54 protein-coding genes (2 of these 54 cut by a window edge) are annotated in these 57671 nt (G+C 52.2%); 29 read left to right on the forward strand and 25 right to left on the reverse strand.

Features of this window, described 5'->3' with window-relative positions:
• The 9 genes from JNJ77_20105 to JNJ77_20145 all read right to left on the reverse strand — a co-directional run.
• Window positions 1-222: the 5' portion of a DUF2341 domain-containing protein gene (locus tag JNJ77_20105; protein MBL8824901.1), read on the reverse strand. 2085 nt of this gene lie to the left of the window's left edge; only the first 222 of its 2307 coding nucleotides appear in the window; it begins with the start codon at window positions 220-222; the stop codon falls past the left edge of the window.
• Window positions 222-1583: a hypothetical protein gene (locus JNJ77_20110; GenBank protein MBL8824902.1), complete on the reverse strand. Its 1362-nt coding sequence runs from the start codon at window positions 1581-1583 to the stop codon at window positions 222-224. Before JNJ77_20110 ends, JNJ77_20105 begins: the two co-directional genes overlap by 1 nt.
• Window positions 1584-1585: 2 nt before the next feature.
• A complete protein-coding gene (locus JNJ77_20115) occupies window positions 1586-2065 on the reverse strand; it encodes a hypothetical protein (protein ID MBL8824903.1) in 480 nt (159 codons plus the stop codon).
• Between the two features lie 15 nt (window positions 2066-2080).
• Complete coding sequence (locus JNJ77_20120) at window positions 2081-2506, reverse strand: hypothetical protein (protein MBL8824904.1); 426 nt, start codon at window positions 2504-2506, stop codon at window positions 2081-2083.
• Between the two features lie 9 nt (window positions 2507-2515).
• Window positions 2516-3247: a hypothetical protein gene (locus tag JNJ77_20125; GenBank protein ID MBL8824905.1), complete on the reverse strand. Its 732-nt coding sequence runs from the start codon at window positions 3245-3247 to the stop codon at window positions 2516-2518.
• A gap of 1 nt (window position 3248) precedes the next feature.
• Entirely contained in the window at window positions 3249-3773 is a 525-nt protein-coding gene (locus JNJ77_20130; protein ID MBL8824906.1) for a hypothetical protein, read from the reverse strand.
• Window positions 3774-3849: 76 nt separating this feature from the next.
• A complete protein-coding gene (locus JNJ77_20135) occupies window positions 3850-5034 on the reverse strand; it encodes a major capsid protein (protein ID MBL8824907.1) in 1185 nt (394 codons plus the stop codon).
• Between the two features lie 63 nt (window positions 5035-5097).
• Window positions 5098-5874 carry a head decoration protein gene (locus tag JNJ77_20140; protein MBL8824908.1) on the reverse strand — a complete coding sequence of 259 codons (777 nt, stop codon included), beginning with the start codon at window positions 5872-5874 and terminating at the stop codon, window positions 5098-5100.
• A gap of 51 nt (window positions 5875-5925) precedes the next feature.
• Complete coding sequence (locus tag JNJ77_20145) at window positions 5926-7158, reverse strand: hypothetical protein (protein MBL8824909.1); 1233 nt, start codon at window positions 7156-7158, stop codon at window positions 5926-5928.
• Window positions 7159-7241: 83 nt separating this feature from the next.
• Here JNJ77_20145 and JNJ77_20150 point away from each other — a divergent pair, with 83 nt between their 5' ends.
• Window positions 7242-8564, forward strand: a complete 1323-nt coding sequence (locus JNJ77_20150) for a hypothetical protein (protein ID MBL8824910.1) — start codon at window positions 7242-7244, stop codon at window positions 8562-8564.
• Window positions 8565-8768: 204 nt separating this feature from the next.
• On the opposite strand, the gene JNJ77_20155 is transcribed toward JNJ77_20150, so the two are convergent.
• Both JNJ77_20155 and JNJ77_20160 read right to left on the reverse strand, forming a co-directional pair.
• Window positions 8769-10157 carry a hypothetical protein gene (locus JNJ77_20155; protein ID MBL8824911.1) on the reverse strand — a complete coding sequence of 463 codons (1389 nt, stop codon included), beginning with the start codon at window positions 10155-10157 and terminating at the stop codon, window positions 8769-8771.
• Entirely contained in the window at window positions 10105-10755 is a 651-nt protein-coding gene (locus tag JNJ77_20160) for a hypothetical protein (GenBank protein ID MBL8824912.1), read from the reverse strand. The genes JNJ77_20155 and JNJ77_20160 overlap by 53 nt, the downstream gene beginning before the upstream one ends.
• A gap of 401 nt (window positions 10756-11156) precedes the next feature.
• On the opposite strand from JNJ77_20160, the gene JNJ77_20165 reads away from it, so the two are divergent.
• From JNJ77_20165 to JNJ77_20180, 4 genes are all read left to right on the forward strand, one after another.
• Window positions 11157-12281: a Gfo/Idh/MocA family oxidoreductase gene (locus JNJ77_20165; GenBank protein ID MBL8824913.1), complete on the forward strand. Its 1125-nt coding sequence runs from the start codon at window positions 11157-11159 to the stop codon at window positions 12279-12281.
• A gap of 106 nt (window positions 12282-12387) precedes the next feature.
• Window positions 12388-12813 carry a hypothetical protein gene (locus JNJ77_20170; protein MBL8824914.1) on the forward strand — a complete coding sequence of 142 codons (426 nt, stop codon included), beginning with the start codon at window positions 12388-12390 and terminating at the stop codon, window positions 12811-12813.
• Between the two features lie 75 nt (window positions 12814-12888).
• Entirely contained in the window at window positions 12889-13041 is a 153-nt protein-coding gene (locus JNJ77_20175) for a hypothetical protein (protein ID MBL8824915.1), read from the forward strand.
• A gap of 107 nt (window positions 13042-13148) precedes the next feature.
• A complete protein-coding gene (locus JNJ77_20180) occupies window positions 13149-13445 on the forward strand; it encodes a hypothetical protein (GenBank protein ID MBL8824916.1) in 297 nt (98 codons plus the stop codon).
• 39 nt (window positions 13446-13484) lie between these two features.
• On the opposite strand, the gene JNJ77_20185 is transcribed toward JNJ77_20180, so the two are convergent.
• Window positions 13485-14588, reverse strand: a complete 1104-nt coding sequence (locus JNJ77_20185; protein ID MBL8824917.1) for a DUF444 family protein — start codon at window positions 14586-14588, stop codon at window positions 13485-13487.
• A 12-nt stretch (window positions 14589-14600) separates the two neighbouring features.
• Window positions 14601-16649 carry a serine protein kinase gene (locus JNJ77_20190; protein ID MBL8824918.1) on the reverse strand — a complete coding sequence of 683 codons (2049 nt, stop codon included), beginning with the start codon at window positions 16647-16649 and terminating at the stop codon, window positions 14601-14603.
• A 371-nt stretch (window positions 16650-17020) separates the two neighbouring features.
• Here JNJ77_20190 and JNJ77_20195 point away from each other — a divergent pair, with 371 nt between their 5' ends.
• The 4 genes from JNJ77_20195 (at window position 17021) to JNJ77_20210 (ending at window position 20846) form a co-directional block, all read left to right on the forward strand.
• Window positions 17021-17281 (forward strand): hypothetical protein, encoded by a 261-nt coding sequence (locus tag JNJ77_20195; protein ID MBL8824919.1) that lies wholly within the window; start codon window positions 17021-17023, stop codon window positions 17279-17281.
• Between the two features lie 209 nt (window positions 17282-17490).
• A complete protein-coding gene (locus tag JNJ77_20200) occupies window positions 17491-18483 on the forward strand; it encodes a DNA integrity scanning protein DisA nucleotide-binding domain protein (protein ID MBL8824920.1) in 993 nt (330 codons plus the stop codon).
• Between the two features lie 66 nt (window positions 18484-18549).
• The gene (locus JNJ77_20205) at window positions 18550-19281 is read left to right on the forward strand and encodes a glycosyltransferase family 2 protein (protein MBL8824921.1); all 732 of its coding nucleotides are present in this window, start codon (window positions 18550-18552) and stop codon (window positions 19279-19281) included.
• Window positions 19278-20846, forward strand: coding sequence for a hypothetical protein (locus JNJ77_20210; GenBank protein ID MBL8824922.1), 1569 nt, complete (start codon window positions 19278-19280; stop codon window positions 20844-20846). The genes JNJ77_20205 and JNJ77_20210 overlap by 4 nt, the downstream gene beginning before the upstream one ends.
• Before the next feature lie 34 nt (window positions 20847-20880).
• Here the strand turns inward: JNJ77_20210 and JNJ77_20215 are convergent, their stop codons facing one another.
• From JNJ77_20215 to JNJ77_20240, 6 genes are all read right to left on the reverse strand, one after another.
• Window positions 20881-22605 carry a hypothetical protein gene (locus JNJ77_20215; GenBank protein MBL8824923.1) on the reverse strand — a complete coding sequence of 575 codons (1725 nt, stop codon included), beginning with the start codon at window positions 22603-22605 and terminating at the stop codon, window positions 20881-20883.
• 24 nt (window positions 22606-22629) lie between these two features.
• Window positions 22630-24459 (reverse strand): elongation factor 4, encoded by a 1830-nt coding sequence (gene lepA / locus JNJ77_20220; GenBank protein ID MBL8824924.1) that lies wholly within the window; start codon window positions 24457-24459, stop codon window positions 22630-22632.
• A 774-nt stretch (window positions 24460-25233) separates the two neighbouring features.
• Entirely contained in the window at window positions 25234-27120 is a 1887-nt protein-coding gene (locus JNJ77_20225; protein MBL8824925.1) for a protein kinase, read from the reverse strand.
• Window positions 27121-27246: 126 nt separating this feature from the next.
• Window positions 27247-30048, reverse strand: coding sequence for a HEAT repeat domain-containing protein (locus JNJ77_20230; GenBank protein MBL8824926.1), 2802 nt, complete (start codon window positions 30046-30048; stop codon window positions 27247-27249).
• A 142-nt stretch (window positions 30049-30190) separates the two neighbouring features.
• Window positions 30191-30571 carry an ACT domain-containing protein gene (locus JNJ77_20235; protein ID MBL8824927.1) on the reverse strand — a complete coding sequence of 127 codons (381 nt, stop codon included), beginning with the start codon at window positions 30569-30571 and terminating at the stop codon, window positions 30191-30193.
• A gap of 53 nt (window positions 30572-30624) precedes the next feature.
• Window positions 30625-31080: a hypothetical protein gene (locus JNJ77_20240; GenBank protein MBL8824928.1), complete on the reverse strand. Its 456-nt coding sequence runs from the start codon at window positions 31078-31080 to the stop codon at window positions 30625-30627.
• 530 nt (window positions 31081-31610) lie between these two features.
• On the opposite strand from JNJ77_20240, the gene JNJ77_20245 reads away from it, so the two are divergent.
• From JNJ77_20245 to JNJ77_20280, 8 genes are all read left to right on the forward strand, one after another.
• On the forward strand, window positions 31611-31958 hold the full coding sequence (locus JNJ77_20245) for a helix-turn-helix transcriptional regulator (GenBank protein ID MBL8824929.1): 348 nt from the start codon (window positions 31611-31613) through the stop codon (window positions 31956-31958).
• The gene (locus tag JNJ77_20250; GenBank protein ID MBL8824930.1) at window positions 31955-33736 is read left to right on the forward strand and encodes an STAS domain-containing protein; all 1782 of its coding nucleotides are present in this window, start codon (window positions 31955-31957) and stop codon (window positions 33734-33736) included. The genes JNJ77_20245 and JNJ77_20250 overlap by 4 nt, the downstream gene beginning before the upstream one ends.
• 99 nt (window positions 33737-33835) lie before the next feature.
• Window positions 33836-34480 (forward strand): phosphatase PAP2 family protein, encoded by a 645-nt coding sequence (locus JNJ77_20255; GenBank protein MBL8824931.1) that lies wholly within the window; start codon window positions 33836-33838, stop codon window positions 34478-34480.
• Between the two features lie 83 nt (window positions 34481-34563).
• On the forward strand, window positions 34564-35091 hold the full coding sequence (locus JNJ77_20260) for a hypothetical protein (GenBank protein ID MBL8824932.1): 528 nt from the start codon (window positions 34564-34566) through the stop codon (window positions 35089-35091).
• A 103-nt stretch (window positions 35092-35194) separates the two neighbouring features.
• Window positions 35195-36733 (forward strand): SpoVR family protein, encoded by a 1539-nt coding sequence (locus JNJ77_20265; GenBank protein MBL8824933.1) that lies wholly within the window; start codon window positions 35195-35197, stop codon window positions 36731-36733.
• Complete coding sequence (locus JNJ77_20270; GenBank protein ID MBL8824934.1) at window positions 36720-37190, forward strand: hypothetical protein; 471 nt, start codon at window positions 36720-36722, stop codon at window positions 37188-37190. Before JNJ77_20265 ends, JNJ77_20270 begins: the two co-directional genes overlap by 14 nt.
• Window positions 37191-37366: 176 nt before the next feature.
• Window positions 37367-39079 carry a glycosyltransferase family 39 protein gene (locus tag JNJ77_20275; protein MBL8824935.1) on the forward strand — a complete coding sequence of 571 codons (1713 nt, stop codon included), beginning with the start codon at window positions 37367-37369 and terminating at the stop codon, window positions 39077-39079.
• A gap of 282 nt (window positions 39080-39361) precedes the next feature.
• Window positions 39362-40549: a methionine adenosyltransferase gene (locus JNJ77_20280; GenBank protein MBL8824936.1), complete on the forward strand. Its 1188-nt coding sequence runs from the start codon at window positions 39362-39364 to the stop codon at window positions 40547-40549.
• A 94-nt stretch (window positions 40550-40643) separates the two neighbouring features.
• Here the strand turns inward: JNJ77_20280 and JNJ77_20285 are convergent, their stop codons facing one another.
• Entirely contained in the window at window positions 40644-41582 is a 939-nt protein-coding gene (locus JNJ77_20285; GenBank protein ID MBL8824937.1) for a polysaccharide deacetylase family protein, read from the reverse strand.
• 308 nt (window positions 41583-41890) lie between these two features.
• Window positions 41891-42136 carry a hypothetical protein gene (locus JNJ77_20290; protein ID MBL8824938.1) on the reverse strand — a complete coding sequence of 82 codons (246 nt, stop codon included), beginning with the start codon at window positions 42134-42136 and terminating at the stop codon, window positions 41891-41893.
• 207 nt (window positions 42137-42343) lie between these two features.
• On the opposite strand from JNJ77_20290, the gene JNJ77_20295 reads away from it, so the two are divergent.
• The 5 genes from JNJ77_20295 (at window position 42344) to JNJ77_20315 (ending at window position 49152) form a co-directional block, all read left to right on the forward strand.
• The gene (locus JNJ77_20295; protein ID MBL8824939.1) at window positions 42344-42847 is read left to right on the forward strand and encodes an RNA polymerase sigma factor; all 504 of its coding nucleotides are present in this window, start codon (window positions 42344-42346) and stop codon (window positions 42845-42847) included.
• Window positions 42844-43596, forward strand: a complete 753-nt coding sequence (locus JNJ77_20300) for a hypothetical protein (GenBank protein ID MBL8824940.1) — start codon at window positions 42844-42846, stop codon at window positions 43594-43596. Before JNJ77_20295 ends, JNJ77_20300 begins: the two co-directional genes overlap by 4 nt.
• Before the next feature lie 77 nt (window positions 43597-43673).
• Complete coding sequence (locus JNJ77_20305) at window positions 43674-44867, forward strand: response regulator (protein MBL8824941.1); 1194 nt, start codon at window positions 43674-43676, stop codon at window positions 44865-44867.
• Between the two features lie 832 nt (window positions 44868-45699).
• Entirely contained in the window at window positions 45700-47406 is a 1707-nt protein-coding gene (locus JNJ77_20310; GenBank protein MBL8824942.1) for a DUF1559 domain-containing protein, read from the forward strand.
• Window positions 47407-47451: 45 nt separating this feature from the next.
• Complete coding sequence (locus JNJ77_20315) at window positions 47452-49152, forward strand: DUF1559 domain-containing protein (GenBank protein ID MBL8824943.1); 1701 nt, start codon at window positions 47452-47454, stop codon at window positions 49150-49152.
• Window positions 49153-49202: 50 nt separating this feature from the next.
• Here the strand turns inward: JNJ77_20315 and JNJ77_20320 are convergent, their stop codons facing one another.
• The gene (locus JNJ77_20320; protein MBL8824944.1) at window positions 49203-49673 is read right to left on the reverse strand and encodes a 6,7-dimethyl-8-ribityllumazine synthase; all 471 of its coding nucleotides are present in this window, start codon (window positions 49671-49673) and stop codon (window positions 49203-49205) included.
• A 75-nt stretch (window positions 49674-49748) separates the two neighbouring features.
• Here JNJ77_20320 and JNJ77_20325 point away from each other — a divergent pair, with 75 nt between their 5' ends.
• On the forward strand, window positions 49749-50783 hold the full coding sequence (locus JNJ77_20325) for a hypothetical protein (GenBank protein MBL8824945.1): 1035 nt from the start codon (window positions 49749-49751) through the stop codon (window positions 50781-50783).
• Complete coding sequence (locus JNJ77_20330; protein ID MBL8824946.1) at window positions 50780-51436, forward strand: hypothetical protein; 657 nt, start codon at window positions 50780-50782, stop codon at window positions 51434-51436. The genes JNJ77_20325 and JNJ77_20330 overlap by 4 nt, the downstream gene beginning before the upstream one ends.
• On the opposite strand, the gene JNJ77_20335 is transcribed toward JNJ77_20330, so the two are convergent.
• The gene (locus tag JNJ77_20335) at window positions 51333-52043 is read right to left on the reverse strand and encodes a hypothetical protein (GenBank protein ID MBL8824947.1); all 711 of its coding nucleotides are present in this window, start codon (window positions 52041-52043) and stop codon (window positions 51333-51335) included. The genes JNJ77_20330 and JNJ77_20335 overlap by 104 nt on opposite strands.
• A gap of 78 nt (window positions 52044-52121) precedes the next feature.
• Between JNJ77_20335 and folK the strand changes: the two genes are divergently transcribed.
• A complete protein-coding gene (gene folK, locus JNJ77_20340) occupies window positions 52122-53342 on the forward strand; it encodes a 2-amino-4-hydroxy-6-hydroxymethyldihydropteridine diphosphokinase (protein ID MBL8824948.1) in 1221 nt (406 codons plus the stop codon).
• Here the strand turns inward: folK and JNJ77_20345 are convergent, their stop codons facing one another.
• Window positions 53343-53687 (reverse strand): FKBP-type peptidyl-prolyl cis-trans isomerase, encoded by a 345-nt coding sequence (locus JNJ77_20345; GenBank protein MBL8824949.1) that lies wholly within the window; start codon window positions 53685-53687, stop codon window positions 53343-53345. It abuts the gene before it with no gap.
• Between the two features lie 28 nt (window positions 53688-53715).
• Window positions 53716-54300, reverse strand: a complete 585-nt coding sequence (locus JNJ77_20350; protein ID MBL8824950.1) for an FKBP-type peptidyl-prolyl cis-trans isomerase — start codon at window positions 54298-54300, stop codon at window positions 53716-53718.
• A gap of 234 nt (window positions 54301-54534) precedes the next feature.
• Here JNJ77_20350 and JNJ77_20355 point away from each other — a divergent pair, with 234 nt between their 5' ends.
• The 4 genes from JNJ77_20355 to JNJ77_20370 form a co-directional block, all read left to right on the forward strand.
• The gene (locus JNJ77_20355; protein ID MBL8824951.1) at window positions 54535-55989 is read left to right on the forward strand and encodes an EF-hand domain-containing protein; all 1455 of its coding nucleotides are present in this window, start codon (window positions 54535-54537) and stop codon (window positions 55987-55989) included.
• A gap of 94 nt (window positions 55990-56083) precedes the next feature.
• Window positions 56084-56632: a hypothetical protein gene (locus JNJ77_20360; protein MBL8824952.1), complete on the forward strand. Its 549-nt coding sequence runs from the start codon at window positions 56084-56086 to the stop codon at window positions 56630-56632.
• Window positions 56633-56648: 16 nt separating this feature from the next.
• A complete protein-coding gene (locus JNJ77_20365; GenBank protein ID MBL8824953.1) occupies window positions 56649-57437 on the forward strand; it encodes a hypothetical protein in 789 nt (262 codons plus the stop codon).
• A gap of 83 nt (window positions 57438-57520) precedes the next feature.
• Window positions 57521-57671 carry the beginning of a DUF2179 domain-containing protein gene (locus tag JNJ77_20370; protein MBL8824954.1) on the forward strand. It continues 422 nt past the right edge of the window, so only the first 151 of its 573 coding nucleotides appear in the window; its start codon is at window positions 57521-57523; its stop codon lies off the right edge, out of view.

The raw sequence follows: 57671 nt of genomic DNA on the forward strand, positions 1-57671 counted from the left end.
TAAATGCGGGTTAAATTCTACGCGGTCATAATCTAACTCAGTCGTGCCGTCACTGCTGGTAAATCGCAAGTCTCTGCCATCCCATACCGTCTTATCTCTCAGGCTGGTGTCGCCTGAGATAAGAATGGGAATCGGCATGTTGGAATGCGAGCTACCCGTCACCGCTGCGTTATCGAGCGTGATTTTCTTACGATACAGCCAGCTTGAGTTGAACCAACCCACTACTTAACCTCAAAGACTTTAAGAAACGCATCCGTGTGGTCTATTGTCGATTCCAGCAGGTAGAGCAGTTTGCCATCAGGAGACAACTCTTGCCCGCGAACCGTGCCGCCCTGCCATTGCTTCCAACCCTTGTGTTCATGGGTCACAGGGTCGTAGCGATGCAGGTAAGTGATAGTGCTTGCTGCGAAAGTCGAGTTCTGCCTTGCATAGTTCAGGTCGCCCACGCCGGTCTGCACCCAGAAATACACTCCGGATGAGTGACGGAACCCGCCGCCCCAGATGCGGTCACATGCCCATCGGCCAAACAAGCCGGTCGTGTCAGTAATGGGAAACGGAGCTTTCACGCCGTTGGCATCGCGGGGAGTGAGGCATACCCACGAATCTTTCCCATCGAACGGCCAGTAGTTTGGTTCGCGGGGAGTTTTCTTTTCCCAGACGTTGTCTTGCGTGTTGTGGATTAAAACTGTCCCATCCTGCTTCGCAAGATTCGGCCCGTAGCCCCAGCCTTGGCCACTTTCATACCCGCCGCCGCCGAGTTCCAAAGAGGCCAGTCCTTTGACGAATCCGGCAAACTTCTGACGCTGAACAGGAAATACTTTCGTCTCACCATCGCTGGCATACCAAGTGGTTACTGCTGGCTGCTCTTCCGGCTTGGTTGCGTAGCCATGCCTTGGGCTGCACCACAACTTGCCATCAAAGAACGCCAACCCGTAGCCATAGCCAACGAATACACCTGCAGAGTTCTTCCACCAGCCAGGCAGGATTTGGCTTGTCAACACCCTTGGCCATTGAAGCGGGTCGCTACCAACGCCCTGAGTAGGCAACTGATACTCATTGACCTCGTGTCGCTGCCCATGCCCTACCATGTAGAGTTTGCGTGCCGCATGGTCGATTGCAATTGCACCACGGGCATAATCGCCGTCAATTCGCCAGCCGCCTTTGAGTTCAAGCGTGAGTTCGGTAGCAGGTGGAGGGGGAGGAGGTGGCGGGGGTGGAGGGGGAGGTGGAGGCGGGGGAGGAGCAGGTGTTTCCAACGCTGCCACCCTTGCCGCCAGTTGTGCAATCGACGCTTCAATCGCATCGAGGCGATTCTTGTGCAATATGATGCTAGCTTCCAGTGCCGCGACTTTCAACTTCTCAGCATTTAGTTCAGCCTGCAATGCCTGGCTGACTGCCTTCTGCGCCGCCATGTCCGTTTCAAGCGTGGCAACTTTTGCTTTCTGTGCCATCAGTTCAGCAGCAAGGTTATCGGCCTTCTGCTTGTTGGCGGCGATGTCGGCCTGCATCGACTCCAGAACCCCCTGTGAGAACACGGGGGCAGCGAGCACTAGAACCAGCAGTAATACACTCAGACGTTTCATGGTCAGTCCTTTTTGGGGAAGTTGTCCAGGTCGGCCTGCAGCGTTGCGGGGTTGCAGCCGCCCTGGATGAAGCGGGATTCGAGAGCGGCCCGCAGTTTGTCGTCAACCTTGAAGCCCCGTTTGTCGAGTTCAGCGGCGACAGTCACGCGGGCAAACTCTTCGCGCACAGCACCGAGGAAAGCGTGCAAGAGTGCATCTTCGAAGCTGACGCTGAGGCCGTAGGCTTTCAGATCGGTGATAACACCGTCCCAGTCGGGCGGATTGCCATAGGGGCCGCGATCCTCAACAGGGATCACCTTTTTCAAGAGTACGCGGGCCTGCACCGTGTGCTTGCCGCCTTCGCATTCGACCTCATAGCCTTGCTCTTTGAGCATTTCCGCGGCTTTGGTGGCGTTCTCTTTGCACACCTTGATGATCTTGGAGAACGGGCCAGCCTCAGCCTGGGCCAGTTTCATCATCTGTTCCTTGTTCGCAGTTCGCATAATCCCCTCGTTGAATTAAGCCAGTGTAAAGACGCCGGAAGCGTGAATGGCCACGGTGAGCGGGTTGCCATTGGGTGCCGTCACGTCGGCGGGCGTGTTGTCCAGCAGGCAATAGCATAACACCTTGCCGCTCACTTCGTAGATCACAGCGAACCGTGCCACGATGTCACCGCCTGATGCATTCCATACTGGATCAGATGACAGATCTACCGTAACCGTGGTGGTGCCTGCTAGTGTCGGTGATACTGCAGCGCCGCCTGTGGTGTAGCCGTTGGCATTGGCGTGCTCGTTGGTCAGACCAGCGTAAGTGGTAGAGCCTGCACCAAGATTGGACGTAGACAAAAACAACGCCATCTTGAACGTGTCGGAATCAATGTCAAAATCACCATTTAGAAGGCTGGTGCGGCCAGTATTAGTGAACGTCCATGCTCCTGCTGCCATGTGCCACTCCTAAGCAAGCAGCCTGGGCAGAGCCTGGCTGAAGAAACTGCTGGTGATGTCGTCGAGTACTTCCCGCCAGGCCTGGGGAAAAGGCCTGGAGCCATCCCACAAAGGCCGCTTGGCGTGGAAGTGCGGGGCGTAACTGACCTTGATCGCTACCAGAACTGCCCCGGGCTCCTGGCGGACTTCGCAATCCGGGGCGGAACCGGTGGTGAGCGCTGCAGCCATGCCGTTCAGCATCCGTCCGGAGCTGCGACCGATCTCGACCTGGGTGTTGCCGTAGGTGTCGAGAATGGTCTGGCCTCCAGCGGCTTTGACTACCTGCCAGGCATAGGCGGCGGCGTGGCCAGAAGGGTCCGCTTCGCCGGCGTTCTGGAATTGGTGGAACTGTCGAGCATAGACTCGCCGCCAGAGGGCGTCCTGGTCCTTGGACAAGAGAGGCCGTCCCGGCCTCCCCTCGGCGGCGGCCTGCTTCCGCTTTTCGTTGAGCCCCGGGTGGGGGCGGCTGTAAGCGATGGTTTCTTTTTTGAGCGGTGCCCATTGGATGCCAGCTTCGTCGGTCCCACCTTTGGCTTTCGTCAGATAGGCCTGGTAGAACACGGACAGCAGCCCGGTACCCAGTCTGAGCTTGAACCCTTGAAGCATGCCCGTCGGGTCGCTGGTACCGCGCAGTGCCAGAACCAGCAGGCTGAGTGCCTGTCTGATTTGATCCGGGGTTTTGCGGGTGTGCAGCGTGTTCATGCTAGTACGGGTAGAATTCCGCTCCTCGGTCGATGCGTTGGGGGTGATCGGGCGTCGTGTCATCGCTTTCGGGGCGGATGACACGCTGTTTGCCGTATCGGTAATTGCGATCAATGCGAATATTGGTGTGGCTTGGCAGGCTGGACACCCTGGGGGCGGCGTCGGGCAGCTCGGCTTCGCCGTCGCGGATTTCCTTCATGAGGGCTTCCGCCTCGGCACATTCAGCCGCCAGGCCAGCGGGGACCGGGTTGCCTCGTCTCCCCATAAGCCAGCAGCAGGCCTTCACCACTGCCCATTCGCAGGCGATGGGGGATAAAGCCAGCTCCTCGGCGGTGTACTTGCTGAGCAAATACAGGTTGACGCGGTTGGTGCCGTGGTAGCGGGCCTGGTTGATTCGTGGTGCGGAGTTGGTGTCCTCGATGCCGTCTGCATTTTCATCCAGTGCACCCTGCACACTGTACGCGGAGAGCTTGGCTTCCATGTCGGAGCGTGCACAGTACAGGATGGTGGGGACAGCAGCGGCCATGAGTTCCTTTCACAACAAGAGCCGGAGCCATCACTGGTTCCGGCTCTCTCGTCATTGCCCATGAGCTGGGCAGCTTTTAGTAGACGACTGTGCCCCAGGCTGATGCGTTGGGCACCAGGTTCATCGGGATACAGTTCATGAGGTAGTAGAGCTTCACGCCGGATGGGTCGCTCTTGTGTTCCCACCAGGTGCTGAAGGCATCCTTGAACATCGGGGGCTGGCCAGGCTGCTCAGCGATCTGCTCGCTGTAGTAGCCCAGTTTGAACACGTCGTTGGTATCGGTGCAGAAGAATGCGTTGGCGTCCGGAATCTTCTGAACGGCGGTACCAGCCACGGTGATCCATTCGTCGTTGATGATGAACTCAACGCCAGGCAGAGTTTTCAAGGTGGCCTTGGCGGTAGCTCGGCGGATGCCATCGGCCATCTTTTCTTCGTTGACCTCGTACGAGTTGTACGGGCTGGTGGCGGTACCAGCAGCGGTTCGCACTTCGGTGTTGTTGATGATGTTCATCCAGCCTTTGCTGTTGACCATCACCTTGCGAAGTGGTCGCCCACACAGTTTGACGAAGGCCGCACTGATGGCATGTAGATCAGCCAGGATTGGGGCCGCCAGATTGTCCCAACTGGTGGCTACGATGTCGCCGCTACCGAGCATGTCCAGCTTGAGCTTGTTACCGGCTGGCATCTGGAAATTGATGCGGATGGGGTTCGTGCCAGCGGTGAAGCTCAGCTTGTAGGCATCCGGAGCCCCGGTGGGTTCCAGGTACAGGCTGTCACGCATCATGCCCAGAGTCATGATTTCCAGGCTATTGAGCGTTCGTAAGCCCAGGGTGTTTGCCTGGTTGCTCACGTAAGTGGCTCCGCCTTTGTCGAGAACATTGGCGGCCTGGCCGATGGAACGCCGCTGGTTCATTTCGTCGTACTTGAACAGCATGGCGGGATGGAAGCGGGCAACGCGGTAAGCCACCTGGCCGACAACTTGCGGTGCCACCAGTTCAGCGGGTGCACCTGGTCCCACCACATTCACGCCGTCCTGGGGACGGTCGAAGATGTCATAGAGGCCAGCTCGCGCCGGCAGCTCCACGCTGTTAGGTGTGGACAGGTTGGAATCCCGCGTGCCATCTTCGTCGTTGTTCACGACGTATTTGGGGGTCAGCCCCAGTTCCTCGGTGCAGGTGAGGTACTGGACGCGGTTGCGGCTGATCTTCCCCAGCACCACACTGGGCCGCAGGATGTCGTCGATAGTTACAGTCGTTGGCATGGGTCGATCCTTCGGGGAAAATCAGTCGTTCCAGGTTAAATGAAACCAGCTCAACCCAGTGGATTAGGCTGGGGTTACAGTGTTTGGACCATGAGCGATGGCAATCCACGCTGTGCCAGCGTTGTTGGCGATCACCTCGACACAGGCTCCGACCTTATTGCCGGCTGTGGAGAAGGTGAGCGTGGTGGCTGCAATATCGTTGAAGCCGATAATGGTGTCGGCAGCGCCAGTGATGACCATGTTCTGGTTCACCGCGTTGAAGAATTTGAACCGCAATCCCACGGCCAGGGTGGGGAGGGTGAAGTTGACAGCACCACCTGCACCTTCCGTGGTGAACAGCGTGTTATTGTCTGCCGCCGTCACGGTGTAGTCAGCGGTCTTGGCGACCACCTTGGTGAACGGCACGGTGTAGCTGACCAGGTCGTCATCCAGCATGAAGCGGGGGAACATGTGCCGACGCAGGTAAGCCGTCAGGCTGACCAACTGAGCTGCACGGAGCGGGCCGGAGAAGATGACCGGGACAAATTTGCTTTCTGCTGAACCACTGCCGGGATTCAGCATGTTCACGTCCTGGGCCAGCACTGCAACAGGGAACTGGCTGCCATCTGTAGCGCTGGGCAGACATGCTATGTGGAGGTTGCTGGCGGTAATCTTGCCGAGCACCAGACCCTTGCGGAGGGTGGTGGTAGGCGTGTTGCCCGCGTCCACGCAGGCAGAACTCAGGGTGACGCGGCCAAAGATCCATGGCCAGTTGCCGGTTCCGCCCCAGCCAAGCTCTTTTTCGGCGGTCTGGAAGATGTCAGTTCCGCCTGTCGGAAGTCCCTGTGCGAAATCGTGCATGGCTAATCATCCTTCAATGGTCTGGGGTGGCTGAATCCTGCAGGATGGGGCTTAGTCGATGCCCCATTCCTTTCTTTGTTTTTCCACAGCTTCGTCGCGGGCTTTCTTGGCCTCGGCGGCGGCGGTTGTCGGATTGGGCACGTCCGTCAGTTCGGTATCCGTGGCCAGTTCGTGTGGCTTGGGCAGGTTGCGTTCCGCGAACGTGAGCAACCGGTGCAGGTGAGTGTCAATCACCTTGCCATCGTCGGGGTTGACGGAAAGTTCCAGCTTGGGCACCTGGCCCAAAAAGTCCTTGTAATCGTCATCACTCAGGCCCCGTTTCTTCAGGGCTTCGATGCGGGCCTTGAGGCCTTCGCGGGTGCTGGCGTCCAGGTTGCGGGCAGCCTGGCCGGCCCAGCCTTTTTCCTTGATGGCCGTGCTGAGCATCATGCCGGATGCGGTGCCGTTGGCGGGGTTGGGTGCGTCCACAAGCTCATCCTCCTGGGCGGGCCCGGCAATCACGCACGCAGCTGCATGCAGGAGTTCCAGGGCTTCTTCTGCTGAGCCGGGCACCTTATCGGGCAACCCAATTTTCAGCTTCTCGCCAATTTCCTTGAATAGCTCCGACACGGGCTTACTGGTGGACGGCTTTTCTTTTTCCTTCTCCGTGGCCTCCGGTGTGTCGGTGGCTTCCGGTTCGGTTTGTTTTTTTTCGTCGTCCATATCAGTGCCCAAGTGTTTTGGCTTGCGGGGTTCAGTAGAACCATTCGCGTCGATAGCACCAAACCAGGTGGATGTACTGAGCAGCACGGGCTGAGCTGCAGGCTGAAAACCTTCCTGCCCCATGGCGACGGGCAGGGGGCATAAGGCGACGTGGATCAGAGCATCCTTGTGCAGTTCGCCCTGGCCGTCAGTCCAGTCAAAAAACCCTGCGGACACTTCACTGATCGCGGCTTCTTTTTTCTGGCCATCCACTTCCACGTCGTGAATCAGGTTGCCGTTTTCCACACGCTTAACAGCCGGAATCTCGGCTTCCATGTACACCTTGTCCTCGACACGTACGAGATCAAGGAGATCTCCGGCCTTGTATTTACTCTGGTGAAAACGCTGCTCATCCTGGCGGGCATGGGGATCGAGAGGCAGTGCCTGCGAGTTATGGCCCCAGGCCACGGGCACCTTGACGCCTTTTTCCTTGAGCTGGCGAAACTGTGCAATGCGCTGGTCGATGAATTCCGGCGTGGCATTCAGCACGCCGTTTTTGGTGTGGTGCTTGCCGATTCGCAGTAATTCTTTGCGGACTCGCATGGGCGACACTCGCTGGCTTTGGTTTCATCCGTGGCAATCACGATAATTGAGCCGCTGGTATCACTCCAAAACGAGGCGGGGAAATGGCACTGAATTACACCAATCTGTTCACCGACATCGGGGCCATCATCGCTGAAATTAACAGCTATCAGACCATGGCCGGAACCACACTCCCTGGTGATCGTGACACTCTCGAGGCAGACTTGGCGGGGTTTCTGGTGTGCACCAGCCGCTTGAAGCCGCTCTACGATGCCATGCAGAAACACTTCATCAGCCTGAGACAAGGGCTGGCCCAGATCGCCACGCTGCGGCTGCAGGACAAGGAAACGGTGCTCGACGAGCTGAGCTTGATCAGTAACGACACGACGGGCCTGCTGCGTGCCCTGTATCGCCAGATGGGCTTGGATTCTGAATCCGTGGATAGATCCACTGTCACTCTTGGCAGTGCCACCTATGCCGGCGCCAACAATGGCAACGGCAAAGTGTTTACTTCCAAGGTGCTCGATGGCTACAGCTCACCGGGCAATGGAATGCCGGCTTGCCAGCATTACAACGGCGCCGACAGCGAACTGTGCGTGCCCTCGGAAACCATCACCATGGTCTGCACGGCTGACAGCGAAATGGATGGTCGGCAGGAAGGTTCGGAATCATGGACGATCCAGGGCGGGCCATCTTTCCCCAAACTCGGCTGGCAGGATGAAGGCAGCGGAAGTGGCACGTTCTCAACGTTCAACAACCAGGGCAGCCTGGTGAATAATAAAGATTTTGAAACCTGGAGCACCAATACGCCGACAGGTTGGACCTTGACCACGGGAGCGGCTGGGGTGACGAAAGAGTCCACCACTATTTTCCGTGGCACCTATGCCCTGAAGTTCGCCGGCAATGCGTCGCTATTACTCGATTTGAACCAGGCTGTCAGCCCGTCGCGTCTGAAGGCCCGGCAACGTTACATGCTCTCTCTGGCGGTGAAAGCCAGTGGTGTGCCGGCGGCGGGCAACCTGGTGGTGAAATTTACTGGCACCGGCTACACGGCTGCCAGTTCGGAAAAGATAGATATAGCTGCAGGATCGATGCCCACCAGTTGGACGCTATACAACTGCTTTATCAACCTGCCGTCGGTGCTTCCGTCCGACTGGAAGCTGTCGATTACTGTCACCGGGCCCCTGAGCAACGGAACCAACCTGTTCCTGGACAGCATCTGTTTCGCTCCCGTCCGCTGGCACGGCGGGTTCAACTTTGGGCTGGTGTCTGGTAGCAGCCCCTGGCTCCGGGGTGACCGGATCACCTTCACCGTTGCTAATGACGCCGCTGGCACCTTCCAGGAGTTTTTCCGCCGGTGGTTCGGGTTTCAGCTCGTCAGTGCTGGGGGTGGCGGGGAGACGATCGACGATGCCCTGGCCGCTTAACTCTGGTGGCCAGGCCACGGTGAAGTCCTTCCCGTTTGCTGGGTCAATTCCCACATAGAGCTTTCTGGGTGTCTGGAGTTCTTTCCACAACTCCACCTCTTCCGGACTGGCGAACCGCTCGATGCCCTTCTGCTTCCCGCTGGTGTAGATCACCCACCACTGGTGGTATTTGCCTCGCGCTTCCAGCTTGAATTCCAGCATGATTTACCCCGTGGTGGCCATGATTGAGCCGAATTGCTCGCTTAAATCCAGAACATTGTAAGCCAGGGTGTCCACCTGGTCTGTGTAGACATCCAGTGTATCGTCGCCGGTGAACATTTCCAATTCCGAGAACCAGCCCTCCAGCCAGGGTGGGCCGGGATCTCGCGGGACAAAGATCTCTGCCTGGCTTGCTTTGGTGATCGATGGGGTGGCACGTGTCAGCTTGGATTTCCCCTTCGGCTCGACTTCCTTGATCACGCACATGTTGGGATACTTCGTGCGGTCGCGGGCTTCGTTCACCAGGGCCATCTGGAAGCCGTTCGACTCGAAACCGGCGTACATCGGATTCCATCGCTGGGACAACTGGTAAAGCCGGGGGATAATCCCTTCGACGGGCAGCTTTTCCAGCACCACGTCCAGGATAAACAGGCGGCTTTTGGAGTCCTGGGCTGTGACCAGGAAACAGGTGTTTTTCGACTGTTTCTTGGCACGGTTCGCGGGGTCCACCCAGATCGTGATCGTCAACCCAGCCTTGTAAACCAGGTTGTCAGCTCCGAAGTATCCTTCGCCGGCGATCAGCGCGTCCCCAATGTCGTTGTACCGTGGGAACCAGTCGCGGTTGTAGCGGCCCTGGCCGTGTACCGTCATATCCCCTTCTTCGAGCTGCATACGGGTGACCGGGTCCAGCTCAGCCAGGGAGAGCTTGTAATCTGCGATGTCACCGTGGGGGTTGTCCTGCATGCGCGCGGGGATGAACGCCCGGCCCTGGTTCCACCACACCTGCGAGAAATAGCGGTTGCGGTCTTTACGCTGGCACTCCAGGGCCTCGGCACTGCAGTATCGATACTTCACCCAGGCACCGAGCTGGTCCACTGGTGGATTGAACGCAATGCGAATGCGGCTGGGGATGTGCTGGTCAGCTTTCAGGCGGCGTAAGCGGCTGATGAGGTAGATCGCGGGCTGGCTGGGTGTCAGGTGGCCTTCATCCGTGCCAATGAAGTGGTACTCGGCTGAGTTGTGGGCCAGGGCGTCCGCCATATTGCTGCCCTGGGCAAACTTGATCTTGGCACCAGAATAGAACTCGAACTGGTGCTGCTGGGCGTTCCATTTCACCCCGGGCTTGCCTTGCCACCACTTCAAAGCTCGATCGAGAATAGCATTCGGCTTTTTCATGTCTTCCAGCGTCTTCCGGAAGATCAATGCCGCGTAATTGGGGATGTCGTGGTACATCACTGCGGCTGCCAGCATCGCCTGGGTTTTGCCACCGAATGCCGCTCCACCATATCCCACTTCGCGCACGTCATTGTGCAGTAGAAACAGGGCTTGGCGAGGGCTGGGCTTAAACGGGATGTACGGGTTCTGCAGGACTCTCTGGTGAAACGTCTGCAGCACTCTGGCCAGCGATTGATTTTCTGTACAGTTCGAGGCTGGCGAAGTAGGGGGCGAGATCGGCTGGGTCGGGCCGGGGTGTATCATCAGGCTTTTCTTCAGTAGGCTCTGGAAGCACTGCTGGCACCTGGGAAGGCTTACTCATTTCCCGCACTACCCCCAGCAGTTTCAGCCTCTGATCTTGCCATTTTCGCTTCTCTACACTGAAACGCGGGTCCGGTGCGGAGGTCACCACCTCGTCAGATTTCTGTTTATTCTTGCCACGTCCTGCTGATACCGTTCGCTCAGTCAACTGCTTGCGTGACTCCTCATAGGCCAGGCAGGCTTCCTTGTAGGCGCTGTCGGCAATCATCAGCTCACGGACCAGTCGGTCCTCATAGAAATCCACCGCTTCCTGGCGGTAGTATTCGATCACGGTCTTGATGTCAGCCTGTACTGTTTTGTAGCTGACTCCCCAGCCTCTTTTCCCCTTCGGGTCCGCCTTCTCGAGTTCCTTTAATCTTTGCGAAATCGCCCGGGTGGATAACTGCTGGTGGTACAGCATGGCTACGTGGGCCTGCCGCTCACTGAGCTGGAGTTGTTTACGCGGCGAAACGATCATCGTGGGAAGTTACCTTGGGGAACGCTCAACAGTTTAGCAATTTATTCAGATTACGGCGTAAATCTGGTGCTAATGTGCCCAGGGAATCGTACTCCAACCCAGGGGCAGAGGGGAAATATGATCACTACTGAACAGCCATCCACCGAAATTGGGAGTAGTCGACTACCCCTTTCTACTCCCTCAGGTGCACCATTTGCTCATTTTGCATCTCGCCTTGACTTAAAATCGCGCTTGATTTATGTGGTTTTCGTTCTGGCACGGTGTTACATTTCATTCTCACACGGTAGAAGTCACTGGTTCGAATCCAGTAACGCCCATTTAGTTTGAAGCGTACTTTCTCCTTGCAACTCATTTCGCACACCAGTACATTTTGAAATGTTCTATTTATCCAGGAGCGTTTCATGGCTGGTAAAGTCCGTGTAGCAATTGTCGGCTTGGGTTTCGGCGCGGAATTCATTCCCATTTATCAGGATCATCCTGATGCTGAAATGTATGCCATCTGCCGGCGCGACAAGGCGGCACTTGAAGCGTGTGGCAACCAGTTCGGTGTCGCCAAACGCTATAGCAGCTACGATGAATTGCTCAAAGACCCCAATATTGATGCTGTTCACATCAACAGCCCTATTCCAGATCATGCCCGCCAATCCATCGCGGCTCTAAACGCCGGCAAACATGTGGCCTGCACCGTACCAATGGGTGTCTCCATCGAAGAGTGCAAACAGGTAGTGGAAGCCCAACGGAAGTCGGGCAAGGTCTACATGATGATGGAAACAGTCGTCTATAGCAGGGAATACCTCTTTGCCAAAGACTTGTACGACCGTGGTGTGCTGGGGCGCATCCAGTTCCTTCGAGGCAGTCATCAACAGGATATGGACGGCTGGCCTGAATACTGGCCTGGCCTGCCTCCCATGTGGTATGCCACCCATTGCGTCAGTCCCTGTCTGGCCATCCTCAGCGACCCTGCAAAGAACCAGGTAGCCATGGCTGAGAGTGTAGTCTGTCACGGCTCAGGCCGCATCCGCGACGAACTGATCAAGAAGTACAACAGCCCGTTCGCCATCGAGACAGCAACATTCAAGATCAAAAGCAGCGACGTGGCCGCAGAAGTCACCCGCAGCCTGTTCGACACCGCTCGCCAATACCGCGAAAGTTTCGATGTCACTGGCAGCAACGTCAGCTTCGAATGGCAACAAGTGGAAGGGGAAGAACCAGTACTGCACATGCGTGGCTTGCCTGAACCGCAAATCCCCCGCCGGGTGAAAGTGCCAGATTTCGCAGGCAGATTGCCCGAAGGTATTCGCAAGTTCACCGGTGCCATTCACGATGCTACTCATCTCAGCTTCCTGCAAGGCGCAGGTCACGGCGGCAGTCATCCGCATTTGGCACACAACTTCCTGATGGCTGTGCTAGGCAAACAATCTGCCTTCCCCGACGCTCCGACAAGTGCCAACTGGACCATGGTAGGCATCTGCGCTCATGATTCCGCGATGAAAGGCGGCGCCAGGGTCGAAATTCCGCAATTATAACAAGAGCCGCGCACGAAGTAAGCGGTTGCATTTTAATGAGTTGATCGAATGGAATAGGTTGACATGCTAATGCTTCGTCAACCTCAATGATTGTCGAGACTGTGAAATGTCAGACTGTTTGACCTATGCATTTGGCCTAATACTTCTTGCCGTTTTTTTGTTAATGAACTGGTTTGATCATAAGCAAACTGTTCGCAAAAAAGAACAATTTGCAGAGTTGGTTTCAAGTAGGGAAGAGTGTAAGCAGGAATTGGCTCTTGTTGACCGTGTAATGCAGGTAGTTGCAATGGTAGCAGAAGATGCAACGGGCATTCCGGTACAGCCAGACCAACTGCGGCTGGAAGATTGTCTCGACAGCGACTTGCAGTTGGGCCTTGATTCCCTTTCCTTTTTCAACCTGGAAGCTGAACTATCCAGGGAGTTTGGCATCCACTTCAAGCTGCCGGGGCGGATGATAACGGAACCAACCATCGGCATATTGGTCCTACGGGTGGAGGAGTTGGTGCAGAAGGGAAATACGGGGAATGTATGAGCAAAAAGAAGCCTGCTGCCGGACTCCTCATCCCCGCCAAGCGTCAGGTGTATTCTTTCGACACCGTCGAAAGAATTGGTTCAATCCTATGGAGATGGCTATTCCGTTCCAAACCTATCCCGCATGTTGCAATTTGCTGAACGCTTTCCAGACTCTATGATTATCTCGACACTGTCGAGACGATTGGGCTGGAGCCATTTTTTCGAAATAATCCCCCACTTAGACTGAGACAGAGTGGAGATTCCTCACTTGTAGTCGAGATTGGACTGATGAGATGGAAAACCTGGATGTCATGGGCCTTTTGCCTGTTAGGCCTGGCTGCTCCCATAGTCATCATGGGCTGGCAAATAGTTGATATGCCAGTCTTCATGTTGTTTTTGTGCTTTCTGCCCTATGTAATTGTTGCTGCTACTTCTTGGGCTGTTCGCTCTGATGCTCAATCATCATGGATTGCACTGATAGTTTCTTTTCTGGTGTCTGGCATCGGTGTGGGAAGCTGGCTGTTATCGGAGCATCTGAGGGCTTGGGGAGGAGCCTTCATTGCACTGTTCTTTTTTATGCCTATTATTCAATTTCTTGTCTGGTTTGCCGGTGCGATCATTTCAGGACGACGAAATGTAATCAAAATTTGAAACATAGTGAGTTGAATGGAACTTCTATCTAATTTTCTACTACCGCCCCGTTCCCAGCAGCGTCTTGATACTACCTAGTATCGCTTCTTTATCAGGCACCTTGGTCGTCACCACATTCTGATGTGCCCCCGATATTCCTTCGATGTGCTCCATGAACTCGCCTGAGCCATACGGACTTTCCACCTGGGCATAACCAAAAAGATTCAGTTTAGGCAGCAATCGTTCTCGCAGGATTGCCAGGCATTTTTCGTTATCGTCACCCCAGTTGTCGCCATCAGAGAAATGGAATGCGTAGACATTCCATTCACTGGCAGGAAACCGCTTGGTGATGATCTTGTCTGCCAGGTCGTAAGCGGTGCTGATCTTGGTCCCGCCACTTTCGCGAGTGTGGTAAAACGTATGCTCATCCACTTCCTTGGCTGCTGCATCGTGAATGATGTAAACCTGTTCGATGCCCTTGTAGTGAGCACGAATCCAGGTATCGATCCAGAATGCCTGGATGCGGACGATCTCTTTCTGCTGATCGGTCATGCTGCCTGAAACATCCATCATGTAAACCAGACAAGCAACACTTTGAGGCAAATGAACCGGTTTCGCAGAACGATACTGCTTGTCTTCCTTGATGGGTATGATGCGGGGATCACCCGGGTTATAGGAACCAGAACTGATTTCCCGGCGTAACGCTTTCTTGTAGGTGCGTTTGAAGTGTCGAAGCGATTCCGGGCCAACCGGCCTCACACCAGAATACTTGTCACTACTGGTGACAATGTTCTTCTTGCCCTTAGGCTCAATGCGAGGCAAAGCGAGTTCTTCACCGAGAATGTCAGCCAGTTCTTCAAGCGACATTTCCACTTCGAGGATATGTCCACCCGGGCTGTCACCTGCCTGGTTGCCATCAGCGTCCTGATCGGGTGATGTAAGAGGCTGGCCAGGCTGACCCTGTCCCTGGCCAACACCACCGGAGCCTTTGGAGCCAAACCGGAATTGAGGAATTTCAATCTGGGGCAAGGGAATGCTGACGAGGTCTTTGCCTTTCTTCCCAATCATCTCACCGCGCGTGATGTACTTGCCGAGGTTCGACTTAACCTTACCCCGAACGATTTTGCGAAACCGCTGTACATCACGATCGATTTTCTGGCTCATTCACGCTCCTGGTTACTTCTTCGTCTGGCCTCGTGCAAAGATACTGGCCACATACGTCAGCACATCCGTTGCTGATTCATCATTGTAGCCGAAGTCGCGGATAAGCCGACCTTTCACCACATCAATCTTCTCCTGCGTTGCCTTATCCACGACATTGCTCACCAGGCTGGTCAGCTTGATCGTATCCTTCTGATCTTCAAACAGCTTGAGCTCCAGTGCCTTCTGCAAACGTTCATTGGTCTTGTAATCGAACTTCTTGCCATCAATGGCAAGAGCGCCAATGTAGTTCATGATTTCCCTGCGGAAATCATCCTTGCGGCCTTCGGGAATCTCAATCTTTTCTTCAATTGACCGCATCAGTCGTTCATCGGGTTCCTCGTAGGCGCCGGTGTACTTGTTACGCACCTTTTCCCTCTGGGTATAAGCTTTCACATTGTCAATGTAGTTGCCGCACAGACGGGTAAGTGCTTCTTCATCTGCTGCAATCGCCCGCTGCACTTCGTTCTTGACAACGTCTTCATACTCCAGCTTCACTTCGGAAAGGAGTTCACGGTAATGTTGCCGCTGCTCCTCATTAGTGATGAGGGCATGATGCCTGAGTCCCGTTTCCAGTTCATGCATAACCATGAACGGATTAACACAGGTGCTTTCAGAATAAGCGACCAATGCATTGCTGATCTTGTCCTGAATATAACGCGGGCTGATGCCGAGCATGCCTTCGTGGGTTGCTTCTCGCTTAAGTTCAATGACATTGTCTTCAGTGAAGCCCGGCAATGTTTTGCCGTTGTAGAGCTTCATCTTCTGCATCAGCGTCAGGTTGGCATGCTTGGGAGTCTGCATGCGAGTCAGCACCGCCCACATCGCTGCCACTTCAATGGTATGCGGAGCAATGTGCTTGCCTCGTACTTTGTCCTTGTTGAAGTCCTTCTCGTAAATCTTCACTTCATCCTTCAGACGAGTGACGTAAGGCACATCAATTTTAACTGTACGATCCCGCAAGGCCTCCATGAACTCATTGTTCTGCAGCCGCCGGTATTCTGGTTCGTTCGTGTGTCCCAGAATCACTTCATCGATATCCGTTTGGGCAAACTTCTTCGGCTTGATCTTGTGTTCCTGCGAAGCGCCGAGCAGATCGTAGAGGAACGCGACATCGAGCTTGAGCACTTCGATGAATTCCACCAGGCCACGGTTGGCAATGTTCAGTTCACCATCGAAGTTGAATGCACGTGGATCACTGTCGGATCCATATTCCGCAATCTTGCGGTAATTGATATCGCCGGTGAGTTCTGTTGCATCCTGGTTCTTTTCATCTTTGGGCTGGAATGTGCCGATGCCAATACGATCCTGCTCAGAAAGCACTAGGCGATAGACTTTCACTTCTTCCTGCAGCATTTTCACCCAGTCGCCATCATATTTGCGCAGCCGTTCCTTGAATTCATAACGGCTATAAGGCGATAGATCGCCTCGAATCTGTATGGCGTAGCCATGATTGTCCTTGCGATTGGCATTGAGCGTTTCGAGCATAGCAGCCCGGTGTTCGGGTGGAATCAGGCACAGCGGCTCACCGTGCATGGGGTCTTTCGCCCAGGTGCCGTCGGAATTTTTCCAACTGAAGCTGAACAGCATGCCACCATCCGAGCGGGAATATTCCTCCAGGCCCCGTTTGAGCAATCGGGCAATAGTGCTCTTGGCGGAACCTACCGGCCCATGCAGCAATATGACACGTCTTTCGGTGCCATAGCCCAGCGCTGCCGATTTGAACACATTCACCAGTTGCGACAGGGTGCGATCGAGGCCATAGATGGCATCGCCATGCTTGCTGGCGAACTCCGTAAAGAACTTGTAGCGGAACAGCTTATCCTTGTTCTCGTAGTATTCCTCGGTGCCATGCGACATGATCATGTCGAACAGCCGCTGATAGGCGGAACGGGTCACCTCAGGCTGTTGCCTGACAATATCCAGATAATCTTCAAACGAACCTTCCCAATGGATCTTCCGGTACTCGGTCAGATCTTGCGATTGACGTAACTGGTTCAAGAGATCGCGTGCGCTGGTCGTCATGGTTTCCTCCCTGCAATTCTGGCATGGCCCCTGGTGAAGATCACCCTGCTGCCAGTCTGGTTCACATGTCAAAGAAGTTCAGGTCAACGAAAGGGATATGCTTGAGAATGAATGTTTCGTGCCTGGGAACCAAGGGCGGTATACAACCTGCCCCTGTTGGTTTATTGTACCCTTCCACCACTTCGCATAGTGGAAGAATTTTCTTCGATGATGTCTTTTTAGTGAGTGGAGGTAGCATCACCGCTAACCGCTTATTCTGTCAAGAGATGTTTTGCTGCAGGCACATCATTTCCCCTGCATTGATCTTGGCGCGCAAGCTCATCCTCCGGTATCGTCTGCTACCTTGAAGCACAGCAGAATGGAGTCTTATCGTGCGAAACCTGATCTTTTTGCTCTTTCTTGGTACCGTCATCTTCCTCGTCGCAGGATGGATTCTCGATTGGTACGACATCAACAGCGTCAAAAACAGTAATGGCAAGACCAGCATCCAGTTCGATATCGATCGAGACAAGATCAAAGAAGACTGGAACAAAGGCAGCAAGAAGCTCAACGATACGTGGCAGCAGATTCAGGATGAGAAACCGAAGACCAACCAGAATACCAGTACCACTTTGAAACCGAGCGGTTCCTGATCTTCTCAGTTCCATACTGGCTATTCAATCAGACCGGCAGCGAGAGATGCTCTGCCGGTTCTTTCATTGAAAATGGGTATAGTCTGCCTTTCCATGCTGCCAGTTCACAGAATTTCCGAAAAACTGAAGGAACGATTGGCCCAAACTCAGTTCATCATCTACCATGCCCTGTAGATATCTGTTGGTGTCAGTAAAAAACTGATTGCGACGTGCGAATGCCTCTTCCCGAACAGACCAGAAACCTGCTCGCCGCTGCCCGTATGCTTTACCAGAGCACGCGGGCTGAAGCCGTTTTGCTGCTAACCGAGCATAATCTGGATTGGGATGAAGTCATCGAAGAGCTGGATGGCGCTAAACTCCTGATCGCTCCCATGAACCGGCAAATTGAACGTATCCTGCAGGATCATGTTGGTCTGAAGCTTTTGCCGATCGATTTCCGCCCCGTTCCCATGCGTGAACGCTTGAGCCTGGCTTTGCTCGAAGCCTTGACCATGGAACAGCTTAGTCAGGGTTCCAATGTCATTGCTGTCTACAATGGCATCGAATCGGAAGATGCCCGCGACCCGGTCGACAGTATCAGCGTGATCTATCTGGGTGATCATCTGGAACGTCTCTCCGCCCGCGAACTGCGCAAGCTCGATACCCAGGTGCCACTCGAAACCCTTAAGGCTGTTGTTGACCTCGCAACGGATATTGGTCGCGAAGGCCGTGAAGGCAAACCCGTTGGCACCCTCTTGGTTGTGGGCGATACCCGCAAGGTCATGTCTCTTTCCCGCGTTATCGGCTTTGATCCTGTCAAAGGCTACAGTCGCAAGGAACGGAACCTGCGTGATAAGCGGGTGCGGGAAAGCATGAAGGAAATCGCCAAGCTTGATGGCGCCATCATCGTCAATAAGGATGGCACCGTCGAGGCAGCTGCCCGATTCATCACAGGCCAGGCTGAAGGTATCACTCTCAGCAAAGGTCTGGGCAGCAGGCACTGGTCAGCCGCAGCCATCTCCAAACGTACGCATGCCATCGCGGTGGTCGTCAGCGAATCGACCGGCGTAGTACGTGTCTTTCAGAATGGTGAAGTGGTGCTGCACATTGCCCCCCACTCCCGCCCCATCCTTTGGCGAAACCTGACTAGCGAAACGCAGGCTGAAAACAACACTGCGACCACGATGGACACCACCTGGCGGGCCGGTTGGACTGCCGATTAAATCTGCTACTTGATCACCTGCGTATAATATCTGTCACCAAATGAACAAACGCCAGCAGGTTGCATGATGAAAACCCTGATTGCCATCCCCGTGTACAACGAAGTCAAGATGATCAGCACCGTGCTGGCGGAAGTTCGCAAATACGCCAACGATATTCTGGTCATCAACGATGGCTCGTCCGATGGCTCACGCGATGTGCTGCTTCAGGAAAAAGGCCTCCACCTGATCGATCATCGCACCAACCTGGGTTATGGTGCAGCCCTGCGATCAGCGTTCGGGTTCGCCCAGGCTCATGATTACGATGTGCTGGTGACCATGGATTCCGATGGCCAGCATGAAGCCGAACGCATCCCCGTGCTTCTCGAAGCCCTCACCACCGAAGTCGATCTCGTTTCAGGCAGCCGGTATCTGCGTACCTTCCGCGAGAACACGTTGCCACCAGCAGATCGCCGACGCATCAACTTCCAACTGACTGCTTACCTTAATCAGCGGCTCGGCCTGAACCTGACCGATAGTTTCTGTGGCTTCAAGGCCTACCGTGTGAAACAGCTTCGTAAATTCCACATCACCGAAAATGGCTATGGTATGCCCCTTCAAGTATGGGTGCAAGCAGCCAACCTGGGGCTGCGCATCACCGAAGTGGCGGTGCCGTTGGTCTACCTAGATGCTACCCGCAGTTTTGGCGGCGGACTGGATGATGCCGAAAAACGATTGGCCTACTACCAGAGCGTGATTGAAACAGAACTGAACCGCCTGCACCAGGAACTTCCCGATGTTCTGGAAGGGCTGGATGTATGAGTAATCCCCGCTGGCGAGCGCCCAGTGAGGATGGAGCCGTTCTCTGCGTGCCCGAATATCATCAGTTGCCGAATCTGGTAGCGCAGAATCAACAGGCCATTTCTGACATTAATGTTTCGATCGGTGGTCGACCGTACCACGAAGCGAGACAACTCGCCTGGGAAAGTTTGCAACAGACCACAACCCAGTGGGCCGAATGGGCAGGTGTCGCTCAAACACCGCTACGTCGACCCTTGCTCATGACAGGCCATCAGCCTGAACTCTATCACCCCGGCGTGTGGGCCAAGAATGTTGGCATCCATCTGCTTACCCATCAACTGGCAGGCAGCGGACTCAACCTCAATGTCGATAGCGATGTCTCTAAAACTACCAATCTGAAAGTCCCGATCAGCCAGACTGAGAAACACGATCAACAACTGGCATATGGTCCGCCTCATCCACCGCTGCCTTATGAAGATTGGCAATGTCATGATGAAACCGCATTCGCCCAGGTTAGCGAACACATTGCGGAAGCATCCAGGAAATGGCCCTGGAAACCGGTGTTCCCGGAGTTCTGGAAAGGCGTACTGCAGCAGACCAAGCGCACCAGCAATATCCCCAACCGCTGGCTGTTGGCCAGACACCAGTGGGAAAGGCAGCATGAAATCGCTAACCATGAAATCCTGATGAGCCAGTGGTGCACGACTCCCTTTTTCCGCTGGCTGCTCTCCGTCTTCATTGCCGATGCTGACCATTTCGCCAGTGTCTACAACCAGGAACTGGAACGCTATCGCAAAGAACATCGCATCCGCAGCGCCAACCACCCCGTAGCTGATTTGAAACACTCAACGGACCTCGTCGAACTCCCCTTCTGGGCCTGGCAAGAAGGCACCCATCAACGATGCCGATTGTGTATCCGAAAACAGAATAACGCGCTAGAACTGATCGCACTCCAAGGCGCCCACGAAACCCTCATCACGAATTTATCCTCAGGACTCAGCACTCAGGACTCTGCACTTATTCCTGAGCACTTAGGATGGAAATTCCGCCCCAAAGCCCTCATCACTTCGATGATGTTTCGCCTTTTCGTTGCAGACCTCTTCGTGCATGGCATAGGCGGAGCGGTTTACGATGAACTAACGGACCGTATCTTCCAGCGTTTCTGGAAAGTGAAGCTGCCTAGTTTTGCCGTGATGACTGCAACACTTCGATTGCCCTGGGGCTACGTACCACTGCGTGAACCACAGATTCGAGAAGTGAAACACGACCTGCGCACGCTCCACTGGAACCCCGACCGCTGGCTGAAAACGCCCTACACACCAGAAGAGCAAGCACTGATTCAACAAAAGATGCGCCTGCTACTGCAACCCACCACGCCAGAGAAACTCAAAGCCCGGCATGACCAGTTGCAAAACATCCGCGAAACACTGCATCATAGTGTCGAACCTTTGGAGCAGAAGAAATATCAGCAGTTAGACCAGCTGCAGCATCAACTCAAACACGACGACCACCTTTTCAGCCGCGAACATCCGTGGGTCTTCTACCCCCAGGAACTACTGCTAAAATTACGCGATAGATTTGCTTGAATCATTTAGCCATGGTTGAAAGCAGTGCCACCAACTACCGTATCGAAGAAAAATTCCTTAGCGGCCAGTAGACCCAGATGGCTTGGCCCAGCAGTAGGCGTTCGGGCACCTGGCCCCAGAAGCGGCTGTCCTGGCTGGCCTGGCTGTTATCCCCCAGCATGAAATACTCATCAGCATTGAACCGATCGCTCGGGTGATCCTTATCCACTTCAGGATAAAAGACAGGCTGCCCCATCGTGCCGTTGCGGTTCTCCCACTGCACACTATTGGGATAATACGCCAGCCAGGCACTGCGGCGTTGCGTGTTCAAGTTGCCTTGCCGAGCGAGTTGCTTGAAATCTTCAAAAGTTACCGCCATGGCGTCAGCACTCACCATGGCATCCTGCAGGCTGCGGTCGCGGGAATAGTAAATATCCCGCCAGATGCTCAGCTTGCGAAGCACCGTCTTGGCATTCTGCACGCCTACCGACACCGGCAGGAAGTCGCTCACTCGCGGTCCCATGTCAGCTTCCTGTGGCTCATTGAATTCGATGCCATCGCCAAAGATCAGCTTCGAGCCTACCCAGAGCGTCAACCGTTGGTCAAAGTTGGCAAACCGCACCAGGTGCTTGCCCGTTTTGTTCAGAGGAGTGCTGCCTGGATGCCTGCTAATTTCTTTACCATCCTTAAAAAGGGTCACGATGCATTCGCCACTATCTAGCTTGAACAATGCTTCTGCACGGTACACGCCCTTGTTAAGTTGAAACGTGATTTGCCCCTGGCTTTCGAGCACTTCCACTTCAGTTTCGACCATCAGATCGCCTACCCAGTCGAGCGGGAACCGACCTTCCAGATGGTTGTAAGCCAGGAAGTCAGAGATCAGATGCGGCCCTTTGATGTGGGGTGCACCTGCAGCAAACCCACCCGCACGAGTGGGTTCAAACCGATGCACGTAACGCAGCCATTGCGTATCTCCAGCCTGGGCCTTGCTCGACCAGACGGTGCCATTGCTGCTCGATTCCCAACTTGGTGAAGACGGCGTTTCGAGTTGTTCATTCAGCGGCGCCCAGGCAGTAGTCAATGGCTGAGCGAATTGTGGATTGAGCAGATCGTTGTTGTTGACAATCCGCCGCATGTGCAGCATCTTGTCGGGGGCCTTGCGGATGATCTTCAGTTTGTCGTTTTCCACGAGGTAGACATCGCCACCCCAGATGGCCAGCTTTTCGCCAGGCAGCCCCCACAGCCGCTTGATGTAGTTGTACGCGCCGAAATCCTTCTGCGGCCCCTGCGGATATTTGAACACCACCGTATCGTGTCGGGCAGGCTTGAACATGTCGTAGATGGGCTTCAGCACCAGAACCTTATCGCCACCATCCACCGAATCGGCCGGGTTGGAAATAACATACTGGCAGTTCGGGCAGCAGCCTTCGAGCTTCAGAATCTTGCGGCCACCATCGCCCTGCACCTGTTCCAGATGTTGTCCGGAATTGGAAGCATTGACCGTATATTTCTGCTTGCATCGCGGGCACTGCAGATGCATATGGTCACCGAGCAGCGTCGTTGCCATCGAGCCAGTGGGAATGACATAGGCTTCTGCGACAAACGCTTTCAGCATCAGCACCAGGAAAACGACGAACGAAACTGTTTCGAAGGTTTCCCGCCAGCCATCACGCACTTCTTCGTACAAAGGCTTGTCTTGCGGAGGCACCGCGTCATTGGTTTGTCGATAGGGCTGCACTAAAGTACCTGGGGTGAGTGGCTGATCATTGGAACTGGACATGCAAACCTCATGAATCTGACTGCATTATTCCGATTCGAGCACCGCCAGGAACGCTTCCTGCGGTATCTCCACCTGGCCTACCTGTTTCATTCGCTTCTTGCCCTTAGCCTGTTTAGCCCAGAGCTTCTTTTTACGGCTGATATCGCCGCCATAACACTTGGCGGTCACGTTCTTCCGCATCGCCGTGATCGTTTCGCGGGCAATGATGCGTCCGCCAATGGCTGCCTGGATGGCAATTTCAAACTGATGGCGATCTATTTCGGATCGTAACTTCTTGACCAAGGCTCGTCCACGCCGTTCAGCAAAGGCCCGGTGCACAATAGTGGAAAGGGCATCAACCGGATTGCCATGCACCAGCACATCCATCTTCACCAGGTCAGCCGACTGGTAGCCAATGACATCATAATCCATGGTACCATAGCCATGCGTGACCGATTTCAGCCGGTCATAGAGATCGTAAATCACTTCCGCCAGAGGCATATCGAAAACGAGTATGGCCCGCTTGGGGCTTAGGTATTCCGTGCGGACATAAGTGCCCCGGCGTTCATTACACATCTGCATCAGGTCGCCAATGTTCTCGGCAGGCAGAATGAAGCTAATGCGGACAATCGGCTCGCGGAATTCTTCAATCTGGCCAGTATCGGGCACGGCTTGCGGGTTATCGACCGTGATCACTTCCCCCGTCTTCTTTAGAATTTCGTAAGTCACATTCGGGGCAGTGTGAACCAGTTCAAGTCCGCTGTCTCGTTCGATGCGCTGCTGAATAATTTCGCGATGCAACATACCGAGGAAGCCGCAGCGGAAGCCAAAGCCAAGTCCTTCACTGGTTTCGGGCAGGAAGGTGAAACTCGAATCATTCAGACTTAATTTTTCAAGAGACTCACGAAGGTCTTCAAACTCGCTGCTATCCACCGGGTACAGACCGCTGAAGACCATCGGCTTGGGTGATTTGTAACCAGCCAGCGGAGTGGTGGTAGGTTTCAGGGCATCAGTTACGGTGTCACCAATGCGGACATCCCGCAGGTTGCGGATGTTGGCAGTGAAGTAACCCACCTGGCCACAATGCAGGCTCTGGACTGCAGTGGCCTTGGGGCGGAACTGACCGATTTCCTGCACCACGTATTCCTGCGAACCTGCCATCAGTTTCACTTTCTGGCCAGGCTTCAGTTCGCCTTCGATCAGACGAATATAGACAACCACACCCTTGTACGAATCAAAGTGGCTGTTGTAGACCAGGGCTTTGAGCGGCTCTGCAAATGCTGCTTCTTCACTCTGTTCACTGCCTATTACTTTGGTGAGCGGATTAGGCACACGCTCAATAATCGCCTGGATAAGTTCTTCAATACCCAGCCCGGCCTTCGCCGAAACCTTGAGTACCTCCTCGCCGAAGATACCCAGAGAATGTTCCATCTCACTGATGACTTCATCGGTACGGGCGTAAGGCAAATCAATCTTGTTGACCACCGGAATGATGGTCAGCCCAGCTTCCAAAGCGAGCAGGGCATTGTGCACTGTCTGGGCCTGCACACCCTGGAAGGCATCGACCAGCAGAATAGCGCCTTCGCAAGCAGCCAGGCTGCGAGAGACTTCGTAATTGAAATCGACGTGACCGGGCGTGTCGATCAGGTTCAGTTCGTACTTGATGCCATTGAGTTCATAAAAGATGGTGACCGGGTGCATCTGGATCGTGATCCCCCGTTCCTGTTCCAGGTCCATGGCGTCGAGCACCTGGTTACGAAAATCCCGTTCACTGATGGCATTGCACTTGAGCAGAAACTGGTCTGCCAGCGTGCTTTTGCCATGATCAATGTGAGCGATGATGCAGAAATTGCGTATGAGTTTCGGCGGGGTCATAGGCCTCGTCGAGAGTTCCTTCAATGAGTGATGTATCGTATTGTCGGGTATATTCTTATGGTTAAAGGGGGGTATTCACAAGACCCCACAGTAGACGCGGCTTCCAGCCGCGTCAGCAATGGTGAGAGTCCACACTACAGCCCAGTAACGTTTTCGAAAGTAGTACCTCCACGAGCGATTGCAGAAGCGGCAAGATGCCGCTTCTACTAGAGAGTAGTCACTTCACTTTCTGTCTCTCAGAATGCCACGCCCCTCCTGCCAAACCGCCAATTATCAGGCCCAGAATAGCGGCAAAGGGCAAACACATCTGAAGAAAAAAGACGCCCGTAGTGTACGCAACATCCCAATTGGCTGGCGATTGCGCAAATTCACTTACGTAACAGGCGCTGAAAATAAAGATCGTGACAATGACGCAGACCGCGACTGCCCCCAAAAAACTGCTCAAACATACAATTCTCAGTGTTGTCATTATCAGAAATTGCTTATTGTTTTGGTTTAACTTTCTCTTGATAGGTTTCGTAATAGCCTAACATGCCACCGAAGAAACCAATGCACGCTGATATGGGAACAAAAGTGCGGCAACAACCAATGGCGAACCTGTGAGCATTGTCCCAATCGGGCCTGGCTTGGCAACACTCGAATAGATAATAGGCACCAGCAAGGGTAACGAGAACTATTGCCGGTGTCACGATACATCCTATGATCGCATAATATAATGCAGTTCTTAACATTCTCCCCTTTTCGATTTTCGATACAGGTGGACGACTTTCCACACTAACCCCGCTCCGCATGACTAATCGCCTGTGAAACCAGGTTGGCAATCGCAATAGCAAACAACTGTTCGTCCGGTGTCCAGTGCCGCGACGAGCCAACATGTTCATGACAGACGACGCCCTCCATTTTCCCTCCAATATGCAGGGGTGCGTCCATGATGGCGCCGATATTCAGCGGCGTCAGGTATGATTGGCTGAACTCGCGGGTGGATGGATCAGTATGGGCATCATGTGCCGGGATCACTTCACTGTTGGTTAACGCTTTGAAATAACTGGGGAAGTCGGCAGCACGAAGTTCAACGCCGGATGAGGTTTTGCCGGTGCTTCGCTCATAGAGCAGATGACACACTATAGCCTGTCGATCTTCCGTGTACCGCCAGACGCTGACCCGTTCCACACCCAGCGTGTGGGCAGAGGCTTCAATCATGCGGTGATAAATTCTCTGAAGATCATTCGAGGCGAACACTTCACTGCGGGTGAGTTCCACCAGCACGGCTTGCTGTTTCATGAGCCTTTCGCCCGCCTGTCGCAATTCGAGTTCAGCTTTGCGTCGCTGGGCATCCTGCCAGCCTTGTACTTCGAGCGCCAGTTCACTCGCAGTGGTATACCGGTTCTGCGGATCCTTCTCCAGGGCCTTCATGCAGATGGCTTCAAGGGCAGGGGAGATTTCCTTCTGATACATGCGAGGACGGATGATATCGGCCTGTTGTGCCTTCTTCAGCGTTGCAACCGTGGTAGCGCCGGTGAACGGAGGAAAACCGGTAAGAATCTCGTAGAGGATTGCCCCGGCTCCGAAAATATCGGTGCGGGGACCTACAATATCAAGCCTGCCATTGGCCTGCTCCGGTGCCATATACGCCGGCGTTCCCATCACTTCGCCCATGATGGTCTTGCTTGCTTCCGTCAGATTAACCCGCTGGTCGGAATAAGAAATCATTTCGAAATCGTCTTCCTGCTGGCCCATCCGTTTGGCCAGTCCCCAGTCGAGCACGATGACTTCGCCAAAATCTCCCAAAATGATGTTCTCACCCTTCAGGTCGCGATGAACGATTCCTTTGGAATGGGCATAGGCTATGGTGTGGCAAAGTGAAACGAAGGCACTGAGCAGGCTGACAAACTCCAACGGCTCTTCCTTGCCTGTCTGCTTTTTCTGGTGATAAGTCTGGATGGCTTCGGAAAGGGTTCGCCCTTTGACAAACCGCATGGTGTAGTAGGGAAATGAAGTTTCCGGATCAGTGCCAATATCGTATACCGGCACAATACCAGGGTGCTCCAACTGACCCGTGATGCGCGCTTCACGCAGAAACCGCAGGGGAACGGTGCCTGCCGTTTTATATTCGGGTTTGAGTTCTTTGAGTGCCACATCGCGGCCAATGTTGGCATCGTGAGCATGCCAGACACTTCCCATGCCGCCGGACGCATGCAGCGAGGTACGGGTGTAGCGTTCGGATCCTGGCAAAGGCCCTTTCATCTGCAGGACAGGTCGGGCCTGAATGATAGGCGCCGCCTGGGTGGAGGCAGACACCAGGGAACTGCTGCCCGTCTTGGCTGGAGTGTGCATCATCGTAAACTGGTCACCCAGGAAAGTGGAAATGGCACTTTGAACCTGTGCTGCTTCAGTGATGCCGATAAATTGCTTCAGCTCATCGAGTGCCTTGGAGAGAGCATCCGCTTCGATGCCTTCACTGGCAGCCAGCCGGTCATTTACCAGGGAATCGAGCCGATCTCGTTCGGTAGGTTTGATCTTCGCTCGTTCTGTCAGCAGTTCTGCAAACGAAATATTACGGTCGTGCTTCCAGTCGCGAATCATTTCCATCAGTGCCTTACTGTCAATGAGGTTGGCTGAACATGCCAGAACGCCAAACAGTAAATCACTTTCGAGAATCATGTGATAATATGGGGCCAGTTGAGATGCAACTTGTATTATACCTGCACCTTGATGTGAAACCTATCAGCAAATGCCTGCGATGCATGATTGTAATCATCTCGCTCCGTCGAGATGACAACAAACGTCCTACTGCCCCAATATTTTTCGAATCGCTTCCTGAATATCCTTGCGGACGAATTCATTCGGCTCCTGCTGCATCAGTGCCTGCAGATCACGCACGGCTTCGCGGGCTGGTGGCCCAATCTCGCCAAGTGCGATCGCACAACCCCACCGGGTAATGCCTCGGCTGGCTAACCCTCGGCGCAGTGTCGGGATAGCTGGCTTACCGATTTTGGCGAGTACTTCTGCGAACTTGGTTACTCGGGCTTCATCGTCTCGTGTCACCACGTTGCCGGAAACATCCATGAGCTTGATCAACTCGGACACAGCGCCCGTTGCTGCTGGTCCCAGGTCGATAATCGCCTTGATCGCTGCATCACTGGTGGTTGCATCGTCGTCTTTTGCCAACTCGACCAGCAAGCCCAGCGAATTCTTGCTCGATGGAGCCAGCTTTTTCAGTGCATCGATACAGGCTGGCTTAAGTTCATTATCCTTCAAGCATTCCTTGATTGCAGCCACCATTGGCCCCTGCATTTCCTTGGCATAGATTCCCAGCGTCGCCAGCGCAACCAGTCTGGTTTCCTTGTCGCCGGCTTTGGTTGAATCGATAACCAGGTTCATGCCCAACTTCGCATCATTTGGATCAAGTTGTGCCAGGAGCTGGATCACATTTTTTCGCAATTCGCCAGTATCATCCTTGGCGAGGGTCAGTAATTCACCCAACACCGGTTTGGCATTCTTGCCTAGCTTGGTGCAAGCCTTGGCAGCAACGACACGAATCTCAGTGTCCTGATGCTTGAGCAGTTTGCTCAGGCCATCCACTTCGCCTGAGGAACCGAGAATACCTGCCAGCCCTGCAGCTGCAGCCAGACGATTATCATGGTCATTATCCTTAAGCATTTCTTCCAGCGGTCCCTTGGCCAGATCTTTCACATCCCGGCCAAACAACCCCACGGTTCGGGCAGATGCCTGTCGAACCACCGGATCGGTGTCACGCATCGCTGCGAGGATTTCCTTGGATACGCTACGGGCATCACTGCCCATCTTCTCCAGCGTGGTCGCAGCATAACGTCGCATTTCCACGTTCGGATCGCTCAATGCTGTGATCAGCAGATTGATATCAGACTTGGAAGGAGTTCCAATCTTGGTCAATGCCGTCATAGTGGTTCGTCGCACGAATTCATCAGGATCAGTCAAGAGTTTGAGAAGCGAAGGGATGGCGTCACGAGCCTTCTCTCCCATCAGACCGAGTGACTCGGCAGCTTTGGCCTTGGCGCTGCTGTCTGTACTGGAAAGAGATTTCACGAGATCAGGAAGACTGAGGTTGCTGGGTGCTGCAGTATTCGCTGCGGCGTCAATAGTCAGTGGCGCACGACTGTCTGCAACAAATTCCTGGCGCAGGTTCTCTCTTACGCCTTTTTCTACAAAGCGTTTGACTTCAGACACGTCAATGAAGATGCTGATGGATGCATGGCCATCTACTGTGCCGCCATGCGTTACGCCGACCAGTTCGCCACGGTCATTCACTAACGGCCCCCCGCTGTCGCCATGATTGGTGGGTGACTGCGTTTCGATGACATCCGCTTTGTGGTTTTGCGTCGAACGATCGTCATTCTGGGTTTTCCAGTTTGAGTGGTAGGTCTGACGTACTACGCCGGGAGCATATACCCAGAGAGCTCCACTGGTGCCGGGGTTGCCAATCGAATGGACGCGCTGCCCTACACGGCAACTCTGCTTGGCAAAAGGCAGTGCCTCCACGCCTTCGGGCAGACGCTTTAACTGGAGGATGCAGAGATCGCAAACCGGGTCAGTCGCGATAACTTTGGCTTCGATGATTTGTTTTTGCAGATTACGATTCCGGAACTGCTGCATGAAGCGATTCTTCTCTGCCACCAGCTTGCCAGCCTTGTCATAATTAGGAAAGAAAACTGCAATATGTTTTGAATCGCCAGCTACGTGGTGATTGGTTAGTACCAGCCGGTTCTTGCGGTCAATCAATGAGCCGCTCCCTGCTGCTACGGCTTGACCGTTCTTGACTTCCGCAAGGATAAATGTCGCAGATTTCAGAACATAGGGATAGACATCTGCGCCGCTGCCTTCGGAACTGCCTGCAAAAGAAGAAGGCTGGACTGTATTGTCGCTGTCACTCTGCCCGGATTTTGCAGTGGAATTGTTTTCCTTTTCAGTAGCGTTTCCTTTGCCGATAATGTTGAAGAAATTCTCTTCAGACGATTCAGTGCCTTTGTCTGAACTATTATTGTTCCCACGTCCTTTGGGAGTCGAGGCCACATTTTCTTCCGCAACGTTTTCAGCCTGTGCCTTCTTCTGCTTGGTAGAAGCCTCACTGACAACAGCCATATTCACAGGCTTCTTGGCGTCATTGAGAGTATTGATCAGCACGACGCCTAGTACTACCAGGATAGTCAATGCGATGCCGCCACCAACCAACAATGGCACGTTGTAATTGCCCGATTTCTTCTTTTTGCGTGGCCGACGAGGCTTATGCTTTTCCTCATCATGATGATGGGTGGTGGTTTGCCTACTACTGTGCTGTGCCTGTTGAGGGGCTATCGGTTGTGCTGGCATGGCACGTTGTGCAGCTGGCCGTGTTGGCTGAGCAGGAGGCAAATCAATTACTTCATCATCATCAATAGGCTGCGCACGTTGAGGGATGATCGGCTTAAGAACTACCGGCTTACTTGGTACTGTTGCTGGACCACTTATTGTCATTACCTTACCGCAACTCGGGCAATTCACCTGCCCGCCACCTGCCGGTACATCTACAACGTCTAAAAGCCCCTGACAATATGGGCATTTCACTCGCATCATGATAGCGGCTCCAGCTCATTTCATGGGCAAACGCCCCTCCAGTTATGCGGTCGTGCTCAATCATATCTTTGAAATCGATGGTCGATCAAGCGAATTTATGGGAATAGATGAAAATTAAAGTGTGCTTGTCGGGAATCTAACATTACAACCCAGCAATCAATCTGATCGCTTCTTCGCCTCGTTCTGCCGGTACAAACAGATGATCGTGGTAATACCCCGCCACCATGTTGCAACTGATGCCTTGCTCTGCCAGTGCCTGGGAGATAACAGCGGTTATTCCCACATCAGTTAAATTGGTCTGGGTATCCAATGTTATCCAGGCGGCACGAAAGCCAGGTTTCAACTCAAGTCGTTGTGCCTCTTGTTCAGGAAGTATCAAGGTGTTACCCTCAGGCTCGCAAACCACACACACAGCTGATGTTGGAATCGCATATTCTTGAGTGGCACAGCAATAAACATAAACTCCATCATGCAAACGAGGTTGCAACTGTAATCGCCTGGTTTGTGAGTTGTTGTTTGTCATATTCTCATTTGCTGGCAGGCTTCAGCTTCCGATTGAAAAACTCAATCGTGTTGTCATTCAGATTCTGCCTGCCTATGTTGTGCTCTTTGTCGGGAAAAGTTTTGATTTCGAAAGGCTTCTTGAGTTCGGTTAACTTGTCTCGCAACACTGACGAAATCAACTTTTCCTGTCGATTTGCCAAACCCGCGAGGTGTGATAGCTACACAGGCATATCCTTTGCAAGCCAGCCGCAACACCAGTGGAAAGTAATCTGCTGCAGTGCGAGAATAGTCTGACATCAGTAGGACCCCCGGATACTTTCCCTCTACAACAGGCTTGAAAGCGATGGCATCAACCGTTTCGCAATCGTGTTGAAAGGTGTATGACAACAGTTCCGTTTTACCCTGATTCAGAACGGCCTTGTCATCTTTCTCCAGCTTGTCGGTAACCGTATTCAGATCGAGAGTCTGCTGTGCCTGCATTTTCCTAGTCAACAGAAGTTGTATCAAAAAATAGACAATACGCTTCATTGCACGCAACTCGCTTTTGGGTATTTTCCAATGAGCTTTCACTTCGAAAGCCTGTGAGTTAATCTAGTGTCAAATACTCGATGCAAAAACAGAAATGACCAGTTCCCATTGATACTTCATGTTTGTAGGGTTTCTGCTGGCTGTACCGGTGCAAGCCGACCAGAGTGTGGCGTTCGAAAAGCACATCCACCCCTTCCGACTGACCGATGTGCATGACCAACCGAGACACTCGCCAGCATGACAAAAACCGTGAGCAAATGCTTCATGCGATTAACCTGGGCAGGGTAAGCAAACGAGATAACCTTGCCATGCTAAACAGGCGCTTACATGCAAAGAAGCATCTACATCAGTTATTCACTGATAATCCACGCTAGTCTACAAGGTGGTATATCCCATCTGGCGATGAGTCTGGGATGATAAAACCGGCAATCTCTTTCGGAAGGTACTGGTTACTTTCAGGTTTCGGTTGACAGCCAATCAAATATATTCGATAATTAGAATATACTTTTTCACTTATGGTATTCGAAATCATGCAGGATGCACTCAGGCAGTTCAAAGCTGATATTTTCCAGGCATTGGCTAATCCAACACGCGTAGCCATCGTGGAACTGCTGCGTGATCGTGGTGAAACACCCGTTACCCACATTCAGGATGCGCTCAGAATTGAGCAGGCGAATGTCTCCCAGCACCTGTCAGTGCTCCGTTCCAAGAACATTGTCCTGGCTCGCAAGGAAGGCAATCAGGTTTTTTACCATTTGCGTGATCCGATCCTGGGCAAGGTGCTTGATATTCTCAAGCAGTATTTCCACCAGCATGTCAAGGAAGCCATGGCAACATTGCGGCAAATGTCGCCTCCCAAGGAGGTGATTCGAAAATGAACCAGTCTAGATTGCTAGTAAAGCAAGAGACGGGGCATCGCCCATCGCCTGTACCAACCAGCAGCAGGCCCTGGTACCCGAAAAGATTATTGCCAAAGCTGGTTGATTCGCTCAGGCATTATCGAATACAGGATGCCATTGCAGACCTGATCGCAGGGATCACGGTTGGCCTGGTGGCACTGCCACTCGCCATGGCATTTGCTATCTCATCGGGCGTGAAACCCGAAGCAGGGATCTACACTGCAATCATTGGTGGTCTGGTTGTCTCTGCGTTAGGCGGCTCGCGTTGCCAGATTTCCGGGCCTACAGGTGCCTTTGTCGTCATCGTTGCAGGCATTGTGGTGAAGTTTGGCATCAGCGGATTGCTGATGTGTACCCTCATGTCAGGTGTCATCCTGCTACTCATGGGAATTACAGGCCTCGGTGCAGCAGTGCGATTCATCCCACGGCCTGTTACCATCGGTTTTACCAACGGCATTGCAGTGCTGATTGCCTCCACGCAGATCAAAGATTTCTTCGGCATTCAACTGAGTGAAGTGCCTAGTGAGTTTGCTCATCGAATGCAGGCATTGTTTTCCCATTCCCACACGTTCCAATGGGTCAGTGTCGGATTGGCGACGCTGACTGTTGGCATCATTCTGATCTGGCCTCGCATCACCAGGCGAGTGCCCGGCTCCATTATTGCACTGATTACCGGAACTCTAGTCTGCTTGGCTTGCGGACTGGGTATAGACACCATTGGCAGCAGGTTTGGTGGGATTCCTTCAGGATTGCCTTCCATTCAAATGCCACCCATTGATTTGTCTATGTTTGCAGAGCTGCTTCCCAGTGCCATGACAGTGGCGATGCTAGCTGCTATCGAAAGTCTGTTATCGGCAGTGGTGGCTGATTCGATGAGTGGTGACAAGCATCGCCCTGATGCAGAATTGGTAGCTCAAGGCGCTGCCAATTTGATCGTTCCGTTCTTTGGTGGAATACCCATCACGGGAGCCATTGCCCGCACTGCTACCAACATCCGCTCCGGTGCCAGAACACCTGTCTCAGGCATTACACATGGCATCGTGTTAATCATTATTCTCCTGATTGCAGCACCCCTGGCTCAGCATATCCCACTGGCAGTGTTGGCAGGAATTCTCATGATCGTCGCTTACAACATGGGCGAATGGCGGGAGATCCCGTCAATCCTTCGTCTATCGTGGGCCGACCGTCTGGTGTGGGGAGCAACTTTCGGACTGACGGTGTTTGCTGATCTGACTATAGCCGTTGAGGTCGGAATGATGCTGGCGGCCTTGCTCTACATCAAGCAGGTGGCTGGTTCAACAGCAGTTTTGCCAGTCACGAACGACTATCTGCACGATGGCAGGGCCCACCTGTTGCAGGATAAAGTCATTCCGGCGTATGTTACCGTCTATCGCATTCATGGGCCGTTTCTTTTTGGCGCCACCGCCAAGCTTGAAGAACTGATTCCCGAACTCTCCGGTGCTGGCACCATTATCATTCTCAAACTGCACCATATGACGACAATTGACAGTACTGGCATCCATGCGATGGAAACCTTTGCTGAACAGGTTCACAGACAGAGCAAGGTGCTTTTGTTGTGCGGGGCACAACATCAGCCTGCACTATTGATCTGGCGATCGCGGTTGCGAAAAATCATCGGCAGGAAGAACATTCTTCCTCACATCGAAGCGGCATTACGTCGTGCAACTGAAATATACGATGGCTTTGGTGGAATCGGGCAGGTCATCGCAGAGTCACATCGTCAAATGCCAACTTGATTCAGTTCGCCTTGGCAATCTATTCTTGAATGATCGAATGAGTTCTGAGATAGTACGCAAGCAGCAGATTCAAGGTTTATTGAACAACAGGCCAATGTGATGAAACGTAACCCCATTCTTATCTCACTAGTCGTTACCTCGCTGCTGGTGTTACTGGTTTCCTGGCTCATTTCGAACGGTTCTACCGAAGAGATTGATACCTGGCTGCTGCGATTGAACCGCGATGGAGGTCCAGAGTTTCATCCTGCCGGTTCGGTAAAGCAGCAAAGCGTAATGCGTGATATTACCGCTATGGGTAGCGGAACAGTGTTGACCAGTCTGACAGTGCTGACCCTGGTTTTTCATTTGATGAATCGTCAATGGAAAACGGGCTGGTTCATTGCTTTAACCATCCTCTTCGGCTGGTTTGCCATGGAAGGCATGAAACTCCTTTACCAGCGTGAACGGCCTACAGTCGTGCCCCACATGATGACCGAAAGCTCGTTGAGTCTGCCCAGCGGTCATGCCATGATGTCAACCGTGGTGTTTTTTACACTGGCATCGGTGTATGCTAAGAGAACCAGCCATCGCAGATTGCAGATATTTGCTTACACCGTGGCATGCTTATTAGTAGTGCTGATTGGATACACTCGCGTCTATCTTGGCGTACATCATCCCAGCGACGTGCTTGCAGGCTGGCTGCTCGGCTTGCTCTGGGTGCAGTTGGCTTTCATTTTGAGAAGTCACTGGTGGAGAGTAGAATAAGCTGATAACCCAGGACCCAAGAAGATGTCTCTACTAGTCAATGTTTCGAAAATCGCATGGATCCCCAAATAGGGAACTTGCAGATGAGATCACGAACATTCCTTATCGATGTAATTGCACTTGCATTGTTGGTGTTGTTGCTGCAGGGGCGTCCACCTCTGTCTGAGAATGTTCACTTGATCAAGATGAAGATGTCGCTGGAACAGGTGCGTGCCATCCTGGGTTCAGAGACGACTTTTCCCCGATCTGAGTATGAGGAAATTTGCCAAACGGAAAATGATCGTATGGATATTGAAGATGATTTTCTTAAGGTAGATGCCATTCATTACAAGTTGCGACCTGCCTACTTCCCAACGAAAGGCGTGGTCTTGTATCACAAAGGATTGGACAAATATTCATTCACTGTGCCAATGAAAGATCTCAAATGGCGGTATGTCAGAACAGGCCGTGTTCTCTACTGGTTCGATCGCACTCATTGCCTTTGGCTTTTGACCGATGAATCAGGCCGAGCCTTCAAATGGGCTTTGGTGCCACTTACCATTGAGCGGGCAGAGTTCTTTGACCGTTGTGAGTATCTCTGGATGAGACTGAAACAATTCGTCTGGCGGTAACGGTGTATTGAGGTTGCCTGTCATACTAGCTTGCGGGTATCCTTTGGTCACGATGGTTGTGGGTAAAATGCAATAGGTTGATTGAAGCTTCCAGGACTTAGCCATGTCCCTTCTCGGCACCACTTACGATACTCGCCTGACTCCCGAACTGCGGAACCTGCAGATCGAGATCGAAGGCTACGCTCGTGACTATGGTCTCGATTTCTACGAGACCATCTTTGAAGTGCTCGATGCCGACGATCTCAATGAAGTGGCAGCCTACGGCGGGTTTCCGACTCGCTACCCCCACTGGTCGTTCGGCATGCAGTATGAGGAATTGAAAAAGAGTTACGAGTATGGCTTATCCAAAATTTATGAAATGGTCATCAATAACGACCCATGTTATGCCTACCTGATGCGTTGCAACCACACAGTAGATCAGAAACTGGTCATGGCACATGTTTATGGCCACTGCGATTTCTTCAAGAACAATGCCTATTTCGCTCATACCAGTCGCAAGATGATGGATGAGATGGCCAACCACGGCTCACGCATCCGTCAACATGTGGAGAAGTATGGCCAGGATGCGGTGGAATCGTTTCTTGACCGTTGCATGTCCATCGATGATCTGATCGATGTGCATTCAACAGCATTCAAACGCAGGGTCGCCAGCAGCCGTTATGATTTCACGCCCGAGGAGCAGGACGATTCACCTCGCGTTACCCGCTTCAAGAGCAAGGAATACATGAACGAGTTCATGAACCCGGCAGCGAAGCTGAAAGCCGAGGCAGAGGAACTCAAGAAGAAGAGCGAGCAGGCGGAGCATCGCTATCCAGAACAGCCAATGAAGGATGTGCTGCTCTTTCTGATCGAACATGCACCATTAAAACCCTGGCAACGTGATATTCTCAGCATTGTCCGTGATGAAGCATACTACTTCGCCCCACAGGGCATGACCAAAATTATGAACGAAGGTTGGGCCAGCTACTGGCACAGTACCATCATGACCCAGAAGGCCCTCCATCCATCTGAGATGATCGACTACTGTGATCATCACTGCGGCACGATGGCCCCCTACCGAGGCCGAATCAACCCCTACAAGCTGGGCATCGAGCTGTTCCGCGACATTGAACGCCGCTGGAACATGGGCCAGTTCGGTAAGGAATGGGAAGAATGCGACGATGCTGACAAGCGACGCACTTGGGATCGTAAGCTGGGGTTGGGCAAGCAGAAAATCTTCGAAGTCCGCAAACATTACAGCGACATCACTTTCATTGATACCTTCCTCACCCCGGAATTTGCTGAGGAGCAAGGCTACTTTTCGTTCAAATATGAAGAAGATGGCAAGCAATATGTGGTAGAATCGCGTGAATTTCAGAAAGTAAAGCAACGATTGCTGGCAAACTTGACAAATTTCGGCAAGCCGTGGATAACGGTAGTCGATGCCAACTATAAGAATCGGGGCGAATTGCTGCTCCACCATCGTCATGAAGGGGTTGACCTGAAGCTCAGCCATGCGAATGATACCTTAGCAAACCTGCAGGCTATCTGGGCGCGGCCGGTACATCTGCAGACCATTGTCGACGACAAAGCGACTATATTGTCCTTTGATGGCACCGAACACAGTTCCACGGGAATGGGAGACAGCGATGTCGAACAATAAATCACTCCTGAAGACCCTGAACGAACTCAAGGCACAGGGCAGCTTTCCCCAACGCATGCTGGTCCGCGATGCTGCAGTTGCAGCGACTGCGGAAATGGAAGTGCATCAACTGGATCGCCTTTCCATCGAATTGTCCATGCTGCGAGTCACTCCCGAGAAGCCCGTGAGTGAAACGCTCAAAGGCCGGGCCGAAATTCTGGCAAACAAAGTGACAGGCCTGATGGAAAAACTGAATGCCATCGAGATTGATGACAGTAAAGGCGAAGCGATGCTCCGCAGCGATACACCCGCAGCGCAGGATGCTCACAGAATCTATTATGAATTGATGCTGAACAAATATGGAGCAACCACACTGAAGCGTTATCAGGGTTCTACGATCAATGCACAACGCAAGGAAATACCCTTTGTGTTGACACGGGAAGCCTTGGCCAAGTTGATCACGGATTTAGCCTGCTAATGTATAACTCGGAAGCTGTGGCAGGGTCGTGATGGTACTCCATCTCGACCCTGAAGTCTTGCTGAGGGTAGTATATTTGCAGGGTCGAACACGAGTACATGTACGACCCTGCCACGGCATATCGGTGTTTCACTGATTGCCAGATTTGCCAGTTCATGCCAGCAAGGATGCGATGCATGTTGACAGGTTCCACGACTGCAGTTTCACCATTGCGCTATTCCCGTCCGGCGGTGCAGTCTCATGCAATGCGCTCCGGCTGGGGATATCACCTCGCTGCCTGCAGTTTGTTGTTGCTGATCGTTGCACTACGAGTGACATATCTTTGCCAAGTTGAAAACATCAGCCTAGCCAGCGATGAAGCTCACTACTGGGACTGGTCACGTCATCTCGACTGGTGTTACTACAGTAAAGGGCCGCTGGTTGCCTGGCTGATTCGCGTCTCCTGTTATCTGTGGGGCGCTGATGTCATGCCTGCAGTCAGGCTACCTGCCGTGCTGTGTAATGCCTTCATGCTGCTGGGTATTTATCTGCTGGTAAACCGCATATTCAACAATGCCCGCCTAGCATTTCTGGCCCTGGCGGTTGCACTCACGCTGCCATTTATTCATGTTGGCGGCTTGCTGATGACCATCGACGCCCCATACGCCTGTGCATGGACGTGGGCGGTGCTCGTTGCTCACTGCATCTTGTTTGCTCCCCTCTCCCCCGGAGGGAGATGGGTTGGGGGTGAGGGGGCACAACAACCATATACCACGCAGTATTTCCTATGGCTGACTCTCGGCCTCATCCTCGCCATCGGCGTATTGGCCAAACACAACATGGCACTCTTTGTTCCATCCCTCGGCTTGTTTCTCCTGCTCAGCCCGGCACATCGTCATGAACTGTTACGCCCAGGTTTCTGGCTGATGGCACTCACGGGAGCAGTCATCGGCGGAGGCCCTATTCTCTGGTGGAATGCCCAGCACGACTGGGTCACCTTCCTGCATGTAGGCACCCAGGCAACGGGAGCTTCGACTGCAACTTCAGGCATTCGCTGGCTCGGCCCGCTGGAATTCTTTGGCACCCAGGCTGCACTGCTGATGGGCTTGTGGTTTGTGCTGATGATCATGGGCTTTGCAAATTGTGGAGCACGATTGTATCGTGCTAAAGATAATACAGAGACACGATATAATCGTGTCCCACAGCTGCAGCAGCAACTGTTTCTGACATGCTTGGCACTGCCCATGCTGTTGATTTGCCTGGTATTCAGCTTCAAAGTCAGAATAGAACCGAATTGGACCGTAACTGCCTACATCACTGGGCTTATTCTTGCAGGCTGGATGCTCTGGGAGCGCTGGACTTCACCACGCTGGCGGCGGACTACCTATGTCGTCATGGGGTTGGGCGTTGGCCTATCCTTGATGATTCATTTCAGCTCAGTGCTATATCCTATTCATGCGATGTTGATGCCTCAGGTTTCGCCGCGCAAATGGGATCCAACATGCCGCCTCAAAGGTTGGGATACCCTTGCGAGCGAGGTCAACAAGTTGCGACAACAAGAAAAAGTGGAGCCCATACTGTTCGGTTCCACCTGGAGTTACACCGGTGCGTTGGCGTTTCATCTGCATGATCAGCCTACGGTTTTCTGCCTGGGGCCTGTTACAGGCAGTCGTTACAGTCAGTATGACTTCTGGCGGCCTAACCCGTTACACGATCCGGCAGACTATGCAGGCAAAGATGCCATTATCGTGGGTGAACTGTCGCCACAGGTGCGAGAAGCTTTTGAAAAGATTGAACCCACGCAGCGCGTGCAGGCACGAGAACAGGGACTGGTGGTTGCAGAATGGAATGTTACCATTGCGAGGAAACTGAAGCCAACAGGGTTTGGACTTACGGTGCAGAAATATTGATAACTCGAATTGTATTGTGTTTTTTCCTGGCGCTCCTTGGCATCATGGCGGTTCAATTTTTAACCGCCAAGACGCCAAAATACGCCAAGGAATACAAGCAAAGTTACCAATAGAGCGAGAGGTTTTCTAGGCAGGATTGAAGTTGGATTTACAATATCGCTCTGCATCTTACATCACTTCATCGGATTACTATAATTTCAACTTCCCTGTACCAGGCAGAATAATCGCTCAGATGGTACAACTCCTTGATCCAGCAGCCTGAATATTCGGAGGAAGTGCGCGGTGTCGAATTATCTTTTTACCAGCGAATCGGTCAGCATGGGGCATCCGGATAAGGTTGCCGATCAGGTTAGTGATGCGATTCTTGATTTTTGCCTGAAACACGATCCCATGAGTCGGGTGGCTTGTGAAACCCTGGTGACAACCGACCATTGTACCGTGGCTGGCGAAATCACCACCAAGGCACCGTTGACACAGGAAAATGTGGACAAGATCGTTCGCGAAACCATCAGGGAAATTGGTTACGTTGATCCCAAGATTGGCTTTGCTGCTGATACGGTTAAAGTAGTCAACTTGCTCCATTCTCAATCGCCTGATATCTCAGTTGGTGTGGATACCGGCGGTGCAGGCGATCAGGGTATGATGTTTGGCTTTGCCTGCGATGAAACCAAGTCGCTGATGCCACTGCCTATTTATCTTTCACATCGCCTGGTGGAAAACCATGCCACTATGCGTCGCAATGGACAGCTTAAGTTCGTGCGTCCCGATGCCAAGAGCCAGGTGACAGTGGAATACGATGCTCATGGCAAGCCTGTCCGTATTCATACGGTGGTGTTGTCCACCCAGCACGATGAATCGGTCATTGATAGCAGCAAGAAGTTCTCTACAGCAGCCCGTGAAGAGATCATTCAGAAACTAGTGCTGCCTACCTTGAAAGCCGAGCGGCCTGACCTGGTGAATGACAAGATCATTTTCCACATCAATCCCACTGGCATCTTCCTGGAAGGTGGCCCGCATGGCGATTGCGGTTTGACCGGCCGCAAGATCATTGTCGATACTTATGGTGGCCGAGGCCGACATGGTGGTGGTGCTTTCAGTGGCAAAGATCCCACCAAGGTAGATCGTTCTGCAGCATATGTTGCCCGTTATATTGCCAAGAATGTTGTTGCTGCTGGGCTGGCGAAGGAATGTGAAGTACAGCTTTCCTATGCAATCGGTTATCCCGATCCGCTTTCCATCTGGGTCAATACCAATGGAACCCTGGCGAGTGGCTTAACGGAAGACAAGTTGATCAGCCTCGTGCGAGATCACTTCCAGTTGACACCCAAAGGTATCATTGAGAGCCTGCAACTGCGAAGGCCAATTTACAAGGCAACCGCAGCTCATGGCCATTTTGGCCGTGAAAACGCTGAATTCAGTTGGGAAAAGACCGACAAAGCTGATTCACTGAAAAAAGCAGCAGGCAAGTAACCCGTTGGGCACTTTTCAACGTGCCATCAGTCTTGCAGTAATGAAAAGAAGCACGCTATTTAGCGTGCTTCTTTACGTTTGAGATCTTTCTTGCTTATTTCTTCTGAAACCGTTCCATGACTTCTTTCCAGGAGGAAAGGATGATGCCCTGTTCTTTGAGGAAATCCTGTACCTCGGCATCAGCAAACATCTTGTCTTCCCAGATGCGCTGCTGCCAGGAGCCTGTGATTTTCTTGAGGCCTGGGGTATCAATGGATGGGTGATAAATAATCTCATGCAACCCGGGTCTGAGCGAACGAATCAGCGTATAGAATTTACTTTTCTTTTCTTCGTACGTTTTGCCTGATTCTACGGCGTGAAAATCATCGAGCTTGGGCAGTGGGTAATCAGCAATCAGTTGCAGCATTTCGTCCCGCATGGGGTAACCCTGCTTGCGAAATTTGTCCATGGTGTACGGAGTCATTTCAATCACCATGGCTGGAACCTGTTTTTCCACTGCCAGTTTCATGTAGGCACGAGTAAATTCGGGCTTGGCATAGAGAGTTCCCATATGGGTATCAACGTGGCTGGGTTTCATACCCAGGCTGACTGCCCGGTTGTATTGGGCGAACAGTTCCGTCTCAATTTCCTTTTCGTTGGAGTTCATCACCACGCCGGGAACATTGTGGTGCAGGTAACCAAACTTGTCGTGGAGGCCGGGAACTTTATCTCTCGGAGCCACGGAACCCCAGCGGTAGGTTTTCCATTCGCTGGTGAGGGCCAGATGCAATCCAACATCATGATGCGGATTGGCGACACACCATTCAGCCATTTCGTTAAACCAGGGGCAGGGTACCATGGCAGCAGCTGAGCGGTATTCACCCTTGCTGAGAGCCCGCTGGGCAGAAGCATTGGCTTCGTAGCACATACCAATATCGTCGGCATGCAGAATGATCACTCGTTTATCAGCAGGGTATCCCAGCTTGGTAGACCAGGTGACCGGCTCACTGATGGGAACAGGCAGTACTGCCAGCAGGCAGTATAACAGGTTCATGTTGAAAACCTCAGACTACAGAAGAGTTCGATTCTACCATATGGGATGAAACTTAGTGTGCAAATAAAAAACCGGCTTCCCAAGGGAAGCCGGTTCAAAATTCAGCATGTCTAAAACTACTTGGCAGCAGGACCAGAAGCAGGAGCGGGAGTGCTGGGCTTCTTGGTTTCGCCACAGCCGATAGCGGTCAAGCTGACGATAACGAGAGCGATCAGAGCGATCTTCTTCATGTGCAAACATCCTTCATCGTAGGGTAACAAACAAAATGTCTGGATGAACACCATCCAGACGGTCTAACGTCTCAGACGTTATTTCGGTGGGGCGGGCGGAGTTTTGTCACCTGCACCAGTGGCAGGAGCTTTCTCGGCCGGCTTTTCAGCGGGTTTCTCAGCAGGCCTGTTGGTATCTGCAGCTTCATTCGGGTTTCTTATGCCCGCTGCTGCGGGACCAGCTTTGGTGTGTGTGGCTCGGGGAGTGTTAATAGCTTTTGGCTGCGTGCAACCGAGTGCCCCCACTACACTGGCGATTGCCAATAAAGCAAGCAGTTTTTTCATTTTTGAGTACCTGTCCTGGTAACGAAAGTGCATGAACTGAGAAGCTGTTCGCTTTCAGTACATTTACATTGATACGACCCCGTCAAGATTATTCCCGCCTTCTTGAAGATTTTCTGTATTTCTTTCTCATGGTATTTTTATCATCTTGATCTCCTGCAGGGAATAAAATCCCTTCCGGAGTTCCATACCTAATGCGAGTTGCTGTGCATGCCGGTACGTCTTGATTTCAATGCGCTGGTGCCTTTGCATTATCAGGATTTGTACCGTTATGCTTATCGGCTTTCCGGTAACAGCATTGATGCTGAAGACCTGGTACAGGAGACCTTCTGTTCGGCACAGGGTAACCAGGAGCAGTTGCGGGATTCTGCCAAGGTTAAATCCTGGCTGTTCAGCATCTTGTATCACGCATTTCTCTTGCATCAGCGGAGAAAGAGAAAATTGAGGTACGTGACCTGGGAACAGGAACTGGACCATGTGCCGATGGCAGAACCTGAACTTCCTGCAGTAAATTCAACTCAATTGCAGGCCGGGCTGATGCAGGTTCCTGAAGATTATCGAGCGGTTTTGATCTTGTACTACTTTGAGGATTTCAGTTATCGAGACATGGCTACGCAGTTGAGGATTCCAATCGGAACCGTGATGTCACGCCTGGCACGTGCCAAGCAGTTTCTGAAGCACCTGCTAAGCAAACATGTGGAGCATGATGAATGAGTTGTCAGGAAATTCAAAGCAGAATTATTGCCATGCGATCTTTCTCGCATGATGAAGATGCCCTGTTGACTGATGAAACCAGGCAACATGTGGCTCAGTGCAGTGGCTGCCAGAAATTATTGCAGACAGACACTCAATTCGATGCCTTGCTCTATCAGGTGATTCATCAGGTATCTGCACCTGAATCACTGGAATCTGGGATAAAGTGGCGATTGCGGCAACAGCGACGAGCCCGTCAGCGCAGCAGAACACTGTACTGGTCGTTATCTGCTGCTGCAGCATTGTTGCTGGCAGTCAGTGTGAACTGGTATCTGAACAGGCCATACGATTTGTCCAGCCTTGCTGTCTCGATGGCTACACTTGACCGACAGCACAATGCAGTCAGTTTTGAACAGTTGAATGGATTGCAGAAAATAGAACTGATACAGTGGCTCAAGCGTAACGGTTTCTCCTCGGACATTCCGTCCCGCATCAAGCTGGAACATCTCACTGGGGCAAGCGTAGTGGTAATAGGCGGACGCAAGGTGCCGGTACTGGAATTGAAAGCTGGTGGCGCCATCAGTCGGGTATGCCTGCTGCAACGACGGTTTTTCGATGAGAAGAAAGTCAAGCAATTGAAAGACAATGAAAACCTGTCATCATTTGTTGTTACTGACCGAGATGATGCAGCATCCGTGGGATGGATGATTGTGGAACGAGGCAGCGCACATCTGTTTATCGATGGATTCTTCCTGCCCGATGGTGCGTAAGCAACTCTCAAAGTTGCATGATGCCATTGACACTGAGCCTCCGTTCCCCCATCATCGAAATCAGAGGTTGGTAACTCATGTCAATGCGTTCGGAACAGAGTGAAACACCCCGCATCATGGGGAAGAAGCAGCGTATGGATGCGCTGCACCAGGCGGGTCGTGAACTTGCAGCGCTCGACCCTGAAATGCTGGCCAATCTGAATGGGCAGTCACGAGTTGATTTTCTCAAGACCAATATACTCCGCTGTGCCAGGCAGGTGCTCGGGCAGGACAAGGTCGATATCCGTCTGCTGAACCCGCGTTCCAATACGCTTGAACCGTTAGTTTGTGAAGGCATGAGGCCTGAAATTGCAGTTCTCAAATTGAAAGCTGAGCCGACCAACAATGGCATTTCCGGCTGGGTTGCATCACAAGGGAAAGCGTATTACTGCCCAGATGCCCGCAAGGATAAGCTGAATATCACTGGCGCTTCCAATGCACTTTCCTGTTTTACCGTACCCTTGATGGATCTGGGTAAAGTCATTGGCGTGATGAGCATCGAAAGTGAAAATGCCAATGCCTTCAGTGCCGAAGATCGTGCGACCTTCATGGAATTCGGGCAGGAAATCGCATCAGCACTACATACTTTGTGGCTTCTCAGCACCGAACGTGCTGGCCTGGTTTCACAGTCTGCGGAACTGGTAACTCGTGAACTGGCGCTTCCCATTGATGACATTCTGAACCATGCCAGTGCCTTGCGGGATCGGATGCGTAGTGATCCGGATGCCATGTCGAATCTTGATGTCATTCTGCAATCAGCCAGGAAGATCAAAGCCTCCATCAAGGAAGCAGCTACGACATTGCAGGGAGAAGACCCGCTACTGATGATGTCAACGCCACCGCCGGGCATCAAGCCGTTTGACTTGCGGATTCTGGTGGTAGAGACCGATGACCGCTATCGCAAGCTGGCACACAGCATGCTAGGAAAACTCGGATGCACGGTAGAAACCACACGCACCGGCATTGAAGCATTGGCACAGAGTAGAACCACCCATTACGACATGGCCCTGGTCGATCTGCGACTGACAGATATGACCGGCTACGATCTGTTTTGTAAGTTGCGTGCCGAGCAGCCTGAGCTTTCCGTCGTGCTTACTACTGACTTTGGCTATGATTCTACCCATTCCATCATCCGTGCGAGGCAGGAAGGTTTGCTGGGCGTGCTATATAAGCCGTTCCGTCTGGATCAGGTGCTGGAAGTGCTGATGAAGAAGACGGGTAGGACGGATTAACTTACATTCGATAAATACTTGCAAGTGCAATTGTAGAATTAGTTATTGCCATATCAGTGACTGAAACAGTTTGGCGTACTTGTTTGTTCTGGTATTTTTTTGCTTTGTCGAAATGCAGGTTTGGAGTTTAGCTATGGGTCTGACTTTTTCTGTTGGAAATCCACCGATGCCTTCACCGAGCCATTTGCAGAGCGTGTAAAAACGACCTTGGCATCATATTTCAATGGTATCGTTCTCGACTCTACAGAGAAAGCATACTACTCGAGTGAGCTTGCCTGGTCGGGTTGGAGGCTTCTGCAAGAAAAGGCCATTCAGACCATTGGCACTGATCGTGTACCACATCTACTATCGATGGATGCGTGGGTTGGTTGCTATGTACCTACAGAAACAATACCTGGCTCGTTCAAATTCGATGGCGAGAAAACACCTTTAGCAGTGGCATCCTTGCCAGCACTAATAAGTGAACTTGTGGAAGTCGGAAGTGTTCTTGCTTGCCCACAGATGACGAAGGCCTGCAAGTACTCGCGTCGAAATATCAGGACGACGATTTGATTGAGGAGGACGAGGATATACAGACCTACACGCAGCTGCTACTGGCTGCACATCAGGCCCAGAGGAGGTGCCAGGTCTTGTGGATTGTCAAGTAATTGCGACATCCGCAAACACATGTATAAACAACTGTTTTGGCAATCGAATTGAAGTTAAGGGGTGGAACAACATTCAACAACTTACGAGTCGTTCTCTAACCGCTGTGCATTTCTTTTATTTCTTTGCAATCGAATTGCTGTTCCCTTATCGTGAGTGCATCTGAATTAACATCAGGGGCATGACCATGTTACGTCTTTGTGTCAAGAGTTTTATCTGGCTGGGCTTGCTTACATTACTCATCGTCGGTTCATCGCACGTAACAGCTTCGGCTCGTCATGAAGAGAAGCCATTATTCACTCGGCTCATTGGTTCACACACACTCATGTTTGTGCATATTCGCGTTGGCGAATACCTGCAGATGCCAATGGTGAAAGGTGTACTGGATAACATGCAGGATGTTCGTGCGGAGGCAGAAAAAGGAATTCGCCAGGCGTTGGGTGTTGGATTGACCGATCTTGAGACTGCCACCATTTACGTTGATCAGCCTCGCGTAGTAAACGGCGATGTTCATGAACCTCGTGAGCCTTACTTTATTTTTCAAACTAAGAAAGAAATACAACTCGATGCACTCAAATCAGCAATTGGGGAACGACAGAACGTCGTCAAGTTTGGAAAATACGATGTAATGGTAGGAGACAAACTGGCAGTTTCGTTGCTCGACAGCAAAACCATGTTGATGATCGTGATGCAGGATCGGCGGCGTGAAATGATCCAGCAGGACTGGCTCCTGCACTTCGCCAGTCTGGATGCTGAAAATGAACTGCCTGATGGCTTGAAAGAAAGCGCTGCACTGGCATCTGCCAGCAAACATATCCTGGTCTCCGGCTTCCATATTCCCAAGGAACTGGGCACTGTACTGCAGGATAAATTGAAGCAGGCTCCTGCTGCCATGGCACCATTCAAGTCACTGGCTCAAGTGCAATCAGGCGTCATCACTGCTGATTATCTGCCGAACAGCGAAAATGATTTCCAGATGGTATGTCGAGCCCGATTCTCGGAGGAAGGTCAGGCGAAAGCGGGCATGGGAGCCATTCGGTTTGCTATTGCAGCTGGCAAGATGGCGATGACCAGTTCGCCAGCCAGCAATGATCCTGAGATCAAGGAAGCGTTCATGCTCGCCAACAAGCAACTCGATGCCATCAAAACCGAAGTCAAGCAATCAGAACTGCATATTTCCTATGGCATGAATAGTAAGTTGATGATACCTCTTCTGGCATCCGCCATTGAAAGGGTTCGTAACGCTGCGGATCGTATGATCAGTGGGAGCAATATGCGGCAACTGCTGATTGCCATGCATAATTACCACAACGATTATAACTTCATACCACCTGCAGTTTCGATGAAGGATGGAAAGTCACTTCACAGTTGGCGGGTACACATTCTGCCTTACATCGAGCAGGATCAGCTTTACAAACAGTTGAAGATGGACGAGCCCTGGGACAGCGATCACAACAAGAAATTATTTGAATCGGTTCCCATGCCCAAGATGTTTGCCCATCCAGGCAAACGAGATGGTGATACGAAGAAGACCTATTATAAAGTGTTCGTCAGCAAACCTGAGAAGCAGCTTCGATCCGGTTTCAGGTTTGGCAGCAAAGTTACCTTGGGTCAAGTGGCAGTGCAGGATGGAACGAGCAACACCATTGCCATGATCGAATCTGGTCCGCCGGTGCTGTGGTATCAGCCGGAAGATATCGAATTTGATGCTACCGTTGCTTTGCCGAAGCTGATCAGCCCCTGGAAGAACAATAAAGTTTCAGTGACCTTTTTTGATGGAACCGTCCGCACCATTTGGCTGGGACAAAATGAAGCAGTTTTGAAGGCATTAATTACCGTCAACGGAAATGAAGAGATCGACATTTCCAAGTTGGAAAACGAGGAGAAGAAGTAAACTCAACTGATTGTATTTCTCCGTTAATGCGATAAGGATTCTCACATGCTGCGACATTGGTTAACGGGTCTATCGTACCTGGGTTGCCTAGCAGTGCTTCTGGCCTGTTCCAGTTCAGATAAGCTGCAGGCACAGCATGAAGCCAAGCCGTGGTTCGCGAGGTTGATTGGCCCGCAGACCATGGTGTTCGGACACCTGCGTGTTTACGATACACTGCAAAGGCCGTTCTTCAAAATGGTGCGACAGCAATTAAAGCAATCGGGCATCGAGCCGTTCAAAGAAATGGAAAAGATGCTGGGCATTGGCCTGGATGACATCGATAGCGTAACGGTTTATGTGGAACAGCCGGAGATTGATAATGGCAGACCGAAGGAACCACGGAGGCCGCACATTTTAATTAGTGGCAGGAAGCCGATTGCTGGTGATGTTGTGCGCAAATCGCTGGGGGATGAAGTAGCAACTACAAAGTTTGGTAAATATGAACTGCAGCAAGGGAAGAGTATGGCATACTCGCTGCTGGATGAGAAGACTTTGCTGTTGTTTTCTATTCCAACTGGCCCGCAACGAGTGGATCAACAGTATTTCCTGCCTTACTTTACACAGTTGGAAGCTGAGGTTGAAGTCAACAAAGCAATGCTGGAAAGCATCAATCTGGCAGTCGGTGGCAAGTATGCAGGAGTTGCTGGTTTTCGGATTCCGGAGGAACTGTCAACATTATTGCAGGCAGAGATGAACAATGTGCCACCAGCCGCTACTCCATTCAAAGCACTTGTCAAAGTACAGTCAGGCCAGGTGAGCCTGCAATTTGTGGACGACAGCCCCAACGATATCCAGTTGCAGGTTCGTGGTCGGTTTCAAGACGAGAAGGCAGCCCAGGCAGGTCTGGGATCCATCAAGTTTGCCATAGCTGCTGCCAAGATGTCTGTTTCCAGTATTGTTGGCGGAAATGCGGCTGAGAACAAAGTTACAGCGCAAGCGATCACCAGGTTATTCGAGGCCATTAAAACGGAAACCAAAGGCAGTGAAGTACATCTTTCCTACGAGGCCAATACTCCCATACTCATGGCATTATTGTTGCCTGCTATTCAGAAAGTGCGCGTTGCAGCCAACCGCACTGTGAGTGGTAATAACATGCGACAGGCATTGATTGCCATGCACAATTATTACAACGATTATGATCGCTTGCCTGATGTGGTCAGCATGAAGGAAGGCAAGCCATTGCACAGTTGGCGAGTGCATATTCTGCCTTACGTCGAGTATGACCAACTGTACAAACAGATCAAACTGGACGAACCATGGGACAGTGAACACAACTTGAAGATATTCGAATCAGTGCCGATCCCCAAAATCTATGATCACCCTGGGCAGAACGAAGGAGCAAACAGGAAGACATACTACAAGGCCTTCTACAGCAAGCCTGACAAGAATCCTGCTGCAGGGTTCAAACTAGGAGCACGTACCACGTTTGCCACCATGGTTGATGGGACCAGCAACACCATTGCCCTGGTGGAAGCAGGTCCGCCTGTGCTCTGGTACAAGCCGGAGGATATTGAGTTCGATCCGAATGTACCGTTACCAAAGATGGTAAGCCCGTGGCCTGATAACCGCGTTCAGGTGGCTTTCTTTGATGGTCATATTCAGTCGTTGTGGCTCGGTCAGAAGGAAGATTTGTGGAAAGCGTCTATCACTGCGAACGGTGGCGAAGTGGTGGATCGGTCAGGGCTGGAGTTGAAGGAGAAGAAATAGGTCAGCCGCCAACCCGCCACTGGCTTAAAGAGCCGATGGCTAAAAGAAATTTACTTGCCTCCCAGTTGGTTCAGCAGACTTACTAATTCAATCGCGGCCAGGGCGGAGTCGCTGCCTTTGTTGCCTGCTTTGCCGCCGGCGCGGTTTTGTGCCTGCTCCAGAGTATCGCAGGTGAGTACGCCGAAAATGACGGGGATACCGGTTTCTATCGCGACCGATGCAATGCCACCTGCAGCCTGGCTGCAGACATAATCGTAATGATCGGTTTCCCCTTTGATGACACAACCCAGACAAATGACAGCAGCATACTTTTGCGATTCGGCCAGTTTTTTGGCAATGAAAGGCAGTTCAAATGCTCCGGGCACCCAGATCAAATCTAACTGATCATCGGCAATGCCATGCCGGGTGAATGCATCTTCAGCGCCTTCGATGAGGCGATCCACAATCAATTGGTTGAACCGCGATGCGACAATGGCAAATCGCCCGGCAAAGGGTGTCAGTAAACCTTCGATGATATTCATGCATTCATTATCTTGTATTCCGGGTGATTTGTCCTTACGATCCTTTCGATAGTCAAAACAGGTTCTTTACCAGAAATGGAAACGGTAACGATTATGCCAGAGGTGCTGGGGATAGATATTGGTGGTGCGAACCTGAAAGCAGCCAACACGCGGGGCGAGGCGGTGATTTTGCCATTCCCGCTATGGAAACAGCCTGACAAGCTGGCTGGCGGTCTGATGGAACTTTTAGTACGGCTGCCTCACAAGGGGCCAGTAGCCATCACCATGACCGGTGAACTATGCGACTGCTTTGAAAGTCGCAGCACGGGGGTGCGACATATTCTGAAGGCTGCAGTAGAAGCGTTCAAGAATCAGCCTGTCTTTGTCTGGAGAAACGATGCTCGCTGGGCCAGCACCAGTCATGCCCACGATGATCCCATGCCGGTCGCCTCGGCCAACTGGCTCGCCTCTGCAACTTACTGTGCCCGTTACCTTCCTCACGACAGCGGTTGGTTTTTTGACCTCGGCTCCACCACGCTGGACATGATACCGGTTGATCAGGGCAAAGTAGTTTCCACCAGCAGAACCGATCTGGACCGATTGTATGCAGGTGAACTGGCTTACCTCGGTGCCAGCCGAACGCCAGTGTGCCACTTGCTGCAACAGGCTGATCTGGAAGAAAAGACAATTACGCTGGCAGCAGAGTTCTTTGCCACGCTCGATGATGCCATGATCATTCTTGGTTATTCACCTGAACAGCAGGATGACCGACAGACTGCAGATGGCAAGCCCCGCACCAGGGCTTATGCTCTTGCCCGCATGGCACGCATGGCTTGTTCTGACCTGGATGAACTGGGAGAAGCGAACGTTCAGCTTCTGAGTGAACAAGTTATCGCAGCGTTTCGAGAAAAGCTGAGTGGCCAACTGCAGCGAGCACAACTTAGTTCCCATCCCTGGGGTGGCATCATCCTGGCTGGTTCTGGCGAAGGCATCCTGGCAGAAGAAGTTGCCATGCTGGATGATACAACGAATCCGGTGGTTTCCATGACTGGACGATTGGGGCCGGATGTTTCCTCAGCGCTGGCAGCTTACTCGGTAGCAGTGCTCTTATCGGAAAGGCAATCCAAATGAAGAAGCGACCGGTGGTCATTAAAGTGGGTGGAAGCCTGCTCACCCTAAAAGCACTGATTCGGGAACTCGATGAGTTTCTCGATCATGTCGGCACGCATCAGGTGGTGCTGCTCACCGGTGGTGGCTTGGCGGTTAAATCCTTGCGAAATATGAAAGGTAAAGCCCGGCTGCCTGAAGAACAGGCCCACTGGCAATGCATCAGGCTGATGAGTGATCTGACTCGATCACTCTGTGAACAACTGCCCAATTCGGTAGCAGTCAGTACCTGGGACGAAGTGGAAGCCGCGTGGAAATCGGATCGCTATCCCTGCTTCATGGTGGAATCGTTCCTGCGAACGGATGAAGAAAACAAGAATCACTTGCCTCATACGTGGGATGTCAGCAGCGACAGCATTGCAGCCCACCTGGCAGCGAAGTACAAAGCCAATTTGATACTGCTCAAAGCCTGCGAGTTGCCCGCCAGGCAAGTGAAAGCGGAAACACTGGTGAAAAAGGGCATTGTGGATGCATGGTTTCCGCAAGCAGTGAAAAAAGTCAAACGCTGGGAAGTCAGGAATCTTCCCGGAGGTACTGCACCAGAGATAGCACTCGATCTTTCTTCAATTGCTGGGCGCGGTCGTTCCCGTCGCAAACCACGCCGCGTACCGCGATGATATCAGGCACCACTTCCTTCTTCAGCACAGCAATATCGTGGATGCGCAATGAGCCAGCCAGGGCTAGTGCAATGTCGTGGCATCGACAGAGTTTCTGCCATCGTTGCAACTGTCGAAGCGAACACCAATCAAGCAGACTGCTGCCATCCTTGATGCTGGTATCAACAAGGAGAACAGGGGTATGTGCTGATAGCAATCGAGCCAATTCTACCCATCGAAACATTTCATCGAAGTGTATGCCATGTACGCGAACATGGTCAGCATAAACAACGCCAACCATTTGAGTGGGATGCAGTCGCTGTTGTAATTGAAACCAGTATCGATTGGCACGTTGTCGGTCTGCCAGTGTCGTCAACCGGGAAAGACCTACCTTGGCCCAGATAATGCCAGAAGGAATTGGCTGGTGTTTTGCTTGGAACCATTCACCTAGAGCCATGCTGACAGGTATATTGCCTGCTTGTTTCACAATGTTTGAAACCAGTAAATTGGATGGACGGCCTAGTGAGCCGCGCGAGGGATTTTTGATATCCAGGATGTCCACGCCAGCCTGAAGGGCATCGTGAGCTTCCTGTTCGGTTCGTACACTGACCAGCAGACGGGTTTTCATGGAAATCAAATGCAGTTGATTACAAATACGCTGCTGATAGATCAGCATAACCCATTTACATTAGATGAAATAGTGCCTATGCCCACTCTTGCTTACATTGCGCTCGGAAGTAACCTTGGCGACCGTGCTGGTTATCTGCAGGCAGCTATTTCCCGGTTGCAGCAGGAACCCGGCATTCGGGTGGTGAATGTTTCCAGTCATTGGGAAACTTCTCCTGTGGGCGGCCCGGCCGGGCAGGGGGCATATCTGAATGCTGCTGCTATTCTGGAAACGGACTTATCGCCAAAGGCTTTGTTGAAGGCACTGTTGCAGGTGGAAGCGGAGCAGGACAGAAAGCGTCAGGAACGCTTTGGACCTCGCACGCTTGATCTGGACATCATGCTCTATGGCGATCAGGTGGTGAAAGAGCCGGATTTGACCATTCCCCATCCTCGCTTGCACGAACGTCGGTTCATGCTGGGGCCACTGGCCGAGATTGCTCCCCAGGTTGTACATCCTGTATTCAAGCGTACTATAGCGCAATTACTTTCGGAATCAGGTCATCGTCCGTTGTTGGGCAAGCGTGCGCTGGTAACCGGCGCATCCAGTGGTATTGGCAAAGCTATTGCGTTGCAGTTGGCGGAGCATGGTGCCGATGTCATCGTCCATGCAAGGCAATCTGGTGCAGCGCTGGATCAGACTGCTTCAGCTATCCAGGCGATGGGCCGATTTTCGCACACGTTGCTGGCTGATCTTGCGTATCAAACTGCCTGCACAAAACTGGCAGAGGAAGCATGGAACCACTGGCAGGGTCTCGAAATTCTGGTGTGCAATGCCGGTAGTGATATTCTCACTGGTGCAGGCAAGGCTATGAGCTATGAAGCCAAGCTGGAATCACTCTGGCATGTGGATGTTGCAGGCACCATTCACCTGTCCCGTTCGGTGGGCGCTCGGATGAAGCAAGCCGGGCAGGGTACGATTTTGACCATGGGCTGGGATCAGGCTGAATATGGTTTTGATGGGGAAAGTGGCGAACTCTTTTGTACAGCCAAAGCTGCTGTAGCTGGGTTTACTCGCAGCCTGTCGCTTAACCTGGCACCCGAAGTGCGAGTAAATGGATTGGCACCAGGTTGGATCAAAACCAAGTGGGGTGAAAAGGCGCCGGCAGAATGGCAGGAACGGGCAATCCAGGAAGCTCCATTACGTCGCTGGGGCACTCCCGAAGAGATTGCGAAAACGGCAGCCTGGCTTTGTTCGCCCGATGCGAACTTCATCACCGGGCAGATGGTGCGAATCAACGGCGGCGTGATCCGCCATTGATCAGCCGACTTTCAAGAGTTCCACTTCAAACGTCAACTCGGCATTGGAAGGAATAATGGGAGGATAGCCTCGCTCGCCATACGCCAGGTTACCTGGAATAACGAGCTTGCGCTTACCACCCGGCATCATGCCGGCAACACCTTCGTCCCAGCCTTTGATCACCATGCCTTTGCCGAGCACAAAGTCAAAAGGTTTCTTGCGATCATGGCTGCTGTCGAATTTGCTGCCGTTTTTCAGCCAGCCGGTGTAATGGACGGATACCTTGTCGCCCGACTTGGCAGCGGTGCCTTGTCCGGTGGCAATGTCTTCAATGGATAAGCCGCTTGCAGTTACAGGCACGTTCACCTCAATTCTTCTGAAGAAGGTGATTTGTCTATTTACGATTGGTCACGCTGACGACTTCGATTTCAAAGAAAAGATCAGCGCGAGGTGGAATAACAGGGGGTTGTCCACCCTCACCATAAGCCAATTGATACGGAATGATGAGCTTGCGTTTACTGCCAGCTTGCATGCCGAGTAAGCCTATTTCCCAGCCTTTAATAACTCGACCTTCGCCGATGGTAACAGAATAAGGCGCTTTACCAACGTTGCTGTCGAATTTTTCGCCCGTTTTGAGTGTACCGGTGTAAATGACACCGATCTTGGAGCCGATTTTGGCTTTATCCCCGTTGCCCGTAGCCAGATCGATGTATTTGAGTCCGGAATCAGTTGTTACCTCTTTCTGCTTCTCTTTGGGGATATCTTCGCTAATTACAGGAGCAGCAGGCGGAGGTGGCGCGTTATGAGATTCAAATTCATTTTTGATCCGGTCAGTTAATGAATCTGGATTGCCACGAAATGACAGGAAAACTGTTAGCAGGCCCAACGTAACGATTGCAATGATAACGTAAAGCAATTCCTGTTTGAAAATACCAAGTCGACTCACGAAAGAACCTCCGCTCGGGTGTACTTTTCCCATGTGACATTATCTATCCTATCGAGAGATTTCTGAATGAGGCAAGTAATTTTCAACCAGAAGTGAAACCAAAAGAGGCTGTGTTTAGTATATTTTCGTGACTGTCAGGATGGAGGACAACCTTATAAACTCATGATTTTCTCACGCAAAATGAAATGTTGAGGAGTGTGCCGATAGTTGATAGTGAGTTTATCTGTTTAACGTAAGATACATGTATCACACCGGAAGAGACCCACGATGCTTAAGTATCTGTTACTGGGTATAGTATTGATCAGTTTGGCAGGATGCAGTGAAGGCACTGCAGCCCCTGTTCAGAACACAACTGTTCGTAAACTCCAGAATTCCGGTAGTCTGGCTCCGAGCGTTGATGCAATTACTACTCCCATTCGCATTCCAGAAGCAAAGCGTTTGAGCCTTGGCACATTTAAATCTCCGACTCCCGATCCAAAATTACCAATAGCATCTAATACACAAGACAGAAATACAGTTGATGTTTCCGCTGAACAGGAAAAGCGAGGCGGGAATCGACGAAACGGCAAATCGGAATTTCGTGCACGATTGGAACGTGAATCAGAAAGTCAGGCTGAAGGTTCCAGCAAAACTGTCGCGAGCGAATCCAAACCGCAATCGAAAGAAGCTGTTGCTGATGTAGCAGCCAAAAAAGAAAACAGCAATCCTGTCGTGTTGCAAGCACCAACCTTTACTTCAGCAAGTACACTATCAACCACTAATGCTGGTACTCCACCGAACATGGTCGCGTTTGGCAGTGCGAACAGTACTTCTTCCCGCAATTTCAAGAAGCCCAACATGCCGGGCAACGTGCCTTCCTGGTTCAGCGAAAATGATAAGGACAGTGATGGCCAGGTGGCAATGAATGAATGGCCCGCGGATCGTTTTGCTGAATTCAGCAAATATGATCGCAATGGCGATGGCATTGTGACGCTGGAAGAAGCGATGCGAACGGTTCCCAAGGCGGCTGCAGTAGCAGTTGCACCCCCGACAACTCCATCAACCACTACTGCACCAGCCAATACAGCAACTCCATCTTTGGGCACAGTGCCAGCCACTGCCCCTGTTGCTGTCTCTGCACCTGCTTCTTCAGTAGCTAGCCAGCCGGGAGTGCGTACCAGCTTTACCATGAGCGCTGGTGGCGGAGCACCGGGAACGCCATTATCTGATGATGACGCCAAGCGGCGTGCTGATATGGTCTTCATGTTTGCTGATACCAACAAGGATAATATCCTGGATGCAGCTGAAATTGAAAATGCCCGCAGCATCCGCAGTGTCGATTGGAAAAAGTACGACGCCAACAAAGATGGCAAACTTGATAAACCTGAAGCATACGCTCTGTACAAGGCAGAAGGTAACAACATGCGAGGCGGCGGCATGGGTGGTGGACCAGGTGGCGGCGGGCCGTGGGGTGGAAATCAGGATGAACGCATGAAGGCCATGTTTGACAGGCTCGACAAAAACAAGACCGGCAAGCTCAACAAGGAACAGTTCCCCGGATTCTGGCAGGATCGCTTCGATGAGTTCGACACCAACAAAGATGGCTTCGTGAACCTCGATGAGTACAAGGTTGGTTTTCAGAAGATCATGTCCAATGCAGGTGGTCAGGGCGGTCGTGGTGCACGTGGAGGCTTTGGCAACGACGGTGGCCAAGGCCGTGGTCGAGGTGGGTTTGACCGCTGACTTGCATTTCTGTTATGATCTTTAACAGTCCGGTGACTCTGGAACCGGCTGTCAGCATCATACACCTTTCTGTTGGCTGTGCTACAATACAAACATGTCTGCAGTTCAGATACATCCAGCAGCCAAGGCAATTCCTCCAGAATTGAGGAAGTATCAACTCACGCAACTCCCCAAAGATCTGGAACAACTTAAAAAAGGCGCCAATCACCTGCGGGTGATTGCATGGTTCATCTGCGTGCCAGCAGTCTTTATGGGTTTTGTCAGCTTCATGTTTCTGCTGATGAGACCCATGCCGGGCAACCAGTTTCTGTTCCTGATCATGCTGGCTTTTCTGGGGGTAGCTGCCTTCTATTTCTCGGTAAGCAACTATATTCGTCGTGCCCGCCGCTGGGCAGTCTATGTAGCAATTCTGGTTGCTATCCTGCCTATCCTCATCACCATCCCGTTGATACTGATGCCAAACATTGGTATCCACAAACGAACGCCCTGGTCGATGGTTATCGAGATGATCTATCTGATCGGCCACATCAAGATGATTCGCGATCTCATCATCTGTCTGGGTGCAGTGGATCGCATTCACTGGGCAGCCAAAGTCCGATCCTCTGCTGAATCCCAAACGGATCCGTGGGATATCTCGTCTTAACAGCAGGAGTCAGAACATGTTCAAACTCTTTCTGGTCATTGCTGTTCAGTTACTATTATTGACGATGCCCGCCTGCCTGAACGCCCAGTCCTCCGCCAAGGCGAGAGAACTCGTTGAGAAGGCAATTCAGGCGCATGGCGGTCGCGCTGCACTGGAGAAGCTGTTAACCGCCAGTTGGAAGGGGCGGGGTTTACTGTACCGCGACGGCAATGAAGAGAAGCCTTTGCCATTTTATGGCGACTGGCACGCCGAGAAGTTTGACAAGTATCGCTATTCGTATGCATTCAAAGGGGCAGGTGGCAATCTGCCAGTCACCAGCGGCTTTCTGGATGGCAAAGGCTGGCGAACCATGCGGGTGAATCGTGGAGCGGACGATCTTCCTGAACGGCTCGCCCAGGCCATGAAGGAAGAAGCCCATGCCTGGTATGTCAGTCGGCTGGTGCCTCTGCTGCAGAGCGACTATCAGTTAACAACGCTCCCAGTCACACAGCGCGACAACAGGCAGATTCTGGGACTGAAGGTGGATCGCAAGCAGTTCAAATCGATGTATCTGTTCTTTGACAAGCAGAAAGGATACCTGACTTATATTGATCGTAAAGTGGCTGACATGGAGAACCAGCAGGAAGCCCTGGTGGAAACCAGTTATCTGAACTTCCGGAAAATGGGAGAGGCGACACTGGCACAGTCCATCACCATGCGACAAGGCAAGAAAATGCTGCTGGAAATTGAAATGGAAAAAGTAGAGCCTAAAACGTTCTTTCCGCCCAAATTCTTTGAGAAACCGCCTGAACCCAAGGATGATTAAAGCGGTTCATTCCGATCTTGCAACAATTGGAAGAATGGCTATCGTCTCCTGCTTCACTTGGAAGTATGGGGGGAGCTACAACCATGTCGTGGTGGTTGCCGTTATTGATTTTTGTGGCTGAAACCTGTGTCGTTACTTTCAGTACCTTGCGCAGCATCTTTGTCGCCCGTGGATTCAAGAAATATGCCGTGTGCATTGGTTTGCTTGAATCTACCATCTGGCTATTCGCCATCG

Source organism: Planctomycetia bacterium (assembly GCA_016795155.1).
Lineage (GTDB): Bacteria > Planctomycetota > Planctomycetia > Gemmatales > HRBIN36 > JAEUIE01.

Excerpts from the sequence above, each read along its gene's own strand:
- JNJ77_20110 (MBL8824902.1), bottom strand. The coding sequence starts at position 1,583 with ATGAAACGTCTGAGTGTATTACTGCTGGTTCTAGTGCTCGCTGCCCCC.
- JNJ77_20115 (MBL8824903.1), bottom strand. The coding sequence starts at position 2,065 with ATGCGAACTGCGAACAAGGAACAGATGATGAAACTGGCCCAGGCTGAG.
- JNJ77_20120 (MBL8824904.1), bottom strand. The coding sequence starts at position 2,506 with ATGGCAGCAGGAGCATGGACGTTCACTAATACTGGCCGCACCAGCCTT.
- JNJ77_20125 (MBL8824905.1), bottom strand. The coding sequence starts at position 3,247 with ATGAACACGCTGCACACCCGCAAAACCCCGGATCAAATCAGACAGGCA.
- JNJ77_20130 (MBL8824906.1), bottom strand. The coding sequence starts at position 3,773 with ATGGCCGCTGCTGTCCCCACCATCCTGTACTGTGCACGCTCCGACATG.
- JNJ77_20135 (MBL8824907.1), bottom strand. The coding sequence starts at position 5,034 with ATGCCAACGACTGTAACTATCGACGACATCCTGCGGCCCAGTGTGGTG.
- JNJ77_20140 (MBL8824908.1), bottom strand. The coding sequence starts at position 5,874 with ATGCACGATTTCGCACAGGGACTTCCGACAGGCGGAACTGACATCTTC.
- JNJ77_20145 (MBL8824909.1), bottom strand. The coding sequence starts at position 7,158 with ATGCGAGTCCGCAAAGAATTACTGCGAATCGGCAAGCACCACACCAAA.
- JNJ77_20150 (MBL8824910.1), top strand. The coding sequence starts at position 7,242 with ATGGCACTGAATTACACCAATCTGTTCACCGACATCGGGGCCATCATC.
- JNJ77_20160 (MBL8824912.1), bottom strand. The coding sequence starts at position 10,755 with ATGATCGTTTCGCCGCGTAAACAACTCCAGCTCAGTGAGCGGCAGGCC.
- JNJ77_20165 (MBL8824913.1), top strand. The coding sequence starts at position 11,157 with ATGGCTGGTAAAGTCCGTGTAGCAATTGTCGGCTTGGGTTTCGGCGCG.
- JNJ77_20170 (MBL8824914.1), top strand. The coding sequence starts at position 12,388 with ATGTCAGACTGTTTGACCTATGCATTTGGCCTAATACTTCTTGCCGTT.
- JNJ77_20180 (MBL8824916.1), top strand. The coding sequence starts at position 13,149 with ATGGGCTGGCAAATAGTTGATATGCCAGTCTTCATGTTGTTTTTGTGC.
- JNJ77_20185 (MBL8824917.1), bottom strand. The coding sequence starts at position 14,588 with ATGAGCCAGAAAATCGATCGTGATGTACAGCGGTTTCGCAAAATCGTT.
- JNJ77_20190 (MBL8824918.1), bottom strand. The coding sequence starts at position 16,649 with ATGACGACCAGCGCACGCGATCTCTTGAACCAGTTACGTCAATCGCAA.
- JNJ77_20205 (MBL8824921.1), top strand. The coding sequence starts at position 18,550 with ATGAAAACCCTGATTGCCATCCCCGTGTACAACGAAGTCAAGATGATC.
- JNJ77_20210 (MBL8824922.1), top strand. The coding sequence starts at position 19,278 with ATGAGTAATCCCCGCTGGCGAGCGCCCAGTGAGGATGGAGCCGTTCTC.
- JNJ77_20215 (MBL8824923.1), bottom strand. The coding sequence starts at position 22,605 with ATGTCCAGTTCCAATGATCAGCCACTCACCCCAGGTACTTTAGTGCAG.
- lepA (MBL8824924.1), bottom strand. The coding sequence starts at position 24,459 with ATGACCCCGCCGAAACTCATACGCAATTTCTGCATCATCGCTCACATT.
- JNJ77_20225 (MBL8824925.1), bottom strand. The coding sequence starts at position 27,120 with ATGATTCTCGAAAGTGATTTACTGTTTGGCGTTCTGGCATGTTCAGCC.
- JNJ77_20230 (MBL8824926.1), bottom strand. The coding sequence starts at position 30,048 with ATGATGCGAGTGAAATGCCCATATTGTCAGGGGCTTTTAGACGTTGTA.
- JNJ77_20235 (MBL8824927.1), bottom strand. The coding sequence starts at position 30,571 with ATGACAAACAACAACTCACAAACCAGGCGATTACAGTTGCAACCTCGT.
- JNJ77_20240 (MBL8824928.1), bottom strand. The coding sequence starts at position 31,080 with ATGAAGCGTATTGTCTATTTTTTGATACAACTTCTGTTGACTAGGAAA.
- JNJ77_20245 (MBL8824929.1), top strand. The coding sequence starts at position 31,611 with ATGCAGGATGCACTCAGGCAGTTCAAAGCTGATATTTTCCAGGCATTG.
- JNJ77_20250 (MBL8824930.1), top strand. The coding sequence starts at position 31,955 with ATGAACCAGTCTAGATTGCTAGTAAAGCAAGAGACGGGGCATCGCCCA.
- JNJ77_20255 (MBL8824931.1), top strand. The coding sequence starts at position 33,836 with ATGAAACGTAACCCCATTCTTATCTCACTAGTCGTTACCTCGCTGCTG.
- JNJ77_20260 (MBL8824932.1), top strand. The coding sequence starts at position 34,564 with ATGAGATCACGAACATTCCTTATCGATGTAATTGCACTTGCATTGTTG.
- JNJ77_20265 (MBL8824933.1), top strand. The coding sequence starts at position 35,195 with ATGTCCCTTCTCGGCACCACTTACGATACTCGCCTGACTCCCGAACTG.
- JNJ77_20270 (MBL8824934.1), top strand. The coding sequence starts at position 36,720 with ATGTCGAACAATAAATCACTCCTGAAGACCCTGAACGAACTCAAGGCA.
- JNJ77_20275 (MBL8824935.1), top strand. The coding sequence starts at position 37,367 with ATGTTGACAGGTTCCACGACTGCAGTTTCACCATTGCGCTATTCCCGT.
- JNJ77_20285 (MBL8824937.1), bottom strand. The coding sequence starts at position 41,582 with ATGAACCTGTTATACTGCCTGCTGGCAGTACTGCCTGTTCCCATCAGT.
- JNJ77_20290 (MBL8824938.1), bottom strand. The coding sequence starts at position 42,136 with ATGAAAAAACTGCTTGCTTTATTGGCAATCGCCAGTGTAGTGGGGGCA.
- JNJ77_20295 (MBL8824939.1), top strand. The coding sequence starts at position 42,344 with ATGCCGGTACGTCTTGATTTCAATGCGCTGGTGCCTTTGCATTATCAG.
- JNJ77_20300 (MBL8824940.1), top strand. The coding sequence starts at position 42,844 with ATGAGTTGTCAGGAAATTCAAAGCAGAATTATTGCCATGCGATCTTTC.
- JNJ77_20305 (MBL8824941.1), top strand. The coding sequence starts at position 43,674 with ATGTCAATGCGTTCGGAACAGAGTGAAACACCCCGCATCATGGGGAAG.
- JNJ77_20310 (MBL8824942.1), top strand. The coding sequence starts at position 45,700 with ATGTTACGTCTTTGTGTCAAGAGTTTTATCTGGCTGGGCTTGCTTACA.
- JNJ77_20315 (MBL8824943.1), top strand. The coding sequence starts at position 47,452 with ATGCTGCGACATTGGTTAACGGGTCTATCGTACCTGGGTTGCCTAGCA.
- JNJ77_20320 (MBL8824944.1), bottom strand. The coding sequence starts at position 49,673 with ATGAATATCATCGAAGGTTTACTGACACCCTTTGCCGGGCGATTTGCC.
- JNJ77_20325 (MBL8824945.1), top strand. The coding sequence starts at position 49,749 with ATGGAAACGGTAACGATTATGCCAGAGGTGCTGGGGATAGATATTGGT.
- JNJ77_20330 (MBL8824946.1), top strand. The coding sequence starts at position 50,780 with ATGAAGAAGCGACCGGTGGTCATTAAAGTGGGTGGAAGCCTGCTCACC.
- JNJ77_20335 (MBL8824947.1), bottom strand. The coding sequence starts at position 52,043 with ATGAAAACCCGTCTGCTGGTCAGTGTACGAACCGAACAGGAAGCTCAC.
- folK (MBL8824948.1), top strand. The coding sequence starts at position 52,122 with ATGCCCACTCTTGCTTACATTGCGCTCGGAAGTAACCTTGGCGACCGT.
- JNJ77_20350 (MBL8824950.1), bottom strand. The coding sequence starts at position 54,300 with ATGGGAAAAGTACACCCGAGCGGAGGTTCTTTCGTGAGTCGACTTGGT.
- JNJ77_20355 (MBL8824951.1), top strand. The coding sequence starts at position 54,535 with ATGCTTAAGTATCTGTTACTGGGTATAGTATTGATCAGTTTGGCAGGA.
- JNJ77_20360 (MBL8824952.1), top strand. The coding sequence starts at position 56,084 with ATGTCTGCAGTTCAGATACATCCAGCAGCCAAGGCAATTCCTCCAGAA.
- JNJ77_20365 (MBL8824953.1), top strand. The coding sequence starts at position 56,649 with ATGTTCAAACTCTTTCTGGTCATTGCTGTTCAGTTACTATTATTGACG.